The organism is Tritonibacter multivorans (assembly GCF_001458415.1).
GTDB classification, from domain to species: domain Bacteria; phylum Pseudomonadota; class Alphaproteobacteria; order Rhodobacterales; family Rhodobacteraceae; genus Epibacterium; species Epibacterium multivorans.
The window spans coordinates 1-55,508 of the sequence record NZ_CYSD01000015.1 but is presented as its reverse complement, the minus strand read 5'-3'; the positions used below and the strand labels follow the sequence as shown (position 1 = coordinate 55,508).

The following is a 55,508-nucleotide window of genomic DNA, read 5'->3' as shown; positions in this document are numbered from 1 at the left end:
GTTGGCGTTTCTTTTGGGCAGCGCGGAAGTGCTGCGTGACAATGCCGCGCAGACCGCCCTGCCCACGGTGATCGACAAAGACAAGCTCGAAGCCGCCAATGGGCAGATGTGGAGCGTGGAGCAGGTCATGGGGTCGTTTGTTGGCCCGCCGCTTGCGGGTCTCCTGATCGCCTATGCGGTGCCTGCGCCGTTTCTGATGGATGCCGCAACCTTTGCGATTGCGGCGCTTTTGGTCTGGGCGATGCGATTGCCTGCGCGGGGGCCAAAACCGCAGCACCGCCAATGGATGGTTGAGGCTCGCGAAGGGATCAGCTGGCTGCGGGGCCACCGGGTGATCCTGCAACTGGCGCTGATGCTGGGCTGTATGAATGCGATGACCATAATGGTGCTGACCATGTTGCCCCTGTTTGGCCAAGAGCTTCTGGGGCTGAACGCGGCGCAATATGGTCTCTTGGTCACAGCCGAAGCGGCAGGCGGTGTGGTTGGCGGGCTGATTTGCCCATGGATTGTGACGCAGATGGGCGCGCGCCGCGCGCTGATGCTGTCGCTGCCACTGATGATGGCATCAAGCATCCTGATCGCGCTGTTCCCGGTGGTCTGGGTCGTCGCCCCGGCGCTGTTTATCGGTCTTTTTGCCGGGCTGCTGTGGAATGTGGTCACCGTGCCCTATCGCCAGCGTCATATTCCAGACGCGCTTTTGGGCCGGGTGAACAGCCTCTACCGATTTTTTGGCTGGGGCATGTTGCCTGTTGGTGCCCTGATGGCGGGCGCGATGGTGTCCTGGGCCGAACCGCATCTGGGCCGCGAACTGGCCCTGCGGTTGCCCTATTTTGTCTCTGGTGGCGGCATGGCGTTGATCTGGGGTTACGCAAGTCTGCGCCTGAAAATCTAGCGCAGCCGTCGGGGCGATTGCTTTGCAAGGTGCCCGCTTTTCAAGCGCCGCCTTGCAAACCTGCTCAAGAGCTATGCACGCCAGTCCCCTCTGCTATGACCGCGGCGGGGTTGCTTGACGTGGCGTTTCCCCGCAAGAGCGCGCCATGACCCAAACAAAGCAAAACCCAACCCTCGCCATGGCCTTTATCCTGACGGCCACTGTGTTTCTTGCAGGCACCACGCTGATGGCCAAGTTCCTTGGCACAGACGCGCTTGGCGATCCGTTGCACCCGCTGCAGATCAGCAATGGGCGGTTTATCTTTGCGTTCATCGGGATCTCAACGGCGGTGCTTTTGACCCGCCAGAAAATCAGCCGTCCGAACTGGGGGCTGCATGTGGGGCGTTCGACCCTTGGCTGGGGGGGCGTCAGCCTGATGTTTGCCTCTGTGGCCTATATTCCGCTGGCGGATGCCACAGCGATTTCTTTCCTCAACCCGATCTTTGGGATGCTGTTTGCGATCCCGTTTCTGGGCGAACGGATTGGCCCGTGGCGCTGGCTGGCGGCTGCCCTGGCGATCTTTGGGGCGATGGTGCTCTTGCGACCAACCCCCGACAGCTTTCAGCCTGCCGCGCTTCTGGCGCTTGGCGCAGCAGTGGGCCTTGGGGCAGAGCTGATCTTTATCAAGAAACTCGCCGGTCGCGAGCCCCCATTGCAGGTGCTGTGGGTCAACAACCTGATTGGCCTTGGTATTTCTTCGGTCGTGGCGTTTTCGTTCTGGCAAATGCCAAGCCCCGCACAATGGGCGGTGATGATTGGGCTGGGGCTGATCATGGCCTGCGCGCAGATCTGTTTTGTCAACGCAATGGCCCGGGCAGAGGCATCGTTTGTAGCGCCCTTCACCTATGCCACGCTGGTCTTTGCCGCCCTCTATGATGCGGTGGCCTTTGGTCAGCTGCCGGATTTTGTCACCGTGATTGGCGCTGGCATCATTCTGACCGGCGGTGTTCTTCTGGCCTGGCGCGAAGCGGTCAACCGCGCAGGCGCCAAGGCACCTAGGCCTTCAGCCGATATCCCGTCCGCAGCATCTGCCACGCGAGCCCAAGGATAACCGCCGTCGCCCCAAGGCAGACCGCAAAGCCCAAGACCGGGCTGCTGTCGGACACGCCAAGAATGCCATAGCGCACGCCGTCGATCAGATAGAACACCGGGTTCAGATGGCAGACCCACTGCAACACCGGCGGCAGCGCATCCACGGAATAAAACGTGCCCGACAGAAAGGCCAAAGGCGTCACAATGAAATTGGTGATCGCCGCCATCTGGTCAAATTTCTGTGCGTAAATGCCCGCAAGCACACCCAGCCCGCCCAGAAACGCTGCGCCCATAATCACAAAGATCAGCGCCACAAACACATTGGCCGGCACAATCCCCAGTACCAGCAGCAGGCCAAAGCAGATGCCACTGCCCACAAACAGCCCGCGCGCAATGGCCCCCGCCAGATAGCCCGCCAGCATCTCGCCCGCCGACAAAGGCGGCATCAGCGTGTCAACAATATTGCCCTGCACCTTAGAGATCACGATCGAAGACGAGGTATTGGCAAAGGCATTCTGGATCACGGTCATGGTCATAATGCCCGGCGCCAGAAACGCCATGAAAGGCACGCCCATGACCTCACCGCGGCGTTCGCCGACCGCAATATTGAAGATCACCATAAACAGGGCCGCAGTCACCATGGGGGCCATCAGGGTCTGGCTCCAGACCACCAGAAACCGCTTGATCTCGCGCCAGGCCAGCGTCTGCATACCCAGCCAGTTGATGCGACCAAAGCGTCGTTCGCCCAGCTCTACCTTGTAACCCTGATCCATCTGCCCTGCCTTTTCACTGCTCAGACCACCTGCGCCCCCTGCATAGCCCCTATGCCACAGGGTGCAAGCCATGTTCGCAAGACAGGTGTTGGGCCTTGTATCTCGGCCCCCAGTGATTAGTATAAGGAAAAATATCGGAACTTGATGGCGGCGCCAGGCCCATGGGATCTATCCCAAGGCCAAAAATGGGGCCGCTATTAGCTTGGAAAGGCAACATATGTCCTGGACAGACGAGCGCGTCGAACTGCTCAAGAAAATGTGGGGCGAAGGTCAGTCGGCCAGCCAGATTGCAAAGGAACTGGGGGGCGTTACCCGCAACGCCGTGATCGGCAAGGTCCATCGCCTCGGCCTGTCCAACCGCACCACCGGTGCCGCAAAACCGGCAGCTGAGGCAAAAGAAAAGCCCGCAACCAAAGCCGCCCCCAAGGCCGCGCCCAAACCGGCGGCCGCCCAGCCCAAAACGGAACCCGCGCGCCCAGCCGCCACAGCCGAAGCCGCCCCTGCAGCTGAGACCCGCCCGGCAACCATGCCCGCGCGCAAGCAGATCATTCCTGCAGGCCAGCCGCTGCCGCCGCAGCCTTCTGCCAACGAGATCAGCCCCGAGGCGCTTGCCAAGGTGAACGAGATCGAGAAAAAGGCCAAGAAGCTGACCCTGATGGAGCTGACCGAGCGCACCTGCAAATGGCCCGTTGGCGACCCCGCCACCGACGATTTCTGGTTCTGCGGCCTGCCCGTTCAACAAGGCAAGCCCTACTGCGAAGCCCACGTGGGCGTGGCCTTCCAGCCGATGAGCGCACGTCGCGACCGCAAGCGGTAAACACCTGAAAAAAGAAAATAAAAAGCCCCGACCATCCGACCGGGGCTTTTTTATTGGGACATAGACTGCACTCAGTTGCTGACCGGCGCCGGGGAGTCGTAGCCCGGGATCGGATTGGTCGAGGCGGGCTTCGGCTCAATACCGGGCCAGTTGCCTTCCGCCAGAGTGATATTGCCGGGGATGTCTTCTTCCCAGAACCCCACCACATTCTTGGTGATATTCAGGAACAGCTTGTCATCCACAATCCGCCACAGATGCGGGTTGCCCGGGACCTTCCCGCCTTTGGAGACCCCATAGGCGCAGTGGCCGTCATACTGCGGCGCGTAATAGTCGGGGTTGGCAAGGAAGGCGTCACGGTTGGCTTCGGACGCAAAGGCAAAGGTCGCCCCGTTGTAGTCGGCGGTGATATCCGCACGGCCCGGAACCGCTTTGGGCTGGGCAGAGCCAACCGGCGCCTGTGCCAGCGTGCGATAGGCCACCACATCATAGCCGGACACCGCATAGCCGGTCTGATCGACAAATTGGTCCCCCGCGAAGGCAGGGCCCGTCAGAGCCGTGGTGGCAAACCCAAGGGCCAAAACCCCGGCAAGTGCAAAACGTTTCATACGACGCATCCTCTGTTTGACATCTGGCCCGGCACAACCGCCCGGCTTCTTGCGCTTACCATACCCGAAGGATCGCAGCGGTGAACCCGTGCTCACGCCCCTGTGTCCGCCTGTGTCTCCCTGTGTCTCCAGATCGATTCGCCGTGAGCGGATTGAAATATTCAGCAAGAACAGCCCCCTCTCACGCCCGGCCGCCGCCCCTGAAAAACCGCGCGATTTGTGGTAAACTTCTGCCACGCATTCACCACTGCATAGTCACGGACACTTCAGGGAGGAGGGATACTCATGACACCCTGGGAACTGCACGGGCGCGAGCTTGCCAATTGCAACTGCGCCACCGGATGCCCCTGCCAGTTTATGGCGCTGCCCACCCACGGCAGCTGCGAAGCGGCGGCGGGGTTCACCTTTGACAGCGGCCATTACGGCGATGTGGATCTTGCGGGCACCCGCTGCGCCTACATTGCCAAATGGCCCGGCGCCATCCACGACGGCAATGGCACCATGCAGCTGATCGTGGACGCGGCCTCCAGCCCCGCCCAGCGCGACGCGCTGGAACGGATCATGAAGGGCGAAGACACCGAAGACCTCGCCACCATGTGGTGGGTCTTTTCGGCCATGTCACCGAACAAGCTGGAAACGCTGGTCAAACCGATCGAGATCACCGTCGACGTGGAAAACCGACGCGGCCGCATGCATGTGCCGGATGTGATGGAGACAACGGCAGAACCTTTGGTGAACCCGGTCACCGGCGACGCACACCGCGCCCGCATCGACCTGCCAAATGGGTTTGAGTTCCGCCTTGCCGAAATCGCCCGCGCCACCACACGCACAATGGGGCAGCTGGACCTGCCGGGCAACACCGACAGCCACGCGCATCTGGTCGACATCCATCTGTCAGGCACAGGCGTTGTCGCCCCCGCCTGATTCCCCGCCCAAGCCCCCGTCAGCCCCCCTGGCGGAACGCATTTTGCGCCACCACACCCGGCTGCTTCTGCCGCTGATGGCCACCCTGTTTCTGCTCGCCGCCGCTTATACGGTCTTGGGCGTTGGCATGGACATGTCTGCGCTCGAAATGACCGCCATGGCCAAGATGCGCGATATGCCCAGCGCGCGGGCGGCGGGCGACTGGAGCGCGGCCTATTGGGTCCTCGTGTTTCTGATGTGGTGGGTGATGATGGTGGCGATGATGCTGCCTTCGGTCGCGCCTACGGTGCTGCTGCACGCCGCCCTGCACCAACACCGACATCAACAAAACCACAGCGCGAAGACTGCGCCTCAGGCCGGTGCCTTTCTAGGCGGCTATCTCCTGGCCTGGGGCGGGTTTTCGGCAATTGCTACCGGGCTTCAATGGGGGCTTGAAGCAACGGGGCTGGTCTCGCCCTCCATGATGATCCTGATCGACACGCGCGCCGGTGCGGTGGTGCTGATCCTTGCAGGGCTCTATCAATTCACCCCGCTGAAAACCGCCTGCCTGCGCCACTGCCGCAGCCCGGCGGATTTCCTGACCCGGCGCGGGCGGCTGGGGGCTTTCGGCGCGTTTGTAATGGGGGGCGAACATGGCGCTATCTGTCTGGGGTGCTGCTGGGCCCTGATGGCCTTGCTGTTTGCGGGCGGCATTATGAACCTCTGGTGGATCTGCGCCCTGCTTACGCTTGTGGTTGCGGAAAAGCATCTCTCGCGCGGCGAGCTGTTTGCCCGCGGGGTCGGGGCGGGGCTGGTCGTCTGGGGGCTGTGGCAACTGATTTCCGTGGGGTGAGGCACAAAATAACCTTCCTGTGATTGGAATCTTCGCGCGGACTACTTAACTCTGTCAGAGCCGGACCATTGGGGTCTGGACCAAACAGCTGCCAACAGGCGAGGACAACAGATGAGCGACACCGAATACACCCCACCCGCGGTCTGGACCTGGGAACAGAAAAGCGGCGGGCAATTTGCCAATATCAACCGCCCCATCGCTGGCCCGACCCACGACAAGCCCCTGCCCGCAGGCAAGCACCCCTTCCAGCTGCACAGCCTGGCAACCCCCAATGGCGTCAAAGTCACCGTGATGTTCGAAGAGCTGCTCGAAGCCGGTCACACAGGCGCAGAATATGACGCCTATCTGATCAATATCGGCGAAGGCGACCAGTTCGGCTCCGGCTTTGTTGAGGTCAACCCGAACTCCAAGATCCCGGCCCTTCTGGACACCTCCGGGGATGAGCCCGTGCGCCTCTTTGAAAGCGCCTCGATCCTGTTCCATCTGGCCGAGAAATTTGACGCCTTCCTGCCCAAGGATGGCGCCGCGCGGGCCGAAGTGATGAACTGGGTCTTCTGGCAGATGGGCTCTGCGCCCTATGTGGGCGGCGGCTTTGGCCATTTCTTCGCCTATGCGCCGGAAAAATTCGAATACCCGATCAACCGTTTCACCATGGAAACCAAGCGCCAGCTGGATGTGCTGAACCGCGAACTGGCAACCAAGACCTATATTGCGGGCGACGACTACACCATCGCGGACATTGCGATCTGGCCGTGGTATGGCGCGCTGGTTCTGGGCCGCCTTTACGATGGCTCTGCCCAGTTCCTGGATGTGGAGTCGTATGAACACGTGATGCGTTGGGCCAAGATGATCGACGAACGTCCTGCCGTGAAGCGCGGCCGCATGGTCAACCGCGCCTGGGGCGACCCCTCTGAGCAGCTGCACGAACGTCACGCAGCCGAGGATTTTGAGACCCGCACCCAGGACAAACTGGCCCCTGCGGAAGACGCATAAACCTTACAGACAAGTCACCGCCAAAAGCCGGGCCCCGAGGTCCGGCTTTTGCTTTTTGCGTCGTTTCCCACGCCATCTCACGATAAAATTGCAACAACGCGACATCCGAGACATGGCAGCGGTACAGCTTCCCTGCGGTTTTCACCTAAAACGTGGCAAACATACTGACCCAAGGGAAGCCTCCACATGCCAGCGAAAACAAAAACCGCAATTGTCACCGGCGGACTCTCTGGCATGGGGCTGGCGATCGCGCGTCGGCTTGCGAAGGACGGCACGCATGTCTTTGTCGGCGCGCGCCGCGCGGGGGATGCAGCCCATGTTGCCGCACAGCTTGGGCCGGATGCGGGGCACATCACCGCCGAAGCCCTGGACGTACAGGCACGCGACAGCGTTGATCGCTTTGTGGCCAATGTCGTGGCGGCCCGTGGCAGCGTCGATATTCTGGTCAATGCCGCGGGCATCTATGACGAGGCCGCGATCTGCGATCACCCCGATGACATCTGGGACACCCAGATCGACATCAACCTCTCTGGCAGCTTCCGCATGATCCGTGCCGTGATGCCGCATATGATTGACCAGCGCTGGGGCCGGATCATCAATATCGCGTCAATGGCGGCGCATACGGGCATGGCAAACAACGCGGCTTACTGCGCCTCCAAGGCGGGTCTCTTGGGGCTTGGGCGCTGCGTCAGCCTTGAGGGCGCGGAACATGGCGTGACCTGCGTGTCGATCAGCCCCACCTGGGTCGAAACCGAAATGCTGCGCAAATTCATCGCCGCCGATATGGCCGCCACCGGCCAAACCCTCGAAACGGTGCGCGCGGACTATGCCAAGTCGAATCCGCAGAACCAGCTGGTGCAACCCGAAGAGGTCGCAGAGCTTGCCGCCTACCTCGCCAGCGACGCGGCCCGCGCCGTGACCATGTCAGATTTTGAGATCAACGCCGGGTCCCCTTGGTAAGACATCAAAAAAGGCCGCCCTGATTGGGGCGGCCTTTTGTTCGGTTCGATAAGTTACCGCAACTTCGGCGGTGCGTCCGGGTCGCTGCCGGGGATCTTGGGCTGATAGACCTTGGGTTCCTCGGGCTGCGGCATATCAAATCGCAGGCCGACCTTCGCGAGGTACGCCGCCACTTCGCTGGAGGAGTCAAACATGCTCACGTCCAGCGCGCCAGCTTCAAGGCCCGAAAACGTCAGCGCCTCACCGACGGCTTTGGCCAGCGCTTCTTCGGCCCCTTCGCGCACGTCGACAAAGCCCAAAAGATGCCCCTGCCCGCCGCCTTCATAGACCACCGCCACCAGATAAGCCGCCTGCGCCAGCCCCACGGCACTTGCCAGTTTCTGATCGAGCGAGGTCAACAGCACCTCGGGCAGGCCACTGGGCGCGCGCAGCTCTTCAATGGCTTGCTCCACTTCACCCGGTGTATGGGCCAGGGTCTGCGCCAGCCAGCCGATCCCTTCGGCCGGGATCAGGATCGACGACGGCGCCACCTCAAGGTTCACACCAAGGCCAATGCCCTGGCCGTCCAGCATCTGCACAATCACCCGCCCCGACAGCGCCGCATAAGGCACCGCGCGTTCGGCAAAGGCCGACAGGCGCTCTTCGCGGTCAAAGACCAGGACAAACTGCCCCTCCTCGGTCTCAAACACCTCGGGCGCCAGCGTGTCCCCTTCAGGCTCGCGCGACAGCAGCACGAACATTTCACTGTCGGCCAGACGTTCAAAAAACCGCAGACGCGCGGCATCGTCTTCGGGGGCGGCCTCCATTGCAGCGTGGGCCAGATCCAGCGGGGTCATTTCGGTCATTCCATCAGCTCCTTCACCCGGGCGCGCAAGTCTGGCAGCAGCTCTGCCTCGAACCAGGGGTTTTTCTTAATCCATGCCGTATTGCGCCAAGACGGATGTGGCAAGGGGTAGCTGTCCGGCGCAAGCGCGCGCCAGCCCTGTACGGTTTCTGTCACCGAGGTCTTCGTTCCCAAATGCCAGCGCTGTGCCGCGCCGCCAACCAGCAGGCGCAGACCAATATTTGGCAGCGCCGCCATGACCTGCCTGTGCCAGGTCTGCGCGCAGATTTTGGGCGGCGGCAGATCCGATTTTTTGGTGTCATACCCCGGAAAACAAAAGGCCATGGGCACAATCGCCACACGGGCGCGATCATAAAACTGCGCCTCGCTCAGCCCCAGCCACTGCCGCAGCCGGTCACCTGACGGATCGGTAAAGGGTCGCCCGCTGTCATGCACCCGCAAGCCCGGCGCTTGGCCCGCGATCAGAAGACGTGCCGAAGACGCAAACCACGGCACCGGACGCGGCGCGTGCCCGGTTGCGGTTGCAGCAAACCGATCCGCACAAAGAGTACAGCCGCGAATGTGCTGAACCAGCTGATCAGGCTCCATTTTGGCACTGGATCGGCCCACCATGACGCCCCTTTCCCGAAATTCCCATTTCCCAGAATGCTTAAAATTCGACATATTTGCGCCTAATTCAACGCGTAAGCCGTTAACGATCCTATGATACAGCTCTTTATGCTTAGGGTTCAGAAATGGTTTTGGCAGTGAATTCAAGGCTGTCGGAGGGGATCCCCAAAGATCCGCTACCAAAGACCAAAGCCCGATGCAGGAGGCGCAACCGGAACGAGCGATGTTGGAATTTGTGAATGTCAGCAAGTCCTTCTGGACTGGCACCCAGCGCAAGGTGATCTTGGACAAGGTCTCCTTCCGGGTGGAGCTTGGCAAATCGCTGGGTATTCTCGCTCCGAACGGCACCGGTAAAACCACGCTGATCAATATGATGGCGGGGCTTGAGAAACCCGACGAAGGGCAAATCCTGCGCGACTGCAAAATCTCCTTTCCGCTGGGCTTTATGGGCGGTGTCATCAGCCGCCTGTCCGCACAGGACAATTCCCGTTACATTGCCAACCTCTATGGTCTGGATGCCGACTATGTCGAAGCCTTCTGTCGCTGGTTGTGCGGGCTGGGGGAATATTTTGACCAGCCGCTGGGCACCTATTCCCAAGGCATGAGAGCACGGTTTTCTTTTGCCTTGATGCTGGCTCTGGATTTCGACATTTACCTGATCGACGAAGGCATGCCTTCGACCACGGATGTGGAGTTCAACCGCAAAGCAGGCGCGCTCTTGCGCGAGCGGCTGGACACCACCACGATTATCATTGTGTCGCACCAGCCCGAAACGCTGGAGAAATTTGCGACATCGGCGGCGGTTCTGAACAATGGGACGCTGCATATGTTTGAAACCTTGGAAGAAGCGAAACTGCTCTATGACTATGAAAACCAAGGCTAAAAAATACAGAATCCGCCGCCCTGACCGCTCCGAACAGGGCGCGCAGGACGATGGCTCGCCCGCCAAGGCAGAGCCCGTCGCCGCCCCTGAAGCAGGCAGCGCGGCAGATCGCGCACAGAAAACTGTGTCCCCGACGGACGGCAAAACCGCAGCAGAGCCAAAGAAAACCGCTCACAACACTGCGGCCGCGGCCATGGCCGGTGGTGCCGCCATGTCGCCCGCCGCCCCGCCCCGGAAATCCACACCCAACCAGGCACTGAGCACCGACATCGACGCCATCCGTCGCGAAGGGCTGACCGGCCGCCAGTTGCGTCTGGCCCGCCGGGTCGCGCAGAAACACAATCTGGGGGCCACTTCCGACTATGACGCCGTGCGTCTGCTGCGTGAAAAAGGGATCGACCCGTTCCAACGTTCAAATATGCTGGAACTGGTGGTACCGCAGGCACAGGCAGCTCAAGCCGAAGGCGCCGCCCAAGCCGCAGCGAAGCCTGCGCCGGGCCTGCCGGCCACCGCAGCCCCCACGATGCCCATGCCTGCCGCCCCCGCGCAGGCGCAGACGGATCCCGCAATCGAAGCCCTGTCGCCTGCGGAACGCCGCGCCCGCGAAATCAAGGCGATCCAGCGCGACATTGCCCGCCGCCGCCGCCGCAAGCTGTCGCTGCTGCTGGCGCGCCTGTCGGCCTTTGTTTTCCTGCCCACGCTGGTGGCGGGGTATTATTTCTATGCCATGGCCACGCCCATGTACACGTCCAGCTCTTCGCTCTTGGTGATCAAGGCGGATGGTCAGGGCGGCGGCGTCGGCGGCCTGTTCAGCGGCACACAATTTGCCACCAGCCAAGAAGCCGTCACCGCGCAGGACTTCCTGCAATCGCGCGAGGCCATGCAGCAACTGGATGCAGAAATCGGCTTCCGCGAACATTTCTCGGCCCCCTGGATTGACCCGATCCAGCGTCTGGATGCGGATGCCTCCAATGACGAGGAATTCAAAATCTACAAGCGCAATGTCAAGGTTGGCTATGATCCGACCGAAGGCATGGTGCGCCTCAAGGTGACAGCCGCAGACCCGCAGATTGCCACTGATTTCTCACGCGTGCTGATTGCTGCGGCACAGGACCGCGTGAACGAGCTGTCGCAGAAGAAACGCTCGGACCAGGTATCCTACGCCGAAGAAACCCTTTCGCTGGCCACCCAGCAACGTCGGGACGCACAGGAAGAACTGGTGCGCCTGCAGCAGCAAAACTCGGTTTTGGATCCGCAAGGGGTGATTGCCTCGCTGCGCGGTCAGATTTCAACCTTCGAGGTCCAGCTACAGGAAAAGGAACTGGTTCTTGCCGCTCTCTTGGACAATACCCGCCCCAACAAGGCCAAGGTAGATGGCGCCCGCGCCGATATTTCCCGGCTTGAGGCGATCATTGACCGGCTCAATCAGCGCATGGTCGACGCCAGCGCAGGCGAAGGTTCGCTTGCCTCCATGAGCGTGCGCATTCAGATGGCGCAGGCCGATCTGGCAACCCGTGATATGATGCTGCAAAGTGCCTTGCAGCAACTGGAATCCACCCGGATGGAGGCCGACCGACAGGTGCGCTACCTCACCACCGCGGTGGAACCTGTGCCCTCGGACCAGCCCTCCCATCCGCGCAAGTTCGAAAATACGCTTTTGGCATTCCTGATCTTTTCCGGTATCTACCTGTTGTGCTCGCTCACGGCATCTATCCTTCGAGAACAGGTATCTTCTTAAGATCATGAAACACATCGACATCAATGGCCTCACCGTCGGCAATGACACCCCTTTGACCGTCATTGCTGGCCCTTGCCAGCTGGAAAGCCTCGATCATGCGCAAATGATTGCAGGCAAAATGAAAGAGGCCTGTGATGCCGCCGGGGCGCAGTATGTGTTCAAGGCGTCTTACGACAAGGCCAACCGGACGTCGCTGTCCGGCAAGCGCGGACTTGGCCTTGAAAAGGGTCTCGACGTGCTGGCCTCCATCCGCAAGGAATTCGGGGTTCCGGTCCTGACCGATGTGCACACCGCCGAGCAATGCGCGGTTGCAGCCGAAGCCGTGGACATCCTGCAGATCCCTGCCTTCCTGTGCCGTCAGACAGATATGCTGCTGGCTGCGGGTGAAACCGGCAAGGCCGTGAACATCAAAAAGGGTCAGTTCCTGGCCCCTTGGGACATGGCCAATGTGGTGGCCAAGGTGGAAAGCACTGGCAACACCAATATCCTGCTGACCGAACGCGGCACCTCTTTTGGCTATAACACCCTGGTGGCCGATATGCGCGGCCTGCCGCAGATGGCCCAAGGGGGCTACCCGGTGGTCATGGACGCCACCCACTCGGTGCAACAGCCGGGCGGCAAAGGCGGCTCGACCGGTGGCCAGCGCGAATTCGCACCGCTGATGGCGCGCGCAGCAGTTTCGATCGGCATTGCCGCAGTTTTCATCGAAACCCATGAAGATCCCGACAATGCGCCTTCAGATGGGCCGAACATGGTGTACTTGGATCAGATGCCACATTTGATTGACACATTGATGCGCTTTGATGCGCTTGCAAAAGCGGACCCCATTCGCATTTAAGTCCAGAAGGAAGATTTTCGTTATGACCAAACCGATCCCTGAGGTTAGCCCAAACACCTGGAGCTTCCTGCGCGACGCAATGATCAAACCCACCGGTTTCCGGGAATATGACGCCCGCTGGAAATACCCGGAAGAAATCAACCTGCCCGGCATGACCGCACTGGGGCTCGGCCTTGGCACCCAGATGATCAAACGCGGGATCGAGCCGGTGATCGCAGTGGGCAATGACTACCGCGACTATTCTCTGGCGATCAAAAACGCCTTGATCCTTGGCCTGATGCAGGCCGGTATCCGGGTCAAAGACATTGGCCCAGCCGTGTCGCCAATGGCCTATTTCGCACAGTTTCACCTGGATGTGCCCGCGGTTGCCATGGTCACCGCATCCCACAATCCCAACGGCTGGACAGGCGTCAAAATGGGCTTTGACCGCCCGCTGACCCATGGCCCCGATGAAATGAGCGAACTGCGCGACATCGTGCTGAACGGCGAAGGTGTCGCCCGCGAGGGTGGCTCTTACGAATTTGTCGACGGCGTCAAAGAGGCCTATATCGACGATCTGGTTGGCGACTTCAAAATGTCCCGCCCGCTGAAAATTGTCTGCGCCACCGGCAATGGCACCGCTTCGGCTTTTGCCCCCGAGATCTTCGAACGCATTGGCGTCGAGGTGGTCCCCAGCCACAATGCGCTGGACTATTCCTTCCCCAACTACAACCCCAACCCCGAAGACATGGCCATGCTGCATGACATGGCGGGCAGCGTAAAAGCCTCTGGCGCGGATCTGGCGCTTGGCTTTGACGGCGACGGCGACCGCTGCGGTGTTGTGGACGACGAAGGCGAAGAGATCTTTGCTGACAAGGTTGGCGTCATCATGGCCCGCGACCTGTCCAAGATTTACCCCAACGCCACCTTTGTGGCGGATGTAAAATCCACGGGTCTTTTTGCCTCTGACCCAGCGCTGCAAGCCAATGGCGTCAAAGCGGACTATTGGAAAACCGGCCACAGCCACATGAAGCGCCGCGTCAAAGAAATCGGCGCGCTGGCGGGCTTTGAAAAATCCGGCCACTACTTCCTCGCCGAACCCATTGGCCGTGGCTACGACTGCGGCATGCGGGTCGCGGTTGAGGTCTGCAAAATGCTGGACCGCAACCCGGATATGAAAATGTCCGACCTGCGCAAGGCGCTGCCGAAAACCTGGTCCACCCCCACCATGTCCCCCTATGCCGCCGATACCGAGAAATACGATATCCTCGCCCGTCTGGTGGACAAGCTGGTGGCCAAGGCCGACGCAGGTGAAACCTTCGCGGGCCGCGCCATCAAAGAGGTCGTGACCGTCAACGGCGCCCGCGTGATCCTCGACAATGGCTCCTGGGGCCTTGTGCGCGCGTCCTCGAACACGCCGAACCTCGTTGTGGTCTGCGAAAGCTCTGAAAGCGAAGACGAAATGCGCGCCATCTTTGCCGACATCGATGCGGTGATCCGCACCGAACCCGGCGTCGGCGACTACGACCAGACCATCTAAGCCGTCTGAAACCCCATCAAAAAGCCCCGCCGCGGACCTCTCCGGGCGGGGCTTTCTTTTGTAGGATGATACGGCACACCGCGCTTTGAAGCGCCGCCCCCACGCCCGTTTCTATTGCGTAGCCCCCCCCGTTCGGGCCTCGAACCACGCCCCCAATCAAAAGGCACGTGGTTTGCCACTTCGTGGACCGGCTGGGCTCCGCCCGTTCGGGCCTCAAACAGCGCCCCACGCTGTTTGCCACTTCGTGGTCCGGCCCTCACTCATCTTTTTAGAAATATCCCGGGGGAGGCCGCAGGCCGGGGGCAGAGCCCCCTCTTCCCCCAACGCCCAACGACCCGCGCAAACATCAATCGCGGTTCAGGAACTTCAAAAGCTGCTTGCGCGCCTCTTCCTCAACCCGTTTGCGCAGCGCGTCCTCGGCCTCTTCCACGGTTTCGACCTGTGTCCCCAGCTCTTCGCTCAGTTTCTTCTGAACCGCAGATTTGGCTTGCTCTTCCAGCGCCCGCAGCTCCTCGATCCGGCTCAGATCTGGCGTATAGCTCAGGTTCGACCACGGCCCATGGACGCGCACCGGCACCGAAATCCCATCACCGTTTTCGCCGCCAAATGCGGTTGGCGTGAAGGTGAAATCCATGTCCTGCGCGCCCAGACCAATGCGCCCCGCCCCTGTGGCCTTCAGCAGGTCTAGGTTGGCCGCAAAGTCATCGCTGCGGGCATTTCCCTGTTCAATGTCAAAGCTTGCACTCAGGTTTCTGAAGACCGTGGTGCCGCCATTGCCCCCCTCGGGGTTCATCAGGCTCTGCAGGTCAAACCCTATGAACTTGCCGCGCCCCACGTCAAAGTTTGCGCTGCCTTTCAGGGACCGCATAATCGCGTCCTCGCTGTTGCCGACCCCCAGCAGATCCACCCGCCCCGAGGCCGCGCCAGTCAACGCCTCATAACCGACCGTATGCCCCAGAAACTGCTGCACCTGCACGTCACCAAAGCCGAGCTTTACCGCCACCGACAGGCCCGAGCGATTATTGGCAATCACCTGCCCGTCCACCCGGCCGCTAAACACCGTCAGCGGCGCCAGCGACACCACGGCGCGGGCACGGTCCACTTCGGTCGTGATCTGGCTCGCCCCCAGAACCACCCCGCCATAATCAAGACTGTCAAAACGGATCGCAATCCGCCCGTTCAGCAGCGACAGGGCCGAGGCGTCGATCGGATCTGTGGACCAGCCCGCGTCCCCCGAAGGTGCACCAACATGCGCGCCCCCCGCCGCAGCCGGGATCGTCAGAGCCCCCGCCGTCAGATCAGCCGAGACCTGCATCGGATCCGTCAGGGTCAGCTGCACCGCCCCCTGCACCGCATTGCCATCCAGCTCCAGCGCCAGTCCCTTCAGTGCGACCTGCATCTCTGCCGGAGCAAAGGACAGATCAGTCGTGATCGCCATCGCCTGCCCAAACCCTTTGGGCACTTCAGGGGCCGCAACGCCAAAGGCACGCGCCAAGGCATCCGCGCTCGGCACCTGCGCGCTCAACCGCCCGTTGGCAGTGCCATCCCACGCAAGCTGCCCTGCATATGTCCCTTTGGCCCCTGCCGCCATCAACCGCATATCCACAGCCGAGGGCTGCCCGGCCAGAAAGTCATCAAATGTTTGGATGCTGCCGGAAACCGTCAGCGGTTCGCCAAACGGGCGCAGGGTCGCGCTCAGCGTCGCGGCCTCCCCGCCCTGTGGCCAGTCCAGCGCCACATCCACCTGTTCCAGCGTCACCGGCGCGTCGCCATAGGGCGCATAGGTCAGCCGCGCACCGCTGACCGACAGGGTTTCAATGCTGAAGGACGACGCATCCGACGCCTCTGTTGCAGGCACATCATCGCTGGCCGCATCCGCCCCACTCAGCTCCCAATTGCCGACCCCGTCGGCATTGGTGGCCAGGTTCAGCTCGGGCACGATCGCGGTCAGCTCGGTGATCCGCACGTCGCCACCAATCAGCGCCGCCGCATCCACCCCAATGTTCAGCCGCCCTGCCGTCAGCATCGGCTGAGGCCCGGCCCAGGGCGCATTGGCAATGCTCACGTCATTGGCGCGCAGGCCCAGCACCGGCCAGAACATGAACCGCACATCCCCATCAAAGCGCACCTCGCGCCCGGTCTGAGCTTCGATCTGGCGGGCTGCAATCTGGGCCAGCTTCTGCCCCGGCAGCATCAACAGCACAACCACGGCCAGCGCCACGGCAATCACAATCGCGGAGAGGAGACGCAAGATAAAGCGCATCGGCTTTCCCTTCTGAAAACAAAGTCTTGGCCCGCGCGTTTCAGCACGGGCGATTTGCGCTCAGACTACAGCGCGCGGGCGCCGCGGATCAACCGACGATCCGGTTACCGCAACCGAAACCGCTGCCGCAGAGCGAGGCCAAGGAAGAACAGCAGCGGCAGGGCGGCGACGGTCTGAAAGCCCGAGAATACCTGCACTTCCCATGGCATGACCTCCATAAAGTCTTTCCCAAAGTACAGTCGGCCAAAGCCAAAGACCGGGAAGAGGTTCGACAGGCTAAGACCCGCCGCCGTCCAATTCCCGGCACCTGCTGCGTCACCACCGAAATCCTCGTGGAAAAACAACGTCGCAAAGAAACAATATCCGGTCACCCAGATGCCCAACAGCCAGAGGAGCGGACGTTCGATGGAATAGCCGTATTCTGAAAGCCAGCCGAACAGCTGATAAGGCAACCGTTCGAGGCGCGTTCCAATCTGCCGCGCAAACTGCATTTCCCGGCGAAAGAAGAAATGTTCATCTTCGGGAAGCCCCTGTTTGGCGAGTGCATGACGGATCACGGCGCAACTTTCCCGAGCGACCTCAATTTCTTCCGAACTAAGCTTCTCTTTGTCTGTGGGCCAGTTGTCATTACCAGCAGTGAAACTAGTCTGTGAATGAATAATGGAACCGGCCAAGATCGGGAAACGATGCAAGAAAACAGCATCCCTAAAATTGGTTGGCTTTAGGAAGTGAGCATTGGTGAAATCCGCCTTACAAACCGCTCCGCCCTTTACCCCAAATCTAGTACCCATAAAATACGGATACCCCTCAAAGTTTGCAAAGTGGAATGAGATTTCCTTTTCGAAGGTTGACAAATCAAACTTAGCAACCTCCATAAAGCTTGCTTGCTCGAAAGAGGCAGCCTGCGTGAAAGCTACATTGTTAAAAATGGCACTTTGAGAGAACTTTGCTTGTTTAAAGGAAGCTTGGGAAAATCCGCCACTTTGGAACGAAATTGCTTCCTCGAAAACTGTTCTTTCAAACGAGGTCTCCCCACCGAACTTTACACCGGCGAAAGTCGTAACACCTTTAAAAACCGCGTATTCAAATGAGGCAGTTTTCTCGAACCTCACATCGTCAAAACGCGTTGCATGTAAGAATGCTACAGCTTCAAAATTAGCACCCTCACAAAATATTGTTTTTTTGAAGAGCGCTCGGGAGAACTTCCCGCTGTCAAACATCACTTCACTTTCAAAAACCGCCCTTTCAAACGAGACCTGTTCCGCAAATGATACCCCAATGAATTCCGAGAATCCTTCGAACACCGCAGAAAAAAATGATGCAGTTCGTTTGAATGTCACGCCGACGAAACGCGATTCCTGTGCAAACATCGTACTTTCGAAGCTGACCGATTCAGAAAACAAAGATTGACCAAAATGAGACCCTTTTACAAACGTTGCAAAATCGAAAACAGAAGATCGCACAAACTCCGCGGAATCAAACGAAATATTCGTTCCAAAAACCATCCCCGTGAAAATCATTTTATAAACAAGGGAAACCCGGCCCATGTCCACCGAAACATTTGGGCCACCTAATGAAGGCACAATGATCTCTCGGGCAACCGGGTTGCGTTCTAGGAAAACACGTTCGAGTTCATTTTGCAGCTCTTTCCGGCGTTCTGGCCAAGCCTCAAGTTCCGCAATGTCAATTTTTGAACTCTTGGCAGCCTTTGCTTTTTCTTCGTCACTTAAAAATTGACCGGACCAAGCATTCCACGCCTTGCGGTTCTTCTCGTGCAGTTCCCAGTCAATCTTATGTCCCTTCTGCTCCCCATAAAGGGTCATCAGGATGTACCACGGGTTCTCATTGGCGGGTTTCAGTTCACGCGGGGTATCCCTGCCCGCCTCCGGCGTCTCGCTTTCGTCTTTCATCAAAATATCTCGTCTTCAAAATCGGCTTTGCCCCAGCCTACGCGCCCTTGGCCTGCACGGGCAACGGTGGATCGGGCCCCGCTCCTCCGGCAGCCAGCCGGTGCACGCGCGGTGTACAGGGGGTGTACGCCTGTCACCCCCTCTTTCTTGCCCTTTTCCACAGGCCTGCTATATGCGGCGCATGACACAGAACCCGCCCAGCAATCCGCCAGAGCTCCGCCCCGACCTTGCCCCGAAACCCACGTTGTCGGACACCCCGCGCGCGGGCCAGCCGACCCTTGGCATGGTCTCGCTTGGCTGCCCCAAGGCGCTGGTCGACAGTGAGCGGATCCTGACCCGCCTGCGCGCCGAGGGCTATGGCATTTCGCCCGATTACACCGGTGCGGATGCGGTGATCGTCAACACCTGCGGGTTTCTTGACAGTGCCAAGGCCGAAAGCCTGGATGCCATTGGTGAGGCGCTGAAGGAAAACGGCAAGGTGATTGTGACCGGCTGTCTGGGGGCCGAACCGGATTACATCCGGGAACATCACCCGCGCATTCTGGCGGTGACCGGCCCGCATCAGTACGAACAGGTGCTGGACGCGGTGCATCAGGCGGTGCCGCCGTCGCCCGATCCCTTTGTCGATCTGCTGCCTGCGGCGGGCGTAAAACTGACCCCGCGCCACTTTAGTTACCTAAAGATTTCAGAAGGTTGCAACCACAAGTGCAAATTCTGCATCATCCCCGATATGCGCGGCAAGCTGGCGTCGCGCCCGGTCCATGCGGTGCTGCGCGAGGCGGAGAAGCTGGTGGATGCTGGCGTGCGCGAGCTGTTGGTGATCTCTCAGGATACCTCGGCTTATGGGCTGGATCGCAAGTATGACACCCACCCGTGGAAGGGTGAAGACGTGCGCACGCATATTCAGGACCTTGCGCGCGAGCTGGGCAAACTGGCCCCTGCGGATGAGCTGTGGGTGCGGATGCACTATGTCTACCCCTACCCCCATGTGCGCGAACTGATCCCGCTGATGGCGGACCCGGACAATGCGCTGCTGCCCTATCTGGACATCCCCTTTCAACACGCCCACCCGGATGTTTTGCGCCGCATGGCGCGCCCGGCGGCTGCGGCCAAGACGCTGGACGAGATCCGCGCCTGGCGCGACACCTGCCCCGATATCACCCTGCGGTCGACCTTTATTGTCGGCTATCCCGGTGAAACCGAGGCAGAGTTCCAGCATCTTCTGGACTGGATGGACGAAGCGCAACTAGATCGCGTCGGCTGCTTCAAATACGAAAACGTCGACGGCGCGCGCTCAAACGACCTGCCGGATCATGTGCCGGAAGAGGTCAAACAAGAGCGTTGGGAGCGGTTTATGGAAAAGGCGCAGGCCATTTCCGAGGCCAAGCTGCAAGCCAAGGTGGGCCAGACGATGCAAGTGATCGTGGACGACATTGACGAAGACGGCATCGCCACCTGCCGCACCAAAGCCGACGCGCCCGAGATCGACGGCAACCTGTTCATTGATGAGGGCACCGAGGGGCTGAACCCCGGTGATCTGGTCACGGTTGAGGTCGATGAGGCCGGGGAATACGACTTGTGGGGGGCCATTCGCTGACCTAGGGTTCGGCGCAGATTTTGACGAAAGACCTTTCATGAAATTTGCGCCGATTGACCTGAAACCCTTTGTCGCCAAATGGAACGCCAATTGGGCGGCCTCGGCCGACAAGCAAGAGCACTATACCCAAAGCTACGCTGCGCTCTGCGCCTTTGGCGCACGTGTGGAAACGGCAGAAGACCTGATGGTTCTTGGCCACGCCACCTATGGCTGGATGCCGACGATCCTTAAGGATCATGAGAACCTAAAGACGGCCAATATCAACGCGATCCGCGCTGGTGAGGTGCCGGACAAGCCTTTGCTCAACACCTCTTGGGTCGGCACCTCCAAACTGATGCATTTCCTCGCACCCGATGTCTGGCCGATCTGGGACAGTCGCATCGCGCGCCATTTCGGAATGGTTCATCGCCATCAATACGACAAACGCATAGCTTACTCAGAATATGCGGATTTCCTAGGTTCAGAAGTGGGCAAACATGCGAACCCGACCGACTGGGGGGATTTGCGGTTTCTGGAACTGTGCTTGTTCTCGGATCGTCTGCCGAAGGACGAAAAAAACACCACGCCAAAGACCCCAGCGGCGGACATGGCCTAAAATGTCGCACCGCCTTGTCGCACAAGGGGCCGCCGCCTAGATTTCAGGTATGGAACAGCACCAAGATCCCCCTGCCCCGGTTGCGGGCCAGACACAGACCGAAGTGCTCTATAATGCGGAGTGTCCGGTCTGCAATTTCGAGATTTCGCATTATGCCGACCACGCCCGCGACAAGGGGCTGGCGATCCGCTTTGATGATCTGAACTCGGGCGATCTGGCGCGCTGGGGGCTGGACGAGGACACCGCCGCGCGCAGGCTGTATGTGCGTCAGGGGGATAGGCTGCTGAGCGGGATTGATGGGTTTCTCGTGCTTTGGGCCGAGATGCCAAAATATCGCTGGCTGGGGCAGATCGTGGCGCTGCCCGGCGTTCTGCAGCTGGCGCGCTTTGGTTATGATTACGTGCTGGCGCCGATCATCTATCGCTGGCACCGCTGGCGCAAAGGCTGAGGTCAGTCGTCTTTCGTCTGCGCCGTCTTGAGGGTCTCGAATATGGCTTTGTTGGCGCAGTAGCCTGGCACCTTCTCCCGGTCCGCACCGTGAACATGCAGCGTGCAGGGGCAATCGCAGCCTGCCAACCTGCAGCGCGTCACCATCTGCGTATGATCTTGCCGCGTGATCAGCCCGTCGCGCATCGCGGCATCTAGGTCAACACCAATGCCTTCGGCCACTTTGCGGGTCAGCCAGATGTGACGATACGCATCGCCCAGAACCGGTTTTCCCTTGCCGTTGAACGGGCCCTCATGGCGGCTCATGTCTCGGCCTCGTCCAGCTTCAGGAACGCCAGAAGATCACCGTTGCGGCAATAGTCCGGCGATTGCGCTGCCGGGGTCGCGCGGGCCTCGCTCAGCCACTGTTGGCAAGCCTCGACCTGACCGCAGCGGGTGCAGCGCAGCACGGATTCCGCGATTTCGTCAAACTGCAGGTTGCCCTTGATGGCTTCTTCCTGCAGATCCACGCCCACCGCATCGCCCATGCGGGTGAACAGATCGGCGTGTTTTTTCAACTGGCACTGGTCAATCATCGCGCGTTCTCCGTGAACTGTTCTTGTGAAAAGCTACACAGGGAATAGACGATTTAGCTCAGCACCGCTTTGATCGAGGTCAAATCGCCAAACGGCGACGCTCACAGGTCTTCCAGATAGGCGCGCACCGCGTCCTGCACCCGGCGGAACCGGTCGCCGCCCAGTTTTTTGCCGCCGTACCAGCGGGTCACGATAATGACGTGGTCCTTGATCCCTTCGCGCTCCATCATGCGCAGGATCACCATGCCCGCCCCGCTTTCGCCGTCATCGGCCTTCAGCCCACCGGTGGGCAGCAGCGCGGCCCAGGTGTTATGCGTGGCTTTGGCGTAGGCGCGGTCTGTTTTCAGCAGGTCCAGCACCGCATCGACCTCGGTCCGGCTGGTCACAGGCGCTCCGCTGACCGCATATTTGGACCCCCGGTCCGTCAGCACCACGCCCAGTTGGCGCAGGCCCAAGTTTTGATCTTCCATCTGTCCCGCCTGACACCTGCAAAAGGCGCGGTTATTCCAGCCCGAGGGCCGAAATCGTGTATTCCACCGTGCGGATGCGGTCCGGGTTCGCCGGGTGAGAGCCCAGGAACTGGTCACCGGGATCCGGCACCTGCTCGAAGAAGGCCAGCCCCAACCGGGGGCTATAGCCTGCCAGATGAGTGATTACCGTGCCCAGCGCATCCGCTTCAAGCTCAAAGGCTTTGGAATAGCTGCGCCCGCCGACAATCGCGCCCAGGGCTTGGGCGTTCTCAATCTCGGCCTGAGATCCGCCCAGTCGCGACACCGCCGCGCCCAGATGCGCAGCCCCCTGTTCGGCGTGCTGGTGTTGCAGGTCCAGATGGCCCCGAATGTGATGGGCGGCCTCATGGGCCAGTACAAAGGCCAGCTCGTCATCGGTGCGGATGTTTTTCAGAAGTCCCCGTGTCACGGTGACAACCGGGCGCCCCTGACGGTCCAGCCCCTGATAGGCATTTGCCGGCGTGTGGTGCGAAGGATCTATGCGGATCAGGAAGTCACAATTGGCGCTGGGGCGTTCATCGCGGCATTGGGCCTCTGCGATGGGTTCGACACGCGCGGCGACTTCGGAGAAATGGACCCGCGCCGCATCCCGCACAGGCGGCAGCGCACATGCCGTCAGGGCCAAAGCCGAAAGAATCATCCAATGTCGCATAAACAAACCCGTACCAGTGGTCGCAGCCTAACGGCTCTGGGCCCGGCTGCAATGACCACTTGGTCAAGAGATCGTGTTTCGCCGGTTCCTGCCGATCCAACGGCGCGTGATCTGAGGATGTGCGGTTTTTAAGGGCTTTTGCCCCGTCCCCGCCGACCGGTGCGGCCCATGCTTGCCAGCGCGCGGACCGCCGTGCATGCTGGGGCTATGTTTACCATCGAACACGAGTTTGACTCGACCGTCATCACCCTTGTGGACGAGGGCCAGGCCCCCCTTCTCGAGGACATCTCTATCAACGCCTTCTCCGAATGCGTGACGATAGAACAGCTGGATCCCCGCACCCATCAGGTGCAGAAGATCACCCTGTCCCCCAGTCAGCTGAACGATCTGGCCGCCGCGCTGGATCTGCCCGAGGGGATCTACCGTCTGGTGCGCGACGACGCCAAGGCAACCTAGCAGGCAGGCGCCTTAGCCCTGCACAACAAACACCTTGTCGCGGGACGCAGCCCCGCGGCGCAGCTCCAAGCGGCTGGCGGCAATCCCCAGCGCCGAGGCCAGCAATTGCCGCACGGCTTCCGTGGCTTTGCCATTCTCCGGGGCGGTCGTGACCTGCACTTTCAGCCCCGCCTCCGTCACCTGCACCGTGTTGCGGCTGGCTTTGGGGGTCACCCGCACGGCAATCTCTGCTCCTGTGATCGCCAGATGGGACAGATCCGGCAGGTCTTTTTTCTTGGGCTTGCCCATTTCTTTTATCCCGATTTGGTTCTGTTCCGGCGCGTATTGCGGTAACCGCTGTCTTGCCAGCTTTTTTGCGCCAGCGCTATTGCCCCTCTTCCCCTTGATCTTACAGCCCCGCTGCCCGACATAGGGGATACCCCATATGTAAAGAGGTTTCACATATGCCCGACCGCAATGCCGCCGCGCTGGAGTTTCTGCTGACCCGCCGGTCCCGCCCCGCCAAGACCCTTGTGGCCCCGGCGCCAACACGCGACCAACTCCAAGAGATCCTGACCGCCGCCGCCCGCACGCCTGATCACGGGATGCTTGTGCCCTGGCGGTTCATCGTCATCGAAAAAGGTGCCATGGCCCGGCTGGCGGATCTGACCGAGGCCACCGGCCAGCGCCTTGGCAAATCCCCCGAGGACATCACCAAAGGCCGCAGCCAGTTCGATCTGGGTCAGCTTGCGGTGGTTGTGGTCGAAGTTCAGCGCGAAACCGAGAAATTCCCCCCGGTCGAGATGACCTATTCCGCTGGTGCCGTGTGCCTGTCGCTCTTGAACGCCGCGCTGGCGGCGGGTTGGGGCGCGAACTGGCTGTCTGGTTGGGCCAGCCATGACGCGGACTTCCGTAAAGAGGCCTTTGGGCTGGGCGCCAACGAACGCATCGCAGGCATTGTCCATATTGCCACCGAAGGCCCGCGCCCGCCCGAACGCCCGCGCCCGGATCTGGCCGCGATCACCAGTTACATCAGCGAATAAGGCGCAGGCATGATTTTTACAGCTTTTGCCAAGGCTCTGTCGCAGGTTCTGGACCCGCGCTTTCGCTCTGTGCTGTTACGCGGGATTGGTCTGACGCTGGCGCTGCTGATCGGCGCATATGTTGGTATTGTGGCACTGATCCAATGGCTTGTTGGCCCCTCGGTCACCCTGCCCTGGGTCGGCGAGGTCACATGGATCAATGACCTTCTGTCCTTTGGATCGCTGTTTGTGATGATGTTCGTGTCCATGGTGCTGATGGTGCCTGTGGCCTCGGCCATGACCTCATTGTTTCTGGACGAGGTGGCACAGGCCGTCGAAGACCGCCATTATCCGCATCTGCCCGCTGTGCCGGGCCTTGGTCTTTGGGACAGCCTCAAAGATACGGTGAACTTCCTTGGGGTGATGATCGGGGCAAACATTCTGGCGATCGTGCTGTATCTGATGTTTGCACCTTTTGCGCTGTTCATCTTCTGGGCGCTGAACGGCTTCCTGCTGGGGCGGGAATATTTCACCCTCGCCGCGGCCCGCCGTGTGGGTCTGGTCGAGGCCAAGCGTCTGCGCCGTCGTCATTTTACAACCATCTGGGCCGCGGGCGTGCTGATGGCCATGCCGCTGTCGCTGCCGCTGGTGAACCTAGTGATCCCGATCCTGGGTGCTGCGACCTTTACGCATCTCTATCACATGCTGGCAAAGAGGAGCTGAGCAGCCATTTTGGTGCAAACGAAAACGCCCGGCCAATGGCTGGGCGTTTTTTGTACCTTAGCCTTGGAAGTATTCGCGCAGGCTGAAGCTTTTGATGTCGAGATTTCCAAACAGAATGATGCTGGCCACCAGCACCCAGATCAGCGCCGCCAGACCGGTGGTGATCCAGGCCTTTTTGCGCAGATGGTGATGTTCCGGTGCGCCCGCATGGGTGCCGGGCACAACCTCGCCGATGTCGCCCTGCGTGGTCACCCGACACGGCAGGACCACAAAGAACGTCATAAACCAGATCACCGCATATAGAACGAGGCCTGATGTAATACCCATGGGCGCGTTTTCCTCCTCAGATGCGGGCCGCAACTGGCCCGCCTGTCTGAGATAGCTTTAAACCTGCTCCAGTTCCACCAGGCAGCCATTGAAATCTTTGGGGTGCAGGAACAGCACCGGCTTGCCATGGGCGCCGATCTTCGGCTCGCCCGAGCCCAGCACCCGTGCGCCCTGCGCCTTCAGGTGATCGCGCGCGGCCAGAATGTCTTCGACCTCGTAGCAGACATGGTGAATGCCGCCTGCGGGGTTCTTCTCCAGAAAGCCATTGATTGGGCTGTCATCGCCCAAGGGGTACAGCAGTTCGATCTTGGTATTGGGCAGTTCGATAAAGACAACGGTGACCCCGTGATCGGGTTCATCCTGCGGTGCCCCCACTGTGGCGCCCAGCGCATCGCGATACTGCGCCGAGGCGGCCTCCAGATCCGGGACTGCAATCGCAACATGGTTTAGGCGACCGATCATTTCTTTCTCCTCAAGCTGAAACACACGGGTCATTTTGTTGCGCCCAGACAGACCATTTTCATTCATTTATTGCAACCTCCTTTCCCGAAGTTCCCCTGCGGCATAAATGCCAGACAAGAGGCGCGGAGGTTCATCGTTGCATTAACGCAAAATTAGCCCGGAATTTTTAACCTGATTCCAGTAAAGTCAGTGAGGATCACGACATGGACGATTCAGACCTGTTTGCGTCAGCCAGCCGCCTGAGCAACCCACGCCGCCCGCTTTTGGGCCTGACCGTTCTGGTTGTCGAAGACAGCCGATACGCCTGCGAGGCCATGCGCCTTTTGTGCCTGCGATCTGGCGCTCGTATCCGGCGCGCCGATTGCCTGAAGTCAGCCAACCGACATCTGCAGGTCTACCGCCCCTCTGCGGTGGTGATTGACCTTGGCCTGCCCGACGGCTCTGGTCTCGACCTGATCCGGGAACTCAGCCAATGCACTCCGCGTGTATCGGTTATTCTGGGCATGTCCGGCGACGACAACGCCGAAGCCGCCGCGATCGAGGCCGGTGCGGATGGGTTCCTGCCAAAACCCGTGACCTCGCTGGGCGCGTTTCAGACCGCGATCCTGTCGAAACTGCCGCCAGACCGCCAGCCGGTGGGCCTGCGCCAGGTGTCCGACGAAGAAATCATTCCCGACCGCCTTGCCTACCGCGATGACATGGCCCACGCGGCCGAGGTTCTGAACGACGACGAAAGCGACAAGTCCTGGGATTATCTAGCGCAGTTCCTGGGCGGTGTCGCCCGCAGTGTTGGCGATGCCCCCCTTGCCGATGCCGCAGCCGCACTGGCTGCGTCCCGCAAGGAAGGCCGCTCCATTGCCAGCGAAACCGCGCAGATTGCCGGTCTGGTTCAGGAACGCCTGCAGGAACGGGTGGCCATATGACCGCCTTTATGATTGTGACTGTCTGCCTTGTCACCCTCGGCGCAGCCCTTGCCGTACAATCCGTTGGGTTCGCCAAGGAAAAGCAACGCGGGTAAGCCGGCACCTGCACGGCTTGATCCCGCATCTTCAGGACAGAAGGCCCGGATCCTCGCCCATATCGAGGCCGGGAAACACCTTGGCTTCCAGATCCGCGCGCGTCAGCGGCGCGATCCCCCGTAGGATCCATGCCGCAGCACTGCGCACATCTGCGGTGGGCAACAGGTCCCGGCGATCATACAGGTCGCCCTCTTCCAGCCCCGGCCAGGCGCCAAAAACGCGTCCCCCCCGCACAGCCCCGCCCGCCAGCAGCATCGCCCCACCAGTGCCGTGGTCTGTGCCTTTTGAGCCGTTTTCCCGCGCTGTGCGTCCGAACTCTGTCATGGCCACCACAGCGGTCTTGCCCCAGACCTCGGCCCCAAGCCGGGCCTGAAGGGTCAGAATCACCTCAGCCAGGTCTGACAGCCTGCGCCCCAGCCGTTCGCGTTGCCGCGCGTGGGTATCCCAGCCATTGACCGAAAAGGCCGCAATCCGCGTGTCGCCCCGCAACCGCTCTGCCGCATAGGCCGCCAGCGCCAGCGGACCATATTGCGGCAATCGCGGGGACATGTCGCCGGACATGCCTTTGGCTTCGGGATCAAAAAAGGGATCGGTCGCTTCTGCCGACAGGCTTATCGCCTCGTTCAGGGTGGCCTCGAACAGTGGATCGCCTTCCATCACATGCACCAACAGCTGCTCGGTCTGCGGGCTGATCCGCATATTGGCTTTGGGGTGCCAGTTGGCGACCGGAGCCGCCCCCTCCAACACCTTCATCTGCCCCAGCGCAAAGGCCGTTTCGCCTTCGACACCGGGCACGCATTGCAGCATCCGGTTCAGCCAGCCATCCTGCGCCGCGCCCACATTCAGGGTTCCCGCCTCGAGCAGATCCTGCCCCTCAAAATGGCTGCGCTTGTCGCGATACGGGGTAGAGACCGCATGCACAACCCCCAGATCCCCCGACCGCCACAGCGGCATCAGCGGGGCCAGCGCCGGATGCAGTCTGTAAAACCCGTCGAGGTCCAGATCCGCACCGGAAGCGACATCGGCGGCCGTCAGACCGGGACGCAGCGCGGCAAAATGCGGATCCCCTGTGGGCCGCACCACATCCAGCCCATCCATGCCACCGCGCAGGATGATCACCACCAGCCGGTGATCCCAAGGGGCGGCGGCAAAACTCACCGGCGTGATCAGCGGGCTTGCCGCAAGCGAACAGCCCAGCACACCGGACCGCAGCACGGATTGGGCCAAAAAATTGCGTCGGTTCAATACCATCGGCTTCTCCTTTGCTCAGCGGCGGTTGAAGGCAGGCGACATGAGCACAAGCCCAATACCATCTTTGCGCGTCTCGGCGGCGGCGGCCGCGAAACGAAGGCGCCCCTCAACAAAGGGGCCCAATGCGGTGTCGGCAAAGCTGCTTGGATCGGGCAATTGGTCAATCAATCGCACCGGCGCCGCCATGGCCCAGCGCAGCCGGATCGCCAGCCCCGGCGGCGTCAGCCAGGCTGTGTCCTCCTCTGGCCATCCATCCGGGCCGTCCGGCCTTTCCCATGTCTGCCCCAGCGCGCGCAGCGGCAGGTCAAACAATTGCCGCAAGCCTTTGTCGCCGAGCCGCGACAGATCCGCGGCCCCGACATCCAAGGCCCGCAAGGCCGAGGTGATAAAATCCAAAGGCGGTTTGACATTTCGCAACTGCGCCCCCCAGGCGTCGGGGTGCTGTAGCAGCGCCTCGTACACCGGAAAAAGCGCGGTATCATGGTCCAGATAGGCGGTCTCTAGCGCTGTAATCAAAGGCTCTGGCGGAGTGTCCGAAATGAAATGCACCGCAAGCTTGCGGGCAAGGTGACGCGCGGTCGCCGGGTGGCGCGCCAGATCCTCAAGCGCGGCCCGAATGGGCGCAAGCCCCGGCTCCGGCCCATAGGACTGGCCCAGCACGACCTCCGCCCCCGGCTGCGCCCGGTTAGGCTGGAACACGCGGCGGCCTTTCACCCGAAAGCCAAGGCCCGTAAACAGCGCTGCCAGCTGCCGCACATCCTGCTGCGCATAAGGCCCATCCACCCCCAGGGTGTGCAGCTCCAGCACTTCGCGCGCGAGGTTTTCATTCAGCCCAAGGCCAAGTTGCTGGGCGGCGGGGCTGTCAGGTCCGACGGACCGCGACTGGTCCAGATAGTGCAACATCAACGGATGCATCACCGCAGCGGTCAAAAGATCGGCAAATCGCCCGGTCACCAGCGGGCGCAGATCCGTCTGCACATAGGGGGTCGCCCAATGGCGCAGGGCCTGATTTTTGCCCAGCGCAGTGAAATGATCGCCCCAGAAGGCGACCAGACGTTCGCGGAACCCGTCCTGACCGGCAATCCGTCGCAGCATCACCTGCCCCGCCCAGCGCCGCCGCGTCTGGTTCATCTGTTTCAGCTGAGCATTGACGGCTGCGGTGGCCGCCTCATAGCCCGCCTGCCCTGCCTGTGCCTTCTGCGCCCTAAGCAACCTGCGGCGCTCCGCACTCAAGGCCCCTGCCGCCTTCAGGTCAGGTATAGGAAACGCCCGCGCATTCAGATCAGGCCCCGAAAGCCGCGCCAGCATATCCGCAACCGACACCGGCGCAGCGGTGCGCGGTGACAGACCATAGCCAAACCGAATTTCGGCCAGCGCTGTGGAAAAGGTCAAAAGCGAGTACACGATCGAGGCTCCGGTTTTGGACGGGCACCTCAAAGCCTAGCCCGAAACCCATAATAACGCATCTCACAAAGTCGCGGCGCAGACGCCACCGGTTGTCGCCATTCCCACCCCGACCTGAATCGGCCCCCAAAGAAAAAGGCCGCCCATCAGGGCGGCCTTTAAGCAGTGCAGACTGCTAATCTATTTGTAGGATTATTGTTCCTGCGGAATGACGCGCAGGTTCAGTTCCATCAGCTGCTCTGCGAGCGGCTCAGAGGGCGCGGACATCATCAGGTCTTCGGCGCGCTGGTTCATCGGGAACATGATGACCTCGCGGATGTTGGCCTCGTCCGCCAACAGCATCACCATCCGGTCGATACCAGCGGCACAACCACCGTGCGGCGGCGCGCCGTATTGGAAGGCATTGACCATGCCGCCAAACCGTTTTTCGACTTCGTCCTTGCCGTAGCCTGCAATTTCAAAGGCTTTGAACATGATTTCCGGGCGGTGGTTCCGGATTGCACCGGACACCAGCTCGTACCCGTTACAGGCCAGGTCATACTGGTTGCCGCGCACATCCAGCGGATCGCCATTGAGCGCGTCCATCCCGCCTTGCGGCATGGAGAACGGGTTGTGTTCAAAGTCGATCTTGCCGGTCTCTTCGTCTTTTTCGTAGATCGGGAAGTCCACGATCCAGGCAAAGGCAAAGCGATCGCGCCAGTTCTCGTCTTCCGGCGCTTTGGGGGTTTCTTCCCAGATCACGTTCCGCGCGCGGCCTGCGATGGCCTCGAACGCCTTGGGCTTGCCGCCGAGGAAGAAGGCCGCGTCGCCCACGCCCAGACCCAGCTGCTGGCGGATCGCCTCGGTGCGCTCGGGGCCAATGTTCTTGGCCAGCGGACCGGCGGCTTCCATGCCGTCCGCCCCTTCGCGCCAGAAGATATAGCCCATGCCGGGCAGACCTTCTTGCTGGGCGAATTTGTTCATGCGGTCGCAGAACTTGCGGGAGCCCCCTTTGGGCGCGGGGATGGCGCGGATCTGGGTGCCTTCCTGCTCCAGCAGCTTGGCAAAGATCGCGAACCCAGACCCGGCAAAATGTTCAGAGACCACCTGCATCTTGATCGGGTTGCGCAGGTCCGGCTTGTCAGAGCCATACCAGAGGGCGGCGTCCTTATAAGAGATCTGCGGCCACTCATCCGCGGCGTCCACTTTGCGGCCCTTGCCGAATTCCTCGAACACGCCCGCGATCACCGGTGCGATGGTGTCAAAGACATCCTGCTGGGTGACAAAGGACATTTCCATGTCGAGCTGGTAGAAATCGGTCGGCGAGCGGTCGGCGCGCGGATCTTCGTCGCGGAAACAGGGCGCGATCTGGAAGTATTTGTCAAAGCCCGACACCATCATCAGCTGTTTGAACTGCTGCGGCGCCTGCGGCAGGGCGTAGAATTTGCCCGGATGCAGACGGGAGGGCACGAGGAAGTCGCGCGCGCCTTCGGGGGAGGATGCGGTGATGATCGGGGTCTGGTATTCGTTGAAGCCCTTGTCCCACATGCGCTTGCGGATCGACTGCACCATATTCGACCGCAGCAGCATGTTCTGCTGCATCTTGTCGCGACGCAGGTCGAGGTAGCGATAGCGCAGACGGGTTTCTTCCGGGTATTCCTGATCGCCGAACACCATCAGCGGCAGCTCTTCGGATTTGCCCAGCACTTCGATGTCGCGGATGAAAACTTCGATCTCGCCGGTGGGGATCTTGTCGTTCACGAGGCTTTCGTCACGCGCTTTGACGTTGCCATCAATGCGGATACACCACTCGGAGCGGACCTTTTCGATCTCGGCAAACACGGGGCTGTCCGGGTCGGCCATGACTTGCGTGACGCCATAGTGGTCGCGCAGGTCGATGAACAGCAGGCCGCCGTGGTCGCGGACCCGATGGACCCAGCCCGACAGGCGGACGGTTTCGCCCACGTTGGATTTGTTCAGTTCGGCGCAGGTATGGCTGCGATATGCGTGCATGGTTTGGCCTCTTTGCGGCTGGGGGCGCCCAATGGGGCGGCCCACGTCATTCGTCCGGGTCGATACACAGGTTTGCGCGCACATTGTCAAGCAAAGCTCGGCCTGCAACACCGCGACCCAAAGGTCTTTCACGCCTTTTGGCGTGCCAGACCTCCAAAGGGAGCGCTCCCGCGGCCTCAGGCCCCGCAGGCAAAGCCTGCGCGCCCCTCGCTGTTGGGCCTGGCGCCGCGCCTCTCGGCGCGGCGCGCAACCGCTTGTGGCCGATGCTGCGCGGCGTCATATTGTTCACACGCAACCGCAGCGCGCCGCAGGCGCGCTGCCATGCCCAACGGGAGCGGATCGCGCCAGCGATCCTGCGACGGGCGGGAGCCCCCGTCCGTGGCTGGGCGCACCGCCTGTTAAGAGCGCGCGCTCGCCAGCCATTGAGCAGATGTCGCACCGCGCAGCGAATTGGTGAGCTCCAAATGTGCCGCCGCCCTCAGATCGTCAGGGTGCAGGACGGCTTCGCGGACCCAACCCGACTCCAGCAGGCTTTGACGAAAGACCCCCGGCAAGCATCCGCTGTGCAGCGGAGGGGTCAGACGGTCGCCCTCCGGTGTTGTCAGCACAAGATTGGTGATCGTGCCCTCGCACAGTTCTGCACGTTCGTTGACAAATACCAGTTCTTCCACCCCCGCAGGCAATTCGGCCCGCGCCTGATCATAAAGCGCACGACGGGTCGTCTTATGCTGCAACCAGACATCCTGCGAATCCAGTACCGTATCGGCAATCTTGAACCGCATGACCGAAATCGGCACGGGAAAAGCCGCCAGCGTCAGATCAAACCCACCCGATGCAGAGAGGGTCAGACGGCAGCGCAGCCGGTCCGCGCCTCTTACCGGCTCCAGCGCTGCCCTTGCAGCGGACGGGTCAAAGACAATCCCCAGCGCCGCTGCGCTGCGCTGCATCCGGGCCAGATGCAGATCCAGCCGCGCGATGCCCTGACCGGGGTGATACCCGAAGGTCTCGATCAGGCGGAAGTCCGGATCGTCTCGGATGGCATCGCGGTATTGGTGATCTGTGCGAACCGGGCTTTCCACAGCGCCTCCTCATATTCCGATGCGGCGGTGCTGTCCCAGACAAGCCCACCGCCGACGTTAAAGCGCGCCTGATCGCCGTCCAGCATCACCGTGCGGATCGCCACATTGAACTCGCTGCGGCCATCAGGTGCGGCCCAGCCAATGCTGCCGCAGTAAATATCGCGCGCCTCGGGTTCCAGTTCACGGATCACTTCCATCGACCGGATCTTGGGCGCGCCGGTGATCGACCCGCAGGGGAACAACGCCTCAAAGATCGCGTCCAGACCCTTGCCCGAGGCCAGCTCGGCCCGGACCAGCGACACCATCTGATGCACAGTGGCATAGCTTTCGACCGCAAAAAGTTCCGGCACATGCACCGACCCGGTGCGCGCCACGCGGCTGATGTCATTGCGCAGAAGATCCACGATCATCAGGTTCTCGGCGCGGTTCTTTTCGTCCTGACGCAGGAAATCGCGGCGCTTGGCGTCCTCGACCGGGTCTTTGGACCGCGGCTGCGTGCCTTTCATCGGGCGGGTTTCGATCACGCCGTCCGCTGTTGTGCGAAAGAACAGCTCTGGGCTGCGCGACAGGATCGCAGGCAGCCCCTCCTGTTCGATCAAGGCGCCATAGCCCACGGGCTGGCGTGCTTGCAGCGCGGCATAAAGCGCCTCTGGCGTGCCCTCGGCCGTGGCCTCGATCGGGAAGGTCAGGTTCGCCTGATAGAAATCGCCCGCGCCGATATAGGCTTTGACCTGATCAAAGGCTTGCGTGTAGCGCGCTTCGTCCCATTTGGGGCGCGCCGGGCCAAACCCCGCCTCCCCCGCGACAACGGGCGCGTCGGCCACGGGGCCGTCGTAGACCCCAAACTGCAACAGCGGCAACTTGCGGTCTTCAGGCATCAGATGCGCCAGCTTTGGTTCCAGCGCATAGCCCAGCTCGTAGCTTGCATAGCCCGCAACCCAGGCGCCTTCGGCGCGCGCGGCCTCGATCGCGGCCAACGCGGTACGTGCCTCATCCGGTTCCCATGCGGTGATCACACGGGTCGCGCCCGCAAAGCGTTGCGCGGTTCCATCGGGACCTCTGTCAAAGCGGATCAGCACGCGCTGGACCTCCAAATTCTAATCTGACCTGCCATATAGCGGTTTGTGCGCCTCGTGAAAGGGCTGAAAACGGCAAATTGCAGATCGCACCCGATACTACTTGCACCTTTCGTCCGGCTGCCTATAACGCAGGACAATTTGGCACCAGCCTGTCGCCGATTCAGTTGGTGCCGCTCCAAAGACCTATCCTCGCGCCGCAAACGCCCGCACTGCCATCGAAGGAAGCCTGACATGCCGAAGAGAACCGATATCAAATCGATTATGATTATTGGGGCGGGGCCCATCGTGATCGGGCAGGCCTGCGAGTTTGACTACTCCGGGGCACAGGCCTGTAAAGCGCTGCGCGAAGAAGGATACCGCGTTATCCTCGTGAACTCCAACCCGGCGACGATCATGACCGATCCGGGCCTTGCGGACGCGACATATATTGAGCCGATCACCCCCGAGGTTGTCGCCAAGATCATCGAAAAAGAACGCCCCGACGCGCTCTTGCCGACCATGGGCGGTCAGACCGGCCTGAACACCTCTCTCGCACTCGAAGAGATGGGCGTGCTGGAAAAATTCGGCGTTGAGATGATCGGCGCAAAACGCGAAGCCATTGAAATGGCGGAAGATCGCAAACTGTTCCGCGAAGCGATGGATCGTCTGGGCCTTGAAAACCCGCGCGCCACCATCGTGACTGCACCGACCCGCGAAAACGGCTCTGCCGATCTGGACGCAGGTGTAAACATCGCGCTGGAAGCGCTCGAAGACATCGGCCTGCCCGCCATTATCCGCCCCGCCTTTACCCTTGGCGGCACCGGCGGTGGCGTGGCTTACAACCGCGAAGACTACATCCACTTCTGCCGCACCGGCATGGATGCCTCGCCGGTTAACCAGATCCTCGTCGACGAGAGCCTCTTGGGCTGGAAAGAATACGAGATGGAAGTGGTCCGCGACAAAGCGGACAATGCGATCATCGTCTGTTCCATTGAAAACGTCGACCCGATGGGCGTGCACACCGGTGATTCGATCACCGTGGCCCCTGCCCTGACCCTGACCGACAAAGAATACCAGATGATGCGCACCGCCTCGATTGCGGTTCTGCGCGAGATCGGTGTGGAAACCGGCGGCTCCAACGTGCAGTGGGCGATGAACCCCGACGATGGCCGTATGGTTGTGATCGAAATGAACCCGCGTGTGTCGCGCTCTTCCGCGCTGGCATCGAAAGCGACCGGTTTCCCGATTGCCAAGATCGCGGCGAAACTGGCGGTTGGCTTCACACTGGACGAGCTGGACAACGACATCACCGGCGTGACACCGGCATCGTTCGAACCCACAATCGACTATGTCGTCACCAAGATCCCGAAATTCGCCTTTGAGAAATTCCCAGGGAGCGAGCCTTACCTGACCACCGCGATGAAGTCCGTGGGTGAAACCATGGCCATCGGCCGCACCATCCACGAAAGCCTGCAAAAAGCGCTGGCGTCGATGGAATCCGGCCTTACCGGTTTTGACGAGGTCGAGATCCCCGGTGTGACCGCAGGCCTGTGGGAAAGCGTTGGTGGCGAAGACAAAGCCGCCGTGATCAAAGCGATCAGCCAGCAGACCCCGGACCGCATGCGCACCATCGCGCAAGCCATGCGTCACGGTCTGTCGGACGACGAAATCCACGGCGTCACCAAATTTGACCCCTGGTTCCTGTCCCGCATCCGCGAAATCGTGGAGGCCGAACGTGACGTCCGCAAAGACGGCCTGCCGGTTCGCGAAGGCGAACTGCGCGCGCTGAAAATGCTGGGCTTTACCGATGCCCGCCTTGGCGCTCTGACCGGTCGTGAAGAAGGCAACGTCCGCCGTGCCCGCCAGAACCTTGGCGTGCGCGCGGTGTTCAAACGCATTGACACCTGCGCTGCCGAGTTTGAGGCGCAGACCCCCTATATGTACTCCACCTACGAGACCCCGATGATGGGTGAAGTGGAATGCGAGGCACGCCCGTCGGATCGCAAAAAGGTTGTCATCCTGGGGGGTGGCCCAAACCGCATCGGTCAGGGGATCGAGTTCGACTACTGCTGCTGTCACGCCTGTTACGCGCTGACCGACGCGGGTTACGAGACGATCATGATCAACTGTAACCCCGAAACCGTGTCGACCGATTATGACACCTCGGACCGCCTGTATTTTGAGCCGCTGACGTTTGAACACGTGATGGAGATCCTGACCACCGAACAGGAAAACGGCACGCTGCACGGTGTGATCGTTCAGTTCGGCGGCCAGACCCCGCTGAAACTGGCCAACGCGCTGGAGGCCGAAGGTATCCCGATCCTCGGCACCACCCCGGACGCGATTGACCTGGCCGAAGACCGCGAGCGTTTTCAGGCGCTGGTCAACGATCTGGGTCTGACGCAGCCGAAGAACGGCATTGCCTCCACCGACGAGCAGGCGCTGAAAATCGCCGAGGAGATCGGCTTCCCGCTGGTCATTCGCCCGTCCTACGTTCTGGGTGGCCGCGCGATGGAAATCGTCCGCGACATGGACCAGCTGCGCCGTTACATCAACGAGGCGGTTGTTGTGTCCGGCGACAGCCCCGTCCTGCTGGACAGCTACCTGTCTGGTGCGGTGGAACTGGATGTGGATGCGCTGTGCGACGGCAATGAAGTCCATGTGGCAGGCATTATGCAGCACATTGAAGAAGCGGGCGTCCACTCCGGTGACTCCGCCTGCTCGCTGCCGCCCTATTCGCTGTCCAAAGACGTGATCGACCGCATCAAGGTGCAGGCCCATGCGCTGGCCAAGGCGCTGAATGTGGTGGGTCTGATGAACGTGCAGTTCGCGATCAAGGATGACGAAATCTACCTGATCGAGGTCAACCCGCGTGCGTCGCGTACCGTGCCCTTTGTCGCCAAAGCCACCGACAGTGCAATCGCATCGATCGCCGCCCGTGTCATGGCCGGCGAGCCGCTGTCGAACTTCCCGACACGCCCGCCTTACGGCGAGGACGCGGGCTATGACGTCAACACGCCGATGGCCGACCCGATGACGCTGGCGGACCCGGATATGCCCTGGTTCTCGGTCAAGGAAGCCGTGCTGCCCTTTGCCCGCTTCCCGGGTGTGGACACCATCCTTGGCCCGGAAATGCGTTCCACCGGTGAAGTCATGGGCTGGGACCGCTCCTTCGCCCGTGCCTTCCTGAAGGCGCAGATGGGCGCAGGCATGGTGCTGCCGTCGGAAGGCACCGCGTTTATTACCATCAAGGACGCGGATAAAACCGCCGATATGCTGGACGCGGCCAAGATCCTGACCGAGCAGGGCTTCAAACTGATCGCAACCCGCGGCACCCAGGCCTGGCTTGACGGTCAGGGCGTGGAATGCGGCGTTGTCAACAAGGTCTATGAAGGCCGCCCGAACGTGGTCGACCTGCTGAAGGATGGCGGCGTGCAGCTGTTGATGAACACCACCGAAGGCGCACAAGCGGTTGAGGACAGCAAGCCGATGCGTGAAGTGGCGCTCTATGACAAGATCCCCTACTTCACCACCGCAGCTGGCGCTCATGCTGCCGCCCGCGCAATCAAAGCGCAGGCTGAAGGCGAAGTGGAAGTAAAAAGCCTGCAAGGGTGAGCTTCGTCTTGGAGACCCTCTGGGAGAGGACCTCAGAAGCGAACGGACGGAGCGCTTAAGCGCTTCCATCGTGTCGAAGGAAAGAAACGCCCCCTTTTGGGGGCGTTTTTCTTTGCGACAGCAAAGCGGTTTCGGATCGCTTCGCGATCCGACCGGGGCTGGGGCCGCGCGGGCCAAAGGCCCGCGCGGCCCCAGCCCTTCCCCCCGGAAGGCGCAAATGAAAGGAACTTTCATTTGCTTGCCTGCACAACAGCGGCAAAACTGGAGGTGTCTCATTTCCGGAGCCTGACATGACCCGAATTGCCCTCTTCCTTGCACTTCTGACCCTTGCCGCCTGTGACGTGCCTTTGGTGCCTTTGATCTGACCCCAAATGGACAGATACAGCGGACACATAAAAAGCCCCGGGAATGTCCCGGGGCTTTTTTGGTTGTCACAAGCTTCTAGGCAGGCTTAGGCGGCTGCCACGGCAGCCTTCTGCTCGCGACGTTCCACGCCGCGGAAGAAGATCAGGTAGAACACCGGCGCAGCCACCATGGTCAGCACTGTGGCAAACGCCAGACCGCCCATGATCGTCACCGCCATGGAGACAAAGAACGCATCCCCCATCAGCGGCGCCATACCAAGGATCGTGGTCACCGCCGCAAGCATCACCGGACGCAGACGCGACACAGAGGCCTTCACAATGCTGTCGCGCAGGGGCAGCCCCTCGTCGCGGCGGACAATGTCGATCTCTTCCACCAGAACAATGCCGTTCTTGATCAGCATGCCAGACAGGCTCAGCAAACCCAGAAGGGCAGTAAAGGTGAAGGGCAGGCCTGTGCCCATCAGACCGATGACCACACCGTTCACACTCATCGGCACCAAAAGCCAGATGATGATCGGCTGACGGATCGCATTGAACAGCAGCACCGAGATCAGCACCATGATCAACAGCGACAGCGGCAACTGCTTGCCCAGAGAGGCGTTGGCATTGGCAGAGTTCTCATGCTCGCCGCCCCACTCCATCTGATAGCCCACAGGCACGTCAATCGCCTCAATGGCGCTGTTGACCTCGTTCCAGACCGTGGCTGCCGTGACATCTGCGGTCACATCCGCCCCCACGGTGATGGTGTAGACGCGCTCGCGACGGTGCACGAGGGTGTTTTCCACCTCGTACCCCATGCCATCAATCATCTGCTCCACCGGAACAAACGACCCCGCCGCAGAGGAGAACACCACCTGGTTCATCAGGTTGAATTCACCATTGTGCGGCTGGCGCATGACAATCGGGATCAGCCGTTCGCGTTCGCGGAACACGCCCGTCGTCAGACCATTGGTGGCAAACTCCATCGCGTTGGAAATGTCCTCGCGGGTGACGCCGGCGGTCTGAGCGCGGTCGGTTGCATAGATCGGCTTCAGCACCAGTTCCTGTTCGCGCCAATCCTGACGGATGTTCAGCACATTGTCTGATGCCCCATCCAGCGCAACCATGGCCTGTTCTGCCAGCGCGCGCAGCACTGCAGGATCCGGACCCGAGAACCGCGCCTCGATCGGCGCGCCGCCACCGGGACCAAAGACCAGACGCTCGGTGCGGAACTCCCCTTCGGGGAACTGTGCGCGGCCAAAGGCGTCCAGATCCGCCCGCAGGGGCGGGATCGCGTCAATGTCTTCGGTGCGGATGATCAGGTGCCCATAGCTGGGATTGGCCTGTTCCGCGGCATAGGTCAGCATGAACCGCGTCGCGCCCTGGCCGACAAAGGTCGCCACCGACACCACATCCTCGCGCTGCTCCAGCCAGTCCTCAAACACCTTCATATGATCCGACGTGGTCTCGATCGAGGTGCCCTGCGGCAGTTTGAAATGCACGAAGAACAACGGCGTGTTGGAGTTGGGGAAGAACTGCTGTTTCAGCATGCCAAAGCCCGCAAAACAGACAACCGTCACCGCAACCAGGCCGGCCACCACCAGCCAGCGCAGCTTCAGCGCCGCCCGCAAAACGGTGCCATAGACCCGGAACAGCATCGAGTTATAAGCCTCGTCGCTGTCGCCATCGCCCTGCTTGAAGAAGTAATGCCCCAGAAGCGGCGTCACAGTCAGGGCCAGAAGCCAGGACAGCAGAAGCGAAATGCCGATCACCGCAAAGAGCGAGAACAGGAATTCGCCGGTTGCATCCGGGCTGAGACCAATACCGGCAAAGGCCATAATGCCAATGACGGTCGCCCCCAAGAGCGGGATCTGCGTTTTGCCCGAGGCTTCGGTTGCAGCATCGCGCGAATTTTTGCCCCGGTGCATGGCGATCTGCATGCCTTCGGCAACAACAATTGCGTTGTCCACGAGCATGCCCATCGCAATGATCAGCGCGCCCAGCGAAATGCGCTCCATCTCGATCGAGAACAGCGCCATGAACAGCAGCGTGCCAACCACGGTCAACAGCAGGGTCACCCCCACCACCACAGCCGCGCGCCAGCCCATGAAGATCGCCAGAACCACGATCACAATGGCCACAGATGCGGCCAGGTTCACCAGGAAGTTGTTCGAGGCCTCTTCGACCACAAGGTGCTGCTGGTAGATCGGGTGCAGCTCCACGCCATAGGGGATCTGGCTGTCCAGCTCCGCCAGTTTGGCATCCACCCGGTGGCCCACATCGACAATGTTTTCATTGGCAACGCCCGACACGCCCAGCGTGAACGCCTCTTCGCCCTGATAGCGAATGAACAGCGACGGGTCGACTTCGCGGCCGCGGGTCACATTGGCAACGTCGATCACATTGATCGTCTCACCTTGCGACCCCACCGTCAGACCTGCGATTTCCGACACGGAGTCAGAGCCTTCCGGCGTCTGAATGCGGGTCTTCAGCGGCCCAGCCTGCAACTCACCCGCAGGCGTCACAGAGTTCGAAGTCGCAATCGCATTGGCAATCGTCTGCACCGACATATTCAGATTGGTGGTCAGTGCCATATCCGGTTCGACATAGATCGTCTCGTTCGGAACACCGGACACATCCACATCCGCCACACCGCTGACGGTTAGCAATTCACGCCGCAGATAGGTCGACAGCTCGTATTTTTCGGCATCCGAGAAACCGGGCGTGGTCACCGCATAGAAGATGCCAAACACATCGCCGAAACTGTCATTGACCATCGGCTGGGTTGCGCCAGAAGGCAGCCCTCGCGCCGCATCCCTGACCCGCGCGCGCAGCTTGGTCCAGATTTCCGGCAGCTCATTGCCGTCATAGGTGTCTTTGAATTCCACATTGATGCGCGAGAACCCAGGCCGGTTGGTCGAGGTAATCGTATCCACCTCTTCCATCTTCTGGATGGCGCTTTCCAGGGGCTCAGAGACCTCCAGCGCCACCTGTTCGGCTGTGGCACCGGGGTATTGTGTAATGACGATCACCTCTTTGATGGTGAAGGCCGGGTCTTCCAGACGCCCCAGCGTCATAAAGCCCCAGATCCCCCCGAACAGGGCGATCAGCATGATCAGCCACGTATAAAGGGGCCGTTCGATAGAACCGCGTGCAATATCCATCAGGGCCGCCTCAGTTCGTGAAGCCGGTGAACCGGCGCACGGTTTCACCATCGGTCATGGCCGCACCACCTGTGGCGACAACCTCTTGGCCCGCGTCAAGGCCGCTGGTGACATAGAAGCTGCCGAACTGGTTGGGCTCGATCTCGACCGCGGTCCAGGTGACAGTTCCTTCTTCCGCGCCGGTGGGCGCAAAGATCATGACGCCTGCTTCGCCGGCCGCATTGGGCACAATGGCCGTTGCCGGCAAAGAGATGTGTTTCAGACCAGTGTCGACCTTGACCTTTACGGTGGTCGAGGCCCCCGGCAGGATCTGACGATCATCCGGCGGATCCATTTTCAGGGTCACGCGGTAGGTCTGCCCCACTGCCGATGCCTCGGCCGCGTATTCGAGGATCTCAACCGGGTATTCCTTGGCGGAGCCGGGGAATTGAGCCGTCAGCGTCAGCTCATCATCTTCGCCCGCGCGCTGAAACAGCACCTCGGGAACATCGATTTCAATGTGCAGCTCGCTCATATCGTGAAGACGTGCAATCGGTGCCCCGGCCGCCACGGTGGAATACAAGGCCGTCTCGCGGCGCGCGACCAGTGCATTGAAGGGAGAATTCAGGGTCGCATGGGCCAGATCGGTCTGCGCATTGCGCAGCGCCACATCTGCCAGTTTGGCTTCGGTCTCCGCGTCGTCAATCGCCACCTGGCTGACGGTGCCTGCAAGCTTTTCGTTCCGGGCCTTGGTGCGATCGGCCTGTTCCTTGCGCAGCTGCGCCTGCTCCAGTTGCAGATCGAACCGCTCCAGATCCAGTTCCGCGATCAGCGCGCCTTCGGGGATCAGCTGGCCTTCGTTCACCGGCAGCTTGAACACCTGACCGCCAACCTGAAAGGCCAGATCCACGGTTTCCTTTGCCGCCACCTGCCCAAAGAACTGGCGCTCCATCACGGTGCGCCCGCCATCAGCGGTCATCAGCTTGGCTGCTTTGGGCGGCTTCGGAGCGCTGTCTGCCTCCTGCGCCCAAAGGGCTGCAGGCAACAGGGTCGCCACGGTCGCCAGTATCGAAACGATCGGCTTCAATGTCATTCTCGTTCTCCATGTCGGGTTCGGGCACGTCCGACCCCGATCTTATTGTGGCCATGTGAAGTTTTCGCGCCCCCCAAAAGCCATGACACCGCAAAAGCGGCGCGATTGACCAAAGGGCAAGCTCTCAAACCTCATAAAACAGCCTCTTGGCTGTTTCGACAAGCGTCTGCGCCGTCACCCGCCCGGGCGGCATATATTGTAGAGTGGGCATTCCCAGCCATCTGGTCGCAGCGACCACAAAAACGGCACTGGGTTTCCCCGTCCCTGACCTTTGCCGCAGAATCACGTCGCAGGCAGAAAAAAACCGCGCCTGTGTCCTGCTGCTGTGGCTGTTGCCAACGACCCCATCCAGCCGTTTGCCCGCCTCAGACATCGAAATGCCCGCCAGAGTTGATTTAACCTTATCGCCATAATTGGACCTAAGGTCATGTCCCGCAACCCAAATAGTCCAACTCACAAAATAGTAAAGCCCCCTCGCCCCAACTGCCGTAAGGGCATGAGCCCCCCTCCCCTTGACCTTCTCTGCGCAAAACGCCCTTATATGCGGCACTTCCGAAAACTTGGGACGCTATCATGTACACAGCTGCCATCACCGGCACCGGGGTCTACACCCCTTCCGAAAGCATCACCAACGCAGAGCTTGTTGCCGCGTTCAACGCCTATGTGGACCGCGAAAACGAAGCCCACGCCGCGGCCATTGCAGCAGGTGAGCGCACGGCCCTGCAATATTCCTCGGAGGAGTTCATCCTCAAGGCCTCCGGCATTGAAAGCCGCTATGTCATGGACAAAGCCGGCGTGCTGGACCCTGCTGTGATGCACCCGCAACTGCGTCAGCGCAGCGATGACGAGCCGGGCATTATGGCCGAAATGGCCGTGGATGCCGCGAAAAAAGCACTGGCTCAGGCGGGAAAGTCCGCCGAAGACGTCGATCTGGTGATCTGTGCCGCGTCGAACATGGAACGGGCCTACCCGGCGATTGCCGTGGAAATCCAGCAACTTCTGGGCATCAAAGGGTTTGCCTTTGACATGAACGTCGCCTGTTCTTCGGCGACCTTTGGCATTCAGGCCGCCGCCGATATGATCCGCGCAGGCTCGGCCAAAGCGGCCCTTGTGGTGAACCCAGAGATCTGTTCGGGCCATCTGGAATGGCGCGACCGCGACTGCCACTTCATCTTTGGCGATGTGGCCACCGCCACATTGATCGAACGCAAGGAAGACGCCAAAGGCGCGCATTTCGAAGTCCTCTCGACCCGCTGCGCAACCGAATTTTCCAACAATATCCGCAACAACAACGGCTTCCTGCGCCGCTCGCGCCCCGATGGCGTCTCAGACCGCCGCGACATGCAGTTCATGCAGAACGGCCGCAAAGTGTTCAAAGAGGTGCTGCCCATGGTCAGCCAGCACATCACCAACCATATGATGGACGAAGGTCTTCAAGCGGATGAACTGAAACGCCTCTGGCTGCATCAGGCCAATAAGTCGATGAACGACTTTATTGGCAAAAAAGTTCTGGGCCGCACGCCCGAGCCCGCAGAGCAGCCAAATATCCTGCAGCACTACGCCAATACCTCCTCGGCCGGGTCGATCATTGCCTTCTCGCAGTACAGCGACGACCTGAGCGACGGAGACCTTGGCCTGATCTGTTCCTTTGGCGCAGGCTATTCCGTGGGCTCAGTCATTCTGCGCCGCTGCGCCTAACCGCCCAAAGACCACCCCTGGAAAAGCGCCGCAGACTGTGGCGCTTTTTGCTTTCCGAGCACAAACGCCCGGCAGCCCCCCGTCACCGCGTGGATCGGCAGGGCTCCGCCCGCGCCCCGCAAGCGACGACCCACGTCGCTTGCCGCTGCGCGGACCGGTTGGGCTCCGCCCGTTCGCACCTCAAACGACGCCCCACGTCGTTTGCCACGGCGTGGACCGGTGCGAACTTCATCTTTTTTCAAATATCCCCGCCGGAGGCATCCAACCGCGCCACAGGCGCACCCCTTGCGGCCCCAAACACCCAAGCAGCAACCGGCACAACACAAAAGGCAGGCCATCCCTGACCTGCCCTTTCAATTCACACATACCGTCCCAGCCGCTCAGCTTTTCTGAGACACCCGTTTGTGAACCTCTTCCACAGTCTCAACCCGTTCCGAGTAGCGATCCACCAGATACTCTTTGCGCCCACGCACCAGCCAGGTGAACTTTACCAACTCTTCCATCACATCAACCACGCGACGATAGAACGGGCCTTCGGGCAGACGGCCCTCCTTGTCGAACTCCAGCCAGGCTTTGGGGATCGAGCTTTGGTTCGGGATCGTCACCATCCGCATCCAGCGGCCCAGAATGCGCATCTGGTTGACCGCATTGAAGCTCTGCGAGCCGCCCGAGACCTGCATAATCGCCAGCGTCTTGCCCTGGGTCGGACGAATGCCGCCCTGTACCGACAGCGGCAGCCAATCGATCTGCAGCTTCATCAGACCGGTCATAGCCCCATGACGTTCCGGGCTGGACCAGACCATGCCCTCGGACCAGATCGCCAATTCGCGCAGCTCTTTGACCTTGGGGTGGCTGTCCGCGCCCGCATCATCCGGCAACGGCAGACCCGCCGGATCAAAGATGCGGGTTTCACAGCCCAAGGCACGCAGGATCCGTGCGGATTCCTCGGCGGCACGGCGGGAATAGCTCACATCGCGCAGGGACCCATAAAGCAGCAGAATACGCGGCGCATGGCGCGGATCGCCCGGGGCGACCAGCATATCGACGTCAATCGGCTGAAGCGCTTCGCTGACCACAGCCGGCAGTTCGCTCAGATCCGGTGTCTCAGCTGTCACCGAATTTGACCCAACCTCGCTTTCAGACACTGCCTTCCTCCAGATGGAGTTTCATATCCAGCAGCACCTGCTGCAACAGCACGGTTTCGCGCAGCAGACGCTTGGCTTCATTGACGGAGATAACACCGTCTTCGATCGCATCCTGATATTCGCTCATCAGCTGTGCAAACCGGCGGCTCAGCGCAATCACATCGCTGTTGACGCCACCAGACCGCGCCTCGCTGTCGGCGTTTTTGCCATTGTATGACAGGGTGATATTCTTGAGGTCGGCCAGGGCAGACGTCACATGAGGGTACGACGAGGCCCCTTCCAGACGGGCAACCGCATCCACAGGGATAAAGCGATCGGCATGTTCTGCATTGTCGGAATAATACCGCCCCAGGGTCGCTTTGGATTTCCCGGTGATCTTGCAAGCTGCTTCAATACCGACGTCCTTGACCAGGGCCTCGGTATGTTTCTTCAGATATGTCCCAATGTCTGCCATATGACCTTTTTACCTATTCCACTCGATTGGTGCCGCCGTTGCTACGGGCAGCGCCCAACGCGCAAGCAACCTTCTGTGCCGTCTCAGGCCGCCCCCACGTCGGAGTTTGCACCTTTTATCCATCCCCGGATCTTCGGGCCAGCCCCCTCAGACATCAACCAAGGGGAAGCGGGAAGGTTAATTCCCATTAACTCGCTTTATATTAAACGCAATTCTAAAACCAGACCCGGCGGTGAAAGTTGGCGTTCGTTATGTGTCGGAAGTGGTTTTCCGAGTGCATTCCGTTGGGTAATCCGGGCGTTTTGCGTTGGGTACAGTCCGGATCAGGCCCCTATTTGGGGCTGTGTTCCTCCCTGCTGGTCATGGCCGTGTGTCCCGGTTTTTCGGGTGGCTGCGACCGCAGGGAGTTTTTTCCTCACAAAGCTCAGCGCAGACGTGTGCAAACCTTGTGCACAGAGATCACAGCCCCCCCGCAGCCAGGATCGGTTGCATTTTTCCGGTTCCCAGAAATCGCCAGCATCGCTAAACCGCGCCTATGGCCAAGCTTTACTTCCACTACTCCACCATGAACGCCGGTAAATCGACGGTGCTGCTGCAGGCGTCGCACAACTACCGCGAAAACAATATGGACACCTATCTGCTGACCGCAGGCATTGACGACCGCGCCGGACAAGGGCGCATTGCCTCACGCATCGGCATCGACGCAGAGGCGGATGTGTTTCGCCCCGGCGACGATCTGCAGGTGAAAATCAAAGCACGTCTGGATCAGGGCCGGGTGGCGGCCGTGTTCATTGATGAGGCACAGTTCCTGACCAAAGATCAGGTCTGGCAGCTGGCCCGCGCAGTGGACGACCTGCGGGTGCCGGTGCTGTGTTACGGGCTGCGGGTGGATTTTCAGGGCAATCTGTTTGAAGGCTCCGCCGCGCTGCTGGCGCTGGCAGACGAGATGCGCGAAGTGCGCACCATCTGTCACTGCGGCAAGAAAGCCACCATGGTCGTGCGCATGGACGATCAGGGCCGCGTCTTGACCGAAGGCGATCAGGTCCAGATCGGCGGCAATGAAACCTATGTCTCGCTCTGCCGCTATCACTGGCGCGAGGCCATGGGCGACCTGCCCGACTGCTAACGGGATGAAAAAGGGGGCTATTGCGACGAAGGGTGAAATCCCGCCCCCCCCTGCGGCGCGGAGAATGGCAGCTTCGAGCCCACAGCGGAAGTAATGATTCCTCGCTGTGCGCGCACGCAGCACAGAAATTGCTGCGGGCACTTGGATTTTGGCGCGCGCAGGTGACGGTGAATCAGGCCATTCATTCGGGCTGCTATTAGTTTGGAGCACAAACATACAGGCGGCAGGTCAGATGCAATCAAGTTTGCGAGTAGCATTCCAACGTCAGCGTGGTGCTGATGCTTGGGTTAGGAGGGCGGCAAGGAGGGCAAATCATGCCACGAGTCCAACTTCCTGCTGTCACCCCGAAACGTAAAGCCTGGAACAAGGGGGGGATCATCGGCCAGAAGCGACCGCTGCTACCAAAACAGGTTTGGGCCATTCGAGCGCGACTGGAACTGGCGAACAACCTTCGCATTCTGGCGCTATTTAACGTTGCCATCGACAGCAAGCTACGTGGATGTGATCTGGTCAGGCTCTCTGTGGACGATCTGGTCAAAGAGCACCGCGTCCAAGAACGGGTTTCGGTCATTCAGAGCAAAACCAAGCGGCCTGTTCAGTTTGAACTAACGGAAAACACTAGGGAAACTGTCCTGGCTTGGGTCAAGTCACCCGGGATGTGGGCTTGCTCGTTCATGTTTTCCAGCCGTTTTCACAATCGCCCGCATATCTCAACCCGTCAGTATGGCCGGTTGGTGCACGATTGGGTGACGTCGATTGGTCTGGAACCAAGCGGATACGGAACGCCTTCGCTTCGCCGAACCAAAGCTGCTGAGATCTACCGGAAAACGGGTAACCTGCGCGCGGTTCAGCTTCTACTAGGACATACGAAGGTCGACAGCACGGTGCGCTACTTGGGAGTAGAACTCGAAGATGCTCTGAGTATCGCCGAAAAAATTGACCTTTAAGCATTAGGGTGAGCGGCTGATGCCGCTCGCCTTTGCCATACCGGACAAGATCAGTTCTGTTGAAGTGGCTACTAACTCTAAGTGGACAATCACCCTGACGGCTAACCCTAATGGCTTAAGTTGCGATACGGATGGCGGCGCAAAGTTCGGAGTGCATTATCCAGTTCACCGACTTTTCTTCATGGCCGGGATCACCGCAAAATCCAATCAGCGCTATTCCATCCAAACGCGTGGAACGCGCTTTGGACCCTGTCTCTGAGGACAGAAACCCAGCAATCATTCGACCCGCGCTCGCGAGCGCATTTTGGGCTGAGGCGGTGGATTTGTAGCTGCCTGCAGTCGCAACCCTCTCCTCTGTCAGCCCGTCTGCTGCCGCCAGCGATAACGCCATCATCATAGCGCGCTGCGGTTTTGTCAGGTCTACAGAGTTGAGCGCTTCAACGTATTCATCGGATGTCGGGACTTGAACACCTGTGCTCGGATCTGTCCTGCGACCCTCGCCCCTGCGGGTTTCACGGGCGTCGATGACGGAATACAATGAAGTGATTGCGGCCTCTTCAGTCTTACCGGTGGCCTCGGCAATCAGACCTCGCGCCCTTGTCGGCGGCTTTGGGAAGGCCCGGGCTGTGTATACGCCCGCGACATACCCGGACTTGATCTGATATCGGCCATATTCACCCACGCGGATCGCCATAGAAGCTTTCTTCGCGGGTTCCTTGGCCTTCGGTTTTTTCGACATACTCTTGAAGAGGTCACGCCCCGCATTTGTTCTGTTTGGCGCGGTGTAGTCTGGCATCCGGCTGGTCTCCTTCGATTGACATTACTTAGAGGCGGTTCGGCGGTTACCAATCCGGTCAAAAGAGCCGCGCGGCTCGGCAGCCGAGGAGAGCTATAAGAACAAATTGCCGTCTGGCGAAGGGGCGCCCCATAGGAGCGCCCCCTTAAAGAAGATCAGGCAAGCGCGATGTTGATTGCGCTTTCGCGGCCGTCACGACCAGACTCGATATCGAACGTTACTTTCTGATCGTCATTCAGAGAAGTCATGCCCGATTTCTCGAGTGCGGAGATATGCAAGAATACATCCTTGCCACCTGTGTCAGGTGCAATGAAGCCGAAGCCTTTGGTGGAGTTGAACCATTTCACTGTGCCATTGGCCATGTGAATTTTCCTTAGTTGATCGCTGCCCACGACATGCGGCAGCCCGGCTTCTCACAACAGTGTCTAGCGCTGTGAGCCGGTAAAGGAAAACAGGGGGTCGAATGGAGGTCAGTAGCAAACTCTATATGGGGACCGCGCGGGCGGGTTACAAGGTGCGGGCCATCTGTTTGCCGGTATTTCCTTTGCCAAGTGGGCTTCTATCCCCTAAAGATCACGAGCTGCTGGATACCCTGGCAGCCCGAAAAGGAATGCCAGAATGTCGTTCAACGACTTGGCGAAGCAAGAGGCCGCCGACAAAAAGGCCTCGCAAGAACAAGATACGAAACCTCAGACTGCAACCAAACGACCTCCTGAAGCAAAGACCGAGCCGACCAACCCCAAAACGGGTTGAGAGGCGATACATTTAAGCGTCTCTTATCCAGCGTAACAGGGGTGGCACTACGAGCGTCCTAAAAGGTTGCCGCCAAGGATGATCTCATTGATCAGCTTGGCGGTTTCCATGTGCAATTTCCGTTCTGTTTCCGGACCTTGGGCATTTTGGTGGGTGGCTGCTGCATCCCGGAGGATCCCCACAATCTCGCGTTCTGGCAGCAGATTGTGATCTTGCAAGGCAAGCAGGAGGGCCTCGCAAATGGATAAGGCTGCCATGCCTGCGGGGTCTTGTAAGTCTGACATCGGGCATTCCACTTTCGTTCGTTGTCCAACGACCGGGTTGGGCCGTGATCGTCACAACCTCACAAAGAATTTGGTATTTCGTACTGATCGAAAGCAGTCTCAGCACCAAAAGCTTCCGGGAATTTGCACCGGTTCGGGAGGGACCGACAATGAACATCAAGGCCAGTCCACTCACCCAAAAGCTCTCCGCGTTCGTTGCACTGTCGGAGATCGAACTGGCTGTTCTGGAGCGCTTGCATCAGCGGAGGAAATCCTTCTCTGTGGGGCGCGATCTGGTCCATCAGGGCCAGTCCGAGCAGACGGCTTACATTCTGGCGGCGGGTTGGGTCGTCTCTTACAAGATTCAGGCTGACGGGTCGCGGCAGATTGTTGATTTCCAGATACCGGGGGATTTCCTGGGGCTGCGCAGCGTGCTTTTGCACACCTCCGATCATGGGATCGAACCCATTGTCGAAATCGAGGCGGCGGAAGTGCTGGTAAGCGATCTTCTGCAAGCCTTCGCGGAGACACCCCGGCTGGCCACGGCCGTTCTCTGGGCTGTGTCGCGGGATGAGGCGATGGTGGTCGAGCATCTGGTTGGGCTGGGGCGGCGCGATGCGGATGCGCGCATGGCGCATTTCCTGCTGGAGCTTGGCGTGAGACTGTCGCTCGTCGGTATGGGAAGCAAGGAAGGTTATGCCTGTCCGCTCACCCAGTATCATCTGGCCGATGCGCTGGGGCTCAGCGCCATCCACGTCAACCGCGTCCTTCGAAAGCTCCGCGAAGCCGGGCTGGTCACGTTTCAAGGCGGGCATGTCACGTTCGATGACTATGAGGGGCTGGTCGCCTTGGCGGATTTCGATCCAGCCTATCTCGATCAGTCGCGGCCTTTGTTGCCGTGAAACGGCCGCCCTAGTCATGGGTGGCCCTGTCGTCTTTTCCCGGGCATCCCGACACTACATCAGGGCGCGGCTTGCTTGCTTTCGCTCGGTATGTGCCTCTTCGTCGTTTTCGGCGTCGTGGCCTTCTTAGGGCCCTCGGGTGCCTTGTCCCAGGCAGCCTTGACGGAGACCATGTAGTGCGCAGTCTGGTTTTCCGCAGTCTGATGTTCGGCACTCATTAAATAGCCCTTTCTTGGATAGCCCCCAAAAAATGAGGCGCGAAATACATGCAGTTCTACTTAGGAACTGCCTGTACCCTGCGCCTCTGAGCTACTCGGAAAAGACCACCAAACCTTTCGGTGGCCTGATTTGCCTATCCGCTTTCTTGGCATCTTTGCACTGACCTAGGTTAGCCTATCTGCGCCAGATAGAAGATCCACGCCATAACGACGGCTCCAACAAGGGCCGCCGTTGTCCAGGAGATTGGGAAGTTTGGAAAACGGTCGGCGCCTGTTTCGAGTGATTGCGGAATGCGCAGCGGCGCGCGCTTTGGCAGCAATAAAACCAGCTTTGCCGCTCTGTCCTCGCTCGCCAATGCCAGCGCTGGAATGTCGGTAACCGCTTCAAAGTGCTTTGTCAGTCGAACTTGCGCGTCCTCCCGAGCCAGACGTGCAAGCTCACGCGCCTCGGTCCATGGCTCAAGGTCAAGGCGCGCAAGCGCAGACAAAACCGTCACGGCGGCACCATTTCGGTCCTCCCCCACTTCCGCGAAGAGGAAGGCGTCGTAGTCACTGCCATCCGGATGGAGAACGTCTGAGGCGGACATGGGTTTCCTTTCGGCGTGAGGCTGAGGCGAAGACCTGCTGCCAAGCGTCTAAAGCCACGAAATGGCTTTCGCTTTCACCCTGACAGAAAATAACCGGGCGGGGGCTAACCTCGATCAGCATTGCGTCCCGAAGGTCCGGTTAGAGTGCATGCAACTGCGTTGCCGTACCGGCGCATCGCGACATACCTGATGGTTCGCAGACGCGGCAGAAATGCGGGTCAAACGACGATGCATATGACCACAAAAGAGGACCTCGAGCATGCCATCGCCTGTGATCGAGCTCTTTCTCAGACATCCAACAATAGCGAAGCGGCGCTTTCCCCGCAAAAGGACACGACATGACAACACCTGAATGGCTAAAACCCGGCATCTACGGCACGCTCCTTGGGGCAGCATTTGTCGGCATCGTTGGATTTTCCTGGGGCGGCTGGATGACCGGAGGCGGTGCGGAGGAGATGGCCAACAAGATGGCGCAAGAGGAAGTAATCGCGGCACTTGTACCCGTCTGCCTCGAAATGTACCGCACGGATAACGAGCGCATTGCAAAGCTGGCGACCATCCGCGAGGCATCGTCCTTCAAGCGGCGCGACGCTGTTATGGAAGCCGGCTGGGCGACGATGCCCGGATCAAATGGCCCGAACCGCGATCTGGCAAAGGCCTGCATCGAAGGTCTCGACCTTGATGAGTCGTGATGACCTAAAACTGTCGCCCGTTTCATCCAAGGACACCGTAGGTGTGCCCGCCACGATGTCTTGCACGGACGTCCTTGCGCGCGCCCTTGTCGCGTTCATCGCGATCGGATCGCCGTCTTTCGCCCAATCCCAGTCTGCCCCGATGCCCGCGAATGCGCAGCCCAAAAGTTATGGCGAGGGATGGGAGTGCAATCGCGGGTACCGGCTTGACGGAGAGGCCTGCCTGGCCATCATCATTCCGGAAAACGCCTATGCCACCAACCGGACCTATGGCGCAGGCTGGGAATGTCTACACGGGTTTCAGGAGGTCGATGACACGACGTGTCTTGAGGTCATTGTGCCCGATGGCGGATATCTCGACCCGTCGGGCAAGAGCTGGAGCTGCCTTCGTGGCTACATGCAGGTTGACGACCGCTGCCTAGAAATCGATTTGCCACCAAATGCTTACTTGGCCGACCGCGGCTATGGAGCGGCATGGCTGTGCAACCGTGGCTATGAGGTCGAAGGCGGCACTTGCGTCGCAATCGCCGTCCCAGAGAACGCCTTTCTGAATGGATCCGGATATGGGAAGCGCTGGACATGTGAGCGGGGCTATTACGAACGCGACGACACCTGTGAGGCTGTTGTTGTCCCGGAGAATGCCTATTTTGACGATGCAAGTTATGGTCAAGGCTGGAAATGCAATCGAGGCTTTGCAGAGACCGACAACGGCTGCACAGAGATCGATCTTCCCGACAATGCGCATCTCGACAGGTCTGGAAACGGCTGGGAGTGCCACAGGAATTTTCAGCGGTCACAGGGGCGATGTCTCCTGAACGACTAAGTTTCGTAATCAAAATTGAAACAAAACGCAGCCGGCCGACCGTTTCATGCGATCGGACCCGGGGCAACACGCTTGGTAAAGGAATGATCGTGGAAACGGACAATGTAGAAAAGTCGATGACGAGACTGTCAATCAGGGGGCCGCAAGCGCCACCCGACCTGTCTGCGCGCCATCGGGCTTACACCACCAATGAAGTGACAAAAGGGGTGCCGACAGCGGTTGTCTATTGCGAGGGGAACTTCGGGCAGACCGATGGCAAGACCGCAAACGGGCTTGTCCGTCACAGCCAAGCCTATCGCGTGCTTTCGGTCATAGACAGCGAACTTGAAGGGCGCGACAGCGGGCTGGTGCTTGACGATATCTGCAACCAGATCCCCATCGTGGAAGATCTTGAAGCTGCGGTGACGCGAGAGGTGAATATCCCCGACACCCTGATCTACGGCATGGCTCCGTCTACGGGCAAGTTATCCCTTTCAGATCGAGAGGTCGTGCTTGATGCAATCGCGCTTGGTATGAACATCGTCAGTGGGTTGCATGAATACCTAGGCGATGATCCCGAGATATCGATCGCAGCCAACGCAGCCAACGTGACGATCCGTGATATCCGCAAACCCCGACCAAGCAAGGATATGCGTCTGTTTGACGGAAGCGTGTCCGAGGTGAAGGCAATTCGCATTGCCGTGCTGGGAACGGATTGTGCAATCGGCAAGCGGACGACAGCGACCATTCTGGCCAGGGAACTGAACGCGTGTGGGATCAAGACCGTCCTCGTCGGCACTGGTCAAACCGGGCTTATGCAGGGCGCAAAATATGGGATCGCCATGGACGCGGTGCCTCCGCAGTTTTGCTGCGGGGAGCTTGAACGTGCAATCGTTGCGGCGTCTCGCGGCGACGAACCAGACGTCATCCTGATCGAAGGACAAGGCGCGCTCAGCCACCCGGCTTTTTGCACGTCGGCATTTATTCTACGCGGCAGCCAGCCCCATGCCGTTATTCTTCAACATGCGCCCAAGCGGGCCCACCGTTGCGACTTTCCTTCCATGCCGATGCCCGGGCCGAAAAGCGAAATCGCCCTGATTGAGGCTTTTGCTGACACACGGGTGATTGGTATCACACTCAATCACGAGGCAATGAAGGACGCCGAGGTCGATCGTGCAATCAACCGTCTTTCTCGCAGCCTCGGCATTCCGGTGACGGACGCGCTGACCCGGCCAGAAGTGCATCTGAGCGACATGGTCCTGGCCGCTTTTCCACAGTTGCGGCCGGTACCTCTCGTGGCTGCTGAATGACCTCGCCGCGTGTTGAAATCGATCTGGGCAAGATACGGGCAAACGCGCGGTATCTCATCCGTCGCCTGTTCGCCCGCGGAATCTCGGTCACAGGCGTGACCAAGGCCGTCTGCGGGCATCCTGACATCGCCGAGGCCATGTTGGACGGTGGCGTTGCGGGGCTTGCAGACGCACGCATCAAAAACGTCGTACGGATGCGAAAAGCAGGGATCACCTGCCCGATTTCAATGATCCGCGCGCCAATGGTGAGCGAGATGGAAGACGTCATCCAGTATTGTGACGCGAGCTACAATACGGAGATGGACACGATCCTGAAGCTTGGCGCAGCGGCCAAGCAACAGAGCACCTCGCACGATGTCATCTTGATGGTCGAAATGGGAGATATGCGCGAAGGTATTTTGCCAGAGGACCTTACCGACTTCGCCACTCGGGTCACAGCGACACCCGGTGTTGCTCTCAAAGGCATCGCTGCAAACTTTGCCTGCATGAGCGACTTGGCACCTATGGATGGTGACATGGTCAGGCTCTCGCGACTTGCCGCAGAAGTCGAACGAGGCTGTGGACCTTTTGTCGAGCTGGTGTCAGGGGGGGGCTCGGCCAATTTGCCATGGGCGCTTGGCGAAAGCTCCTCCGAGCGGGTCAACAACCTCCGACTGGGCGAGGCGATCCTATTGGGCACCGACCCCGTAACAGGGCATCCGATCTCTGGCCTTCATACTGATGCCTTTGCCCTTTTTGCCGAGGTGATCGAAACAAGGTTCAAACCAATCTCACTGTCGACCAGATCAATTGCTCCGGAGGTTGGGAGGCTTAAATCGGTTCGGAACAATGACCTCCGGGCCCGAACAATCCTTGCTGTCGGGCAGCAGGACACCAATGCAAGCGGCCTTACGTTTCCCTCAGGAGTTTTGTTCATCGGCGCGACCAGCGACCACACCGTTGTCGACACGGCCAAATCCACCGTGCCCGTTGGCTCCGAGATGAAAATGGGCATGACCTACAGCGCTCTCATGCGAGCGATGAGCGCCCCAGATGTCGCCAAGGTTGTTCATGGCAAGCAAAAGATGAACGGGAGTGGCAAGGAGCGCGAGGCCTACCCCTTCCTGACGCTGGTATGACGCCCAACTGATACGCTGTCGCTCCTGAAGGACGTCAGCAATGGCAGCACAGCGCAGATTGCATATCAGAGCCGCGAGTGCGAAGGCACGCAAGGACCACTCGAGACCCTCAACCGGGGCTACGGGTCGTGTCGCGACTTTGCGGCCCTCTATGCCGAGGCTATACGAACGCTGGGATTCGGGGCACGTCTGGTGTCCGGCTATCTTTACGACCCCAGTGATGACCGGCTCGGATCTGCTGGCTCGGGCTCTACGCATGCATGGGTTGAAGTCTTCGTTCCCGGGGCCGGTTGGATCCCGTTCGACCCAACGAACAGGTCAGTGGGGTCGGCCAACCTGATCCCGGTCGCCGTTGCGCGGAACATACCACAAGTCGCTCCGGTAACTGGCAGCTTTCAGGGAGAAGGTACCGATCTGCTTCCGATAGAGGTTGTTGTGCGTGTCGAGGATCAGTGATTACGTCTATAGGAACTGGACGTCCATTTGCCGACTATCATGCGGCGTTCGGACGGTTTGCACGGGTGCCCTTTTTGGCAGGGCAGCAGACCGCTTCGGCGAAAATGGTTGCAACGTGGCGAAACGTCTGTCGCAGATGCGAGCGGTTTCTGCGTCAGCAAAAGCCGCACCTGCAAAAGGCGGGTTTGTCCTGTGTGGATGGCGTCTGCTTTGCAAGAAAAAAATGCGTTGGTTGCGCGGTTGGTCAGTACAGTCCTGTGTCCGGCCTTTGGTCGCAGTGTTGGTATTTGCTGCTGGCCTTGATGGGTTCCGCAAACCTGTTCCCAATCGGCGACGCGAACCTGAGAGTTCAGGACAAAGCACGGGATTTCAGGTTTTCGGATGACCGCACGTGCCATCATGGCATTCGTCTTGCAATTCGTGTTTTC

Annotated in this window: 56 protein-coding genes (1 of these 56 running past the window's edge); 29 read left to right on the top strand and 27 right to left on the bottom strand. The window is 60.2% G+C overall.

Translation table 11 applies throughout. The features are described from left to right. Both TRM7557_RS05375 and TRM7557_RS05370 read left to right on the top strand, forming a co-directional pair. Positions 1-892: the 3' portion of an MFS transporter gene (locus tag TRM7557_RS05375; RefSeq protein WP_058289193.1), read on the top strand. Its footprint begins 341 nt before the window's first position; 892 of the gene's 1,233 nt are visible here — the last part of the coding sequence; its start codon lies off the left edge, out of view; it ends in the stop codon at positions 890-892. Between the two features lie 145 nt (positions 893-1,037). Beyond that, positions 1,038-1,982, top strand: a complete 945-nt coding sequence (locus TRM7557_RS05370) for a DMT family transporter (protein ID WP_058289192.1) — start codon at positions 1,038-1,040, stop codon at positions 1,980-1,982. Here TRM7557_RS05370 and TRM7557_RS05365 read toward each other — a convergent pair. Then, the gene (locus TRM7557_RS05365) at positions 1,927-2,736 is read right to left on the bottom strand and encodes an ABC transporter permease (RefSeq protein WP_058289191.1); all 810 of its coding nucleotides are present in this window, start codon (positions 2,734-2,736) and stop codon (positions 1,927-1,929) included. The genes TRM7557_RS05370 and TRM7557_RS05365 overlap by 56 nt on opposite strands. 217 nt (positions 2,737-2,953) lie before the next feature. Between TRM7557_RS05365 and TRM7557_RS05360 the strand changes: the two genes are divergently transcribed. Next, positions 2,954-3,553 (top strand): GcrA family cell cycle regulator, encoded by a 600-nt coding sequence (locus tag TRM7557_RS05360; RefSeq protein ID WP_058289190.1) that lies wholly within the window; start codon positions 2,954-2,956, stop codon positions 3,551-3,553. A gap of 71 nt (positions 3,554-3,624) precedes the next feature. Here TRM7557_RS05360 and TRM7557_RS05355 read toward each other — a convergent pair whose 3' ends face one another. Next, the gene (locus TRM7557_RS05355) at positions 3,625-4,158 is read right to left on the bottom strand and encodes a YHS domain-containing (seleno)protein (RefSeq protein ID WP_058289189.1); all 534 of its coding nucleotides are present in this window, start codon (positions 4,156-4,158) and stop codon (positions 3,625-3,627) included. 285 nt (positions 4,159-4,443) lie between these two features. On the opposite strand from TRM7557_RS05355, the gene TRM7557_RS05350 reads away from it, so the two are divergent. From TRM7557_RS05350 to TRM7557_RS05335, 4 genes are all read left to right on the top strand, one after another. After that, positions 4,444-5,082: a DUF1326 domain-containing protein gene (locus TRM7557_RS05350; RefSeq protein WP_058289188.1), complete on the top strand. Its 639-nt coding sequence runs from the start codon at positions 4,444-4,446 to the stop codon at positions 5,080-5,082. A 43-nt stretch (positions 5,083-5,125) separates the two neighbouring features. Continuing rightward, entirely contained in the window at positions 5,126-5,914 is a 789-nt protein-coding gene (locus TRM7557_RS05345; RefSeq protein ID WP_235811401.1) for a DUF2182 domain-containing protein, read from the top strand. A gap of 111 nt (positions 5,915-6,025) precedes the next feature. Next, on the top strand, positions 6,026-6,907 hold the full coding sequence (gene yghU, locus TRM7557_RS05340; protein WP_058289187.1) for a glutathione-dependent disulfide-bond oxidoreductase: 882 nt from the start codon (positions 6,026-6,028) through the stop codon (positions 6,905-6,907). A 186-nt stretch (positions 6,908-7,093) separates the two neighbouring features. Further along, entirely contained in the window at positions 7,094-7,867 is a 774-nt protein-coding gene (locus TRM7557_RS05335) for an SDR family NAD(P)-dependent oxidoreductase (protein ID WP_058289186.1), read from the top strand. Positions 7,868-7,920: 53 nt separating this feature from the next. Here TRM7557_RS05335 and TRM7557_RS05330 read toward each other — a convergent pair whose 3' ends face one another. Together TRM7557_RS05330 and TRM7557_RS05325 are read right to left on the bottom strand one after the other, a co-directional pair. Next, complete coding sequence (locus tag TRM7557_RS05330) at positions 7,921-8,712, bottom strand: SseB family protein (protein ID WP_058289185.1); 792 nt, start codon at positions 8,710-8,712, stop codon at positions 7,921-7,923. Further along, complete coding sequence (locus TRM7557_RS05325) at positions 8,709-9,323, bottom strand: uracil-DNA glycosylase family protein (RefSeq protein WP_235811400.1); 615 nt, start codon at positions 9,321-9,323, stop codon at positions 8,709-8,711. The genes TRM7557_RS05330 and TRM7557_RS05325 overlap by 4 nt, the downstream gene beginning before the upstream one ends. A gap of 220 nt (positions 9,324-9,543) precedes the next feature. Between TRM7557_RS05325 and TRM7557_RS05320 the strand changes: the two genes are divergently transcribed. From TRM7557_RS05320 to TRM7557_RS05305, 4 genes are read left to right on the top strand one after another with little or no spacing between them, the layout of a single operon-like run. Then, positions 9,544-10,203 carry an ABC transporter ATP-binding protein gene (locus TRM7557_RS05320; RefSeq protein WP_058289251.1) on the top strand — a complete coding sequence of 220 codons (660 nt, stop codon included), beginning with the start codon at positions 9,544-9,546 and terminating at the stop codon, positions 10,201-10,203. Next, entirely contained in the window at positions 10,181-11,941 is a 1,761-nt protein-coding gene (locus tag TRM7557_RS05315) for a capsule biosynthesis protein (RefSeq protein ID WP_058289184.1), read from the top strand. Before TRM7557_RS05320 ends, TRM7557_RS05315 begins: the two co-directional genes overlap by 23 nt. A gap of 4 nt (positions 11,942-11,945) precedes the next feature. Further along, positions 11,946-12,779 (top strand): 3-deoxy-8-phosphooctulonate synthase, encoded by an 834-nt coding sequence (gene kdsA / locus TRM7557_RS05310; RefSeq protein WP_058289183.1) that lies wholly within the window; start codon positions 11,946-11,948, stop codon positions 12,777-12,779. 22 nt (positions 12,780-12,801) lie between these two features. Beyond that, on the top strand, positions 12,802-14,298 hold the full coding sequence (locus TRM7557_RS05305) for a phosphomannomutase/phosphoglucomutase (protein ID WP_058289182.1): 1,497 nt from the start codon (positions 12,802-12,804) through the stop codon (positions 14,296-14,298). Positions 14,299-14,644: 346 nt separating this feature from the next. On the opposite strand, the gene TRM7557_RS20355 is transcribed toward TRM7557_RS05305, so the two are convergent. Beyond that, positions 14,645-16,561 carry an AsmA family protein gene (locus TRM7557_RS20355; protein ID WP_058289181.1) on the bottom strand — a complete coding sequence of 639 codons (1,917 nt, stop codon included), beginning with the start codon at positions 16,559-16,561 and terminating at the stop codon, positions 14,645-14,647. Positions 16,562-16,665: 104 nt separating this feature from the next. Beyond that, the gene (locus TRM7557_RS20240) at positions 16,666-18,471 is read right to left on the bottom strand and encodes a pentapeptide repeat-containing protein (RefSeq protein WP_235811399.1); all 1,806 of its coding nucleotides are present in this window, start codon (positions 18,469-18,471) and stop codon (positions 16,666-16,668) included. A gap of 181 nt (positions 18,472-18,652) precedes the next feature. Between TRM7557_RS20240 and rimO the strand changes: the two genes are divergently transcribed. The 3 genes from rimO to TRM7557_RS05280 are packed head-to-tail and all read left to right on the top strand — an operon-like array spanning position 18,653 to position 21,111. Then, positions 18,653-20,068 (top strand): 30S ribosomal protein S12 methylthiotransferase RimO, encoded by a 1,416-nt coding sequence (gene rimO, locus TRM7557_RS05290; protein ID WP_058289249.1) that lies wholly within the window; start codon positions 18,653-18,655, stop codon positions 20,066-20,068. Positions 20,069-20,105: 37 nt separating this feature from the next. Continuing rightward, positions 20,106-20,663 (top strand): hypothetical protein, encoded by a 558-nt coding sequence (locus TRM7557_RS05285; RefSeq protein ID WP_058289180.1) that lies wholly within the window; start codon positions 20,106-20,108, stop codon positions 20,661-20,663. Between the two features lie 49 nt (positions 20,664-20,712). After that, on the top strand, positions 20,713-21,111 hold the full coding sequence (locus TRM7557_RS05280; protein WP_058289179.1) for a thiol-disulfide oxidoreductase DCC family protein: 399 nt from the start codon (positions 20,713-20,715) through the stop codon (positions 21,109-21,111). Positions 21,112-21,113: 2 nt separating this feature from the next. Here the strand turns inward: TRM7557_RS05280 and TRM7557_RS05275 are convergent, their stop codons facing one another. The 4 genes from TRM7557_RS05275 to TRM7557_RS05260 all read right to left on the bottom strand — a co-directional run bounded on the left by TRM7557_RS05275 (position 21,114) and on the right by TRM7557_RS05260 (position 22,846). Beyond that, entirely contained in the window at positions 21,114-21,416 is a 303-nt protein-coding gene (locus TRM7557_RS05275) for a DUF6455 family protein (protein WP_058289178.1), read from the bottom strand. Continuing rightward, positions 21,413-21,685, bottom strand: a complete 273-nt coding sequence (locus TRM7557_RS05270) for a DUF6455 family protein (protein ID WP_058289177.1) — start codon at positions 21,683-21,685, stop codon at positions 21,413-21,415. The genes TRM7557_RS05275 and TRM7557_RS05270 overlap by 4 nt, the downstream gene beginning before the upstream one ends. 101 nt (positions 21,686-21,786) lie before the next feature. Further along, positions 21,787-22,155 (bottom strand): YigZ family protein, encoded by a 369-nt coding sequence (locus tag TRM7557_RS05265; RefSeq protein WP_058289176.1) that lies wholly within the window; start codon positions 22,153-22,155, stop codon positions 21,787-21,789. A gap of 31 nt (positions 22,156-22,186) precedes the next feature. Next, on the bottom strand, positions 22,187-22,846 hold the full coding sequence (locus TRM7557_RS05260; RefSeq protein WP_058289175.1) for a M48 family metalloprotease: 660 nt from the start codon (positions 22,844-22,846) through the stop codon (positions 22,187-22,189). Between the two features lie 207 nt (positions 22,847-23,053). Here TRM7557_RS05260 and TRM7557_RS05255 point away from each other — a divergent pair, with 207 nt between their 5' ends. Continuing rightward, the gene (locus TRM7557_RS05255; protein ID WP_058289248.1) at positions 23,054-23,302 is read left to right on the top strand and encodes a hypothetical protein; all 249 of its coding nucleotides are present in this window, start codon (positions 23,054-23,056) and stop codon (positions 23,300-23,302) included. Between the two features lie 12 nt (positions 23,303-23,314). On the opposite strand, the gene TRM7557_RS05250 is transcribed toward TRM7557_RS05255, so the two are convergent. Next, positions 23,315-23,590: a DUF167 domain-containing protein gene (locus TRM7557_RS05250; protein ID WP_058289174.1), complete on the bottom strand. Its 276-nt coding sequence runs from the start codon at positions 23,588-23,590 to the stop codon at positions 23,315-23,317. 155 nt (positions 23,591-23,745) lie between these two features. On the opposite strand from TRM7557_RS05250, the gene TRM7557_RS05245 reads away from it, so the two are divergent. Both TRM7557_RS05245 and TRM7557_RS05240 read left to right on the top strand, forming a co-directional pair. After that, on the top strand, positions 23,746-24,324 hold the full coding sequence (locus tag TRM7557_RS05245; RefSeq protein WP_058289173.1) for a nitroreductase family protein: 579 nt from the start codon (positions 23,746-23,748) through the stop codon (positions 24,322-24,324). A 9-nt stretch (positions 24,325-24,333) separates the two neighbouring features. Then, a complete protein-coding gene (locus tag TRM7557_RS05240) occupies positions 24,334-25,026 on the top strand; it encodes an EI24 domain-containing protein (RefSeq protein ID WP_058289172.1) in 693 nt (230 codons plus the stop codon). Between the two features lie 57 nt (positions 25,027-25,083). Here the strand turns inward: TRM7557_RS05240 and TRM7557_RS05235 are convergent, their stop codons facing one another. Continuing rightward, positions 25,084-25,353 carry a DUF1467 family protein gene (locus tag TRM7557_RS05235; protein WP_058289171.1) on the bottom strand — a complete coding sequence of 90 codons (270 nt, stop codon included), beginning with the start codon at positions 25,351-25,353 and terminating at the stop codon, positions 25,084-25,086. Positions 25,354-25,410: 57 nt separating this feature from the next. Then, positions 25,411-25,815, bottom strand: a complete 405-nt coding sequence (mce, locus tag TRM7557_RS05230) for a methylmalonyl-CoA epimerase (RefSeq protein ID WP_058289247.1) — start codon at positions 25,813-25,815, stop codon at positions 25,411-25,413. Positions 25,816-26,018: 203 nt separating this feature from the next. Here mce and TRM7557_RS05225 point away from each other — a divergent pair, with 203 nt between their 5' ends. Continuing rightward, positions 26,019-26,738 (top strand): response regulator, encoded by a 720-nt coding sequence (locus TRM7557_RS05225; protein ID WP_058289170.1) that lies wholly within the window; start codon positions 26,019-26,021, stop codon positions 26,736-26,738. A gap of 126 nt (positions 26,739-26,864) precedes the next feature. Here TRM7557_RS05225 and TRM7557_RS05220 read toward each other — a convergent pair whose 3' ends face one another. The 5 genes from TRM7557_RS05220 to TRM7557_RS05200 all read right to left on the bottom strand — a co-directional run bounded on the left by TRM7557_RS05220 (position 26,865) and on the right by TRM7557_RS05200 (position 33,639). Continuing rightward, entirely contained in the window at positions 26,865-28,085 is a 1,221-nt protein-coding gene (locus tag TRM7557_RS05220) for a DUF1501 domain-containing protein (RefSeq protein ID WP_058289169.1), read from the bottom strand. Between the two features lie 15 nt (positions 28,086-28,100). Then, positions 28,101-29,489 (bottom strand): DUF1800 domain-containing protein, encoded by a 1,389-nt coding sequence (locus tag TRM7557_RS05215; RefSeq protein ID WP_235811398.1) that lies wholly within the window; start codon positions 29,487-29,489, stop codon positions 28,101-28,103. 192 nt (positions 29,490-29,681) lie between these two features. Then, on the bottom strand, positions 29,682-31,481 hold the full coding sequence (gene aspS / locus TRM7557_RS05210; RefSeq protein ID WP_058289168.1) for an aspartate--tRNA ligase: 1,800 nt from the start codon (positions 31,479-31,481) through the stop codon (positions 29,682-29,684). Positions 31,482-31,879: 398 nt separating this feature from the next. Beyond that, the gene (locus TRM7557_RS05205; protein WP_058289167.1) at positions 31,880-32,560 is read right to left on the bottom strand and encodes an aminotransferase class IV family protein; all 681 of its coding nucleotides are present in this window, start codon (positions 32,558-32,560) and stop codon (positions 31,880-31,882) included. Then, complete coding sequence (locus TRM7557_RS05200; RefSeq protein ID WP_058289245.1) at positions 32,491-33,639, bottom strand: aminodeoxychorismate synthase component I; 1,149 nt, start codon at positions 33,637-33,639, stop codon at positions 32,491-32,493. Before TRM7557_RS05200 ends, TRM7557_RS05205 begins: the two co-directional genes overlap by 70 nt. A gap of 231 nt (positions 33,640-33,870) precedes the next feature. Between TRM7557_RS05200 and carB the strand changes: the two genes are divergently transcribed. After that, positions 33,871-37,233 (top strand): carbamoyl-phosphate synthase large subunit, encoded by a 3,363-nt coding sequence (carB, locus tag TRM7557_RS05195; RefSeq protein WP_058289166.1) that lies wholly within the window; start codon positions 33,871-33,873, stop codon positions 37,231-37,233. 451 nt (positions 37,234-37,684) lie between these two features. Here the strand turns inward: carB and TRM7557_RS05190 are convergent, their stop codons facing one another. Both TRM7557_RS05190 and TRM7557_RS05185 read right to left on the bottom strand, forming a co-directional pair. Continuing rightward, positions 37,685-40,741, bottom strand: a complete 3,057-nt coding sequence (locus TRM7557_RS05190) for an efflux RND transporter permease subunit (protein WP_058289165.1) — start codon at positions 40,739-40,741, stop codon at positions 37,685-37,687. Between the two features lie 10 nt (positions 40,742-40,751). After that, positions 40,752-41,813: an efflux RND transporter periplasmic adaptor subunit gene (locus tag TRM7557_RS05185; protein WP_058289164.1), complete on the bottom strand. Its 1,062-nt coding sequence runs from the start codon at positions 41,811-41,813 to the stop codon at positions 40,752-40,754. Positions 41,814-42,386: 573 nt separating this feature from the next. On the opposite strand from TRM7557_RS05185, the gene TRM7557_RS05175 reads away from it, so the two are divergent. Then, complete coding sequence (locus TRM7557_RS05175) at positions 42,387-43,511, top strand: beta-ketoacyl-ACP synthase III (RefSeq protein ID WP_058289162.1); 1,125 nt, start codon at positions 42,387-42,389, stop codon at positions 43,509-43,511. 380 nt (positions 43,512-43,891) lie between these two features. Here TRM7557_RS05175 and arsH read toward each other — a convergent pair whose 3' ends face one another. Further along, positions 43,892-44,626, bottom strand: a complete 735-nt coding sequence (arsH, locus tag TRM7557_RS05170) for an arsenical resistance protein ArsH (protein ID WP_058289244.1) — start codon at positions 44,624-44,626, stop codon at positions 43,892-43,894. Positions 44,627-44,648: 22 nt separating this feature from the next. Next, positions 44,649-45,110, bottom strand: a complete 462-nt coding sequence (locus tag TRM7557_RS05165) for a hypothetical protein (RefSeq protein WP_058289161.1) — start codon at positions 45,108-45,110, stop codon at positions 44,649-44,651. A gap of 535 nt (positions 45,111-45,645) precedes the next feature. On the opposite strand from TRM7557_RS05165, the gene TRM7557_RS05160 reads away from it, so the two are divergent. Next, positions 45,646-46,236, top strand: a complete 591-nt coding sequence (locus TRM7557_RS05160) for a thymidine kinase (protein ID WP_058289160.1) — start codon at positions 45,646-45,648, stop codon at positions 46,234-46,236. Between the two features lie 314 nt (positions 46,237-46,550). After that, a complete protein-coding gene (locus tag TRM7557_RS05155; RefSeq protein ID WP_058289159.1) occupies positions 46,551-47,183 on the top strand; it encodes a tyrosine-type recombinase/integrase in 633 nt (210 codons plus the stop codon). Between the two features lie 115 nt (positions 47,184-47,298). Here TRM7557_RS05155 and TRM7557_RS05150 read toward each other — a convergent pair whose 3' ends face one another. Beyond that, on the bottom strand, positions 47,299-47,979 hold the full coding sequence (locus tag TRM7557_RS05150) for a hypothetical protein (protein WP_058289158.1): 681 nt from the start codon (positions 47,977-47,979) through the stop codon (positions 47,299-47,301). Between the two features lie 155 nt (positions 47,980-48,134). Further along, the gene (locus TRM7557_RS05145; RefSeq protein WP_058289157.1) at positions 48,135-48,341 is read right to left on the bottom strand and encodes a cold-shock protein; all 207 of its coding nucleotides are present in this window, start codon (positions 48,339-48,341) and stop codon (positions 48,135-48,137) included. A 256-nt stretch (positions 48,342-48,597) separates the two neighbouring features. On the opposite strand from TRM7557_RS05145, the gene TRM7557_RS20350 reads away from it, so the two are divergent. Beyond that, on the top strand, positions 48,598-48,732 hold the full coding sequence (locus TRM7557_RS20350) for a hypothetical protein (protein ID WP_268873708.1): 135 nt from the start codon (positions 48,598-48,600) through the stop codon (positions 48,730-48,732). A gap of 47 nt (positions 48,733-48,779) precedes the next feature. On the opposite strand, the gene TRM7557_RS05140 is transcribed toward TRM7557_RS20350, so the two are convergent. Further along, entirely contained in the window at positions 48,780-49,016 is a 237-nt protein-coding gene (locus tag TRM7557_RS05140) for a hypothetical protein (protein ID WP_058289156.1), read from the bottom strand. A gap of 149 nt (positions 49,017-49,165) precedes the next feature. On the opposite strand from TRM7557_RS05140, the gene TRM7557_RS05135 reads away from it, so the two are divergent. Then, a complete protein-coding gene (locus TRM7557_RS05135) occupies positions 49,166-49,897 on the top strand; it encodes a Crp/Fnr family transcriptional regulator (RefSeq protein WP_058289155.1) in 732 nt (243 codons plus the stop codon). Between the two features lie 388 nt (positions 49,898-50,285). Here the strand turns inward: TRM7557_RS05135 and TRM7557_RS05130 are convergent, their stop codons facing one another. Beyond that, positions 50,286-50,702: a hypothetical protein gene (locus TRM7557_RS05130; protein WP_058289154.1), complete on the bottom strand. Its 417-nt coding sequence runs from the start codon at positions 50,700-50,702 to the stop codon at positions 50,286-50,288. A gap of 338 nt (positions 50,703-51,040) precedes the next feature. Between TRM7557_RS05130 and TRM7557_RS05125 the strand changes: the two genes are divergently transcribed. The 5 genes from TRM7557_RS05125 to TRM7557_RS19720 are packed head-to-tail and all read left to right on the top strand — an operon-like array spanning position 51,041 to position 55,080. Beyond that, the gene (locus TRM7557_RS05125; RefSeq protein WP_058289153.1) at positions 51,041-51,394 is read left to right on the top strand and encodes a hypothetical protein; all 354 of its coding nucleotides are present in this window, start codon (positions 51,041-51,043) and stop codon (positions 51,392-51,394) included. Next, positions 51,384-52,217: a hypothetical protein gene (locus TRM7557_RS05120; RefSeq protein ID WP_074941974.1), complete on the top strand. Its 834-nt coding sequence runs from the start codon at positions 51,384-51,386 to the stop codon at positions 52,215-52,217. Before TRM7557_RS05125 ends, TRM7557_RS05120 begins: the two co-directional genes overlap by 11 nt. Beyond that, positions 52,166-53,506, top strand: coding sequence for a DUF1611 domain-containing protein (locus TRM7557_RS05115; protein ID WP_235811397.1), 1,341 nt, complete (start codon positions 52,166-52,168; stop codon positions 53,504-53,506). The genes TRM7557_RS05120 and TRM7557_RS05115 overlap by 52 nt, the downstream gene beginning before the upstream one ends. Beyond that, positions 53,503-54,624, top strand: a complete 1,122-nt coding sequence (locus TRM7557_RS05110) for an alanine/ornithine racemase family PLP-dependent enzyme (RefSeq protein ID WP_058289151.1) — start codon at positions 53,503-53,505, stop codon at positions 54,622-54,624. The genes TRM7557_RS05115 and TRM7557_RS05110 overlap by 4 nt, the downstream gene beginning before the upstream one ends. A gap of 15 nt (positions 54,625-54,639) precedes the next feature. Next, positions 54,640-55,080, top strand: coding sequence for a transglutaminase-like domain-containing protein (locus tag TRM7557_RS19720; protein WP_083401113.1), 441 nt, complete (start codon positions 54,640-54,642; stop codon positions 55,078-55,080). Here the strand turns inward: TRM7557_RS19720 and TRM7557_RS20150 are convergent. Continuing rightward, on the bottom strand, positions 55,074-55,508 hold a 435-nt coding region (locus TRM7557_RS20150; RefSeq protein WP_207382623.1), incomplete at its 5' end, for a hypothetical protein. The genes TRM7557_RS19720 and TRM7557_RS20150 overlap by 7 nt on opposite strands.

Excerpts from the sequence above, each read along its gene's own strand:
- TRM7557_RS05370 (WP_058289192.1), top strand. The coding sequence starts at position 1,038 with ATGACCCAAACAAAGCAAAACCCAACCCTCGCCATGGCCTTTATCCTG.
- TRM7557_RS05365 (WP_058289191.1), bottom strand. The coding sequence starts at position 2,736 with ATGGATCAGGGTTACAAGGTAGAGCTGGGCGAACGACGCTTTGGTCGC.
- TRM7557_RS05360 (WP_058289190.1), top strand. The coding sequence starts at position 2,954 with ATGTCCTGGACAGACGAGCGCGTCGAACTGCTCAAGAAAATGTGGGGC.
- TRM7557_RS05355 (WP_058289189.1), bottom strand. The coding sequence starts at position 4,158 with ATGAAACGTTTTGCACTTGCCGGGGTTTTGGCCCTTGGGTTTGCCACC.
- TRM7557_RS05350 (WP_058289188.1), top strand. The coding sequence starts at position 4,444 with ATGACACCCTGGGAACTGCACGGGCGCGAGCTTGCCAATTGCAACTGC.
- yghU (WP_058289187.1), top strand. The coding sequence starts at position 6,026 with ATGAGCGACACCGAATACACCCCACCCGCGGTCTGGACCTGGGAACAG.
- TRM7557_RS05335 (WP_058289186.1), top strand. The coding sequence starts at position 7,094 with ATGCCAGCGAAAACAAAAACCGCAATTGTCACCGGCGGACTCTCTGGC.
- TRM7557_RS05330 (WP_058289185.1), bottom strand. The coding sequence starts at position 8,712 with ATGACCGAAATGACCCCGCTGGATCTGGCCCACGCTGCAATGGAGGCC.
- TRM7557_RS05325 (WP_235811400.1), bottom strand. The coding sequence starts at position 9,323 with ATGGTGGGCCGATCCAGTGCCAAAATGGAGCCTGATCAGCTGGTTCAG.
- TRM7557_RS05320 (WP_058289251.1), top strand. The coding sequence starts at position 9,544 with ATGTTGGAATTTGTGAATGTCAGCAAGTCCTTCTGGACTGGCACCCAG.
- TRM7557_RS05315 (WP_058289184.1), top strand. The coding sequence starts at position 10,181 with ATGACTATGAAAACCAAGGCTAAAAAATACAGAATCCGCCGCCCTGAC.
- kdsA (WP_058289183.1), top strand. The coding sequence starts at position 11,946 with ATGAAACACATCGACATCAATGGCCTCACCGTCGGCAATGACACCCCT.
- TRM7557_RS05305 (WP_058289182.1), top strand. The coding sequence starts at position 12,802 with ATGACCAAACCGATCCCTGAGGTTAGCCCAAACACCTGGAGCTTCCTG.
- TRM7557_RS20355 (WP_058289181.1), bottom strand. The coding sequence starts at position 16,561 with ATGCGCTTTATCTTGCGTCTCCTCTCCGCGATTGTGATTGCCGTGGCG.
- TRM7557_RS20240 (WP_235811399.1), bottom strand. The coding sequence starts at position 18,471 with ATGAAAGACGAAAGCGAGACGCCGGAGGCGGGCAGGGATACCCCGCGT.
- rimO (WP_058289249.1), top strand. The coding sequence starts at position 18,653 with ATGACACAGAACCCGCCCAGCAATCCGCCAGAGCTCCGCCCCGACCTT.
- TRM7557_RS05285 (WP_058289180.1), top strand. The coding sequence starts at position 20,106 with ATGAAATTTGCGCCGATTGACCTGAAACCCTTTGTCGCCAAATGGAAC.
- TRM7557_RS05280 (WP_058289179.1), top strand. The coding sequence starts at position 20,713 with ATGGAACAGCACCAAGATCCCCCTGCCCCGGTTGCGGGCCAGACACAG.
- TRM7557_RS05275 (WP_058289178.1), bottom strand. The coding sequence starts at position 21,416 with ATGAGCCGCCATGAGGGCCCGTTCAACGGCAAGGGAAAACCGGTTCTG.
- TRM7557_RS05270 (WP_058289177.1), bottom strand. The coding sequence starts at position 21,685 with ATGATTGACCAGTGCCAGTTGAAAAAACACGCCGATCTGTTCACCCGC.
- TRM7557_RS05265 (WP_058289176.1), bottom strand. The coding sequence starts at position 22,155 with ATGGAAGATCAAAACTTGGGCCTGCGCCAACTGGGCGTGGTGCTGACG.
- TRM7557_RS05260 (WP_058289175.1), bottom strand. The coding sequence starts at position 22,846 with ATGCGACATTGGATGATTCTTTCGGCTTTGGCCCTGACGGCATGTGCG.
- TRM7557_RS05255 (WP_058289248.1), top strand. The coding sequence starts at position 23,054 with ATGTTTACCATCGAACACGAGTTTGACTCGACCGTCATCACCCTTGTG.
- TRM7557_RS05250 (WP_058289174.1), bottom strand. The coding sequence starts at position 23,590 with ATGGGCAAGCCCAAGAAAAAAGACCTGCCGGATCTGTCCCATCTGGCG.
- TRM7557_RS05245 (WP_058289173.1), top strand. The coding sequence starts at position 23,746 with ATGCCCGACCGCAATGCCGCCGCGCTGGAGTTTCTGCTGACCCGCCGG.
- TRM7557_RS05240 (WP_058289172.1), top strand. The coding sequence starts at position 24,334 with ATGATTTTTACAGCTTTTGCCAAGGCTCTGTCGCAGGTTCTGGACCCG.
- TRM7557_RS05235 (WP_058289171.1), bottom strand. The coding sequence starts at position 25,353 with ATGGGTATTACATCAGGCCTCGTTCTATATGCGGTGATCTGGTTTATG.
- mce (WP_058289247.1), bottom strand. The coding sequence starts at position 25,815 with ATGATCGGTCGCCTAAACCATGTTGCGATTGCAGTCCCGGATCTGGAG.
- TRM7557_RS05225 (WP_058289170.1), top strand. The coding sequence starts at position 26,019 with ATGGACGATTCAGACCTGTTTGCGTCAGCCAGCCGCCTGAGCAACCCA.
- TRM7557_RS05220 (WP_058289169.1), bottom strand. The coding sequence starts at position 28,085 with ATGGTATTGAACCGACGCAATTTTTTGGCCCAATCCGTGCTGCGGTCC.
- aspS (WP_058289168.1), bottom strand. The coding sequence starts at position 31,481 with ATGCACGCATATCGCAGCCATACCTGCGCCGAACTGAACAAATCCAAC.
- carB (WP_058289166.1), top strand. The coding sequence starts at position 33,871 with ATGCCGAAGAGAACCGATATCAAATCGATTATGATTATTGGGGCGGGG.
- TRM7557_RS05190 (WP_058289165.1), bottom strand. The coding sequence starts at position 40,741 with ATGGATATTGCACGCGGTTCTATCGAACGGCCCCTTTATACGTGGCTG.
- TRM7557_RS05185 (WP_058289164.1), bottom strand. The coding sequence starts at position 41,813 with ATGACATTGAAGCCGATCGTTTCGATACTGGCGACCGTGGCGACCCTG.
- TRM7557_RS05175 (WP_058289162.1), top strand. The coding sequence starts at position 42,387 with ATGTACACAGCTGCCATCACCGGCACCGGGGTCTACACCCCTTCCGAA.
- TRM7557_RS05165 (WP_058289161.1), bottom strand. The coding sequence starts at position 45,110 with ATGGCAGACATTGGGACATATCTGAAGAAACATACCGAGGCCCTGGTC.
- TRM7557_RS05160 (WP_058289160.1), top strand. The coding sequence starts at position 45,646 with ATGGCCAAGCTTTACTTCCACTACTCCACCATGAACGCCGGTAAATCG.
- TRM7557_RS05155 (WP_058289159.1), top strand. The coding sequence starts at position 46,551 with ATGCCACGAGTCCAACTTCCTGCTGTCACCCCGAAACGTAAAGCCTGG.
- TRM7557_RS05150 (WP_058289158.1), bottom strand. The coding sequence starts at position 47,979 with ATGCCAGACTACACCGCGCCAAACAGAACAAATGCGGGGCGTGACCTC.
- TRM7557_RS05145 (WP_058289157.1), bottom strand. The coding sequence starts at position 48,341 with ATGGCCAATGGCACAGTGAAATGGTTCAACTCCACCAAAGGCTTCGGC.
- TRM7557_RS20350 (WP_268873708.1), top strand. The coding sequence starts at position 48,598 with ATGTCGTTCAACGACTTGGCGAAGCAAGAGGCCGCCGACAAAAAGGCC.
- TRM7557_RS05140 (WP_058289156.1), bottom strand. The coding sequence starts at position 49,016 with ATGTCAGACTTACAAGACCCCGCAGGCATGGCAGCCTTATCCATTTGC.
- TRM7557_RS05135 (WP_058289155.1), top strand. The coding sequence starts at position 49,166 with ATGAACATCAAGGCCAGTCCACTCACCCAAAAGCTCTCCGCGTTCGTT.
- TRM7557_RS05130 (WP_058289154.1), bottom strand. The coding sequence starts at position 50,702 with ATGTCCGCCTCAGACGTTCTCCATCCGGATGGCAGTGACTACGACGCC.
- TRM7557_RS05125 (WP_058289153.1), top strand. The coding sequence starts at position 51,041 with ATGACAACACCTGAATGGCTAAAACCCGGCATCTACGGCACGCTCCTT.
- TRM7557_RS05120 (WP_074941974.1), top strand. The coding sequence starts at position 51,384 with ATGAGTCGTGATGACCTAAAACTGTCGCCCGTTTCATCCAAGGACACC.
- TRM7557_RS05110 (WP_058289151.1), top strand. The coding sequence starts at position 53,503 with ATGACCTCGCCGCGTGTTGAAATCGATCTGGGCAAGATACGGGCAAAC.